This is a genomic window from Chryseobacterium electrogenes (assembly GCF_053553015.1).
The window spans coordinates 173015-230685 of the sequence record NZ_JBNPPB010000002.1 but is presented as its reverse complement, the minus strand read 5'-3'; the positions used below and the strand labels follow the sequence as shown (position 1 = coordinate 230685).

Here is a 57671-nt window from a genome sequence, read left to right as displayed (position 1 = left end):
AGATTCTTCGGTAATGCTTTAGGCTTGCGCTATAATGAGCTTAAGCAAGACAACTTCTACCCAAACTCAATCATAGAGCCGTTAGTCGCAGATTTTGTAAAAGATAGCCAAGTAGAGCGTAAAATTCAGGTTTTTTCTATGATGAAAACTGCTGGACAAGTTGATAATTACTCTCAAGTATACAACGACGTAAAAGCTGGCAAATTAACCATGGAAGAAGCTTTAGAAAAATATTCTAAAGATGTAATTCCTGCAATGTATGTAAAAGCTGGTTCTATTGATAACGAGCTATATGCAGATATTATCAAAACGCCAGTTGGTGGTTATACAAAACTTGTAGACACACCAGTTGCAGTCTACTTCGCTAAGGTTTTGGACACTAGACCAAGCTTAGGCTACATTAGCTTTGGATCTTTGTCTTATCCTAATGATTTTAACGAAGAAGATAGCAAAAATAAAATCTATGCAGCCTTAAAATCCGGAAAGAAATTCGAGGAAGTTACCAAGATGTATGGATCAACAGATCAAGAAAAAAATTCTGGAGGATTAGTTATGGGATCTCCCGTATTACCAGATGAAGTCTATGCATTGTTAAAAGATAAGCCTAAAGGATATTATACAACAAGCCCAATATTGATTGATAAAAAATTCTTTATTTTCAATATTTATCACATAGAACCGTACAAATTGTTGCCAGAAAACAAGGACTTTTATAAGAAAGAAATGATGGCTAGCAATTATGGAGAATTGGCTTATGAAAAATTAATCAAGAGTCTAAAAGTAGCGCCTGATTACAAGGAAATGCCAGATTTTGCAACAATCAAAAAAAATTATCAAGCCTTTAAGCTATTTAAAAATGATAATGCCGTATTGTTTCAATATAAAGACAAGAGCTTAAAGTTTTCTGACTTAAAAGAGCAGATTCAAAAAAACTTTAAAGAATTGGACAAAATCTCTGCTAGAGAATGGGATGGTCTTATGGACAATGTTAGTAATAGCTTTGTTTTTTCTATCTACAGTACAGAATTCCCAAAACGAGCTGATATCAAGCCTGAATTAGAGGAAACCAAAAGAAACCTTTACTCAGAGTATATTTTCTCGCATTATCTAAAAAATGAAGTCAATAAACATCCAGAAAAACTTCAAGCTTATTATAACCAAAATAAGTCTAAGTACATGTGGGAAAAGCGTGCAGACAGCAGAGTCGCTATAATTTCTGACGAAAAGTTGTTAAAAGATGTACAAAAAGAAATGTCAAATCCTAAAAATTGGGACGACCTTAAAAAGAAGTACAACAAACAATTAAATGATAAAGGGCAAATTCTAGTCTCTTTTGAAGAAGGAAAAGTGCCAGAAACAGCAGATATATTTACGGTAAATAAGCTTGCTTTCAAAAAAGGAGTATCTAATACGAAGATCAAAGAAAGATTTGTAGTATTAGCCGTGGATAATATTCTTCCAGAAGAAGTCATGACTTATGAAGAAGCCAAGGATTTGGTAAAAGAAGACTACACCGATCAAGTCTTAAAAGACACAATAGCTTCTCAAAAAGCTAAGGTCAAAGTAGAAATACAGCCAGGTTTCATAGAAGAGTTAAGTAAAAATTTTAAGAAATAATTATAATAAAAGATTAAAGTCAATCCGTTTATAATTATAATTTTGCAAATTAATTAAAGAGAATAATGTTGAAAAATTTAAAAACCTTTTTCCTTTTCGCAATCATTGGCGTTTTCGGACACTTTGCTAAGGCTCAGGAGATTCCCAAAGGACAACTGGTAGATGGTATCGCAGCGGTTATAGGAAACGAAATCGTTCTAGAGTCCGATATCCAAGAACAAGCTAATTATGCTAAGCAGCAAGGAGCCAATGTTAGTAATAAGTGCGAATTTTTAGAAAGTATCATCAATAATAAGTTTCTAATCTACGAAGCTAAAAAAGATACATTAATAGAAAACAGAACTTCTGTCATTAGAGAAAATGCAGAACAGAAATATTCTCAAATTTCGGCACAGTTTCCTGATGAAAAAACCATGTTGGCGATGTACAAATTCCGTACAGCTTATGAGATGAAGAATGCTATTGAGAAAATAGATATTGATAATTATTATGGTCAGCAAAAGTACCAGAGAATTACTGACAAAGCAGACGTTACACCTAATGAGGTTACAGATTTCTTTAACACTCATGGTTATCAATTACCACAAGTTAAAGACGAAGTAACACTTTCTAAAATTAGAATTTATCCTAAGTTAACAGACGCTCACAAGCAACAACTTATAGATAAATTACTTAAAATTAAAAAAGATATTCTAGCCGGAGAATCTTTTGATAGCCAGGCAAGAATCTACTCAGAAGACGAAGGCTCAGCAGCCACTGGAGGTCTGTATAATAATATTAACAGAGGTCAGATGGTAAAACCTTTTGAGGCAGCAGCACTTAACCTTCAAGAAGGAGAGATATCAGACCCTGTAGAATCAGATTTTGGTTACCACCTTATTCAATTAATAAAACGTAGTGGTAAAAAATATGACGCACGTCATATCCTTCTAAAAGCCGAACCTAACAAAGAAGAAATTCTAACGGCAAAAAAAGAATTAGCTGATATAAAATCTCAAATTGAAGCTAAGAAATTAAGCTTTAAAGATGCGGCTTTCAGATATTCTGACGACAAGTCTAGTAAATTTAACGCTGGCGTTATTGCTGGACAAGACGGAAGTGATAAGTTAGAAAAACTACACTTAGATCCAACTATTTCTTATCAGATAGCAGGTCTTAACAAGTCAGACATCACAGATCCTTTCGAGGAAGAGCTTAATCGTAGAAAAGTAGTTTCTATCATACAAGTTAATGATATCATAGACGCTCACCAATTAGATATAACAAGAGATTACGAGCGTATCAAAGATCTGGCACTTAACAAGAAGAAAAACGAAATTGTAGAAAAATGGGTTAAAGAAAGAATCCCAACTACATTTATCTCAATCGATAAAAAATATAACGATTGTAAATTCAAATCAGATTGGAGAAAAGAATCCAAATAATATATTAACCTCTGCTTCGGTAGAGGTTTTTTTATGCTTTTATTTTGGGCAATTCCGCTTCCTACACTTTGGCAATTGCTTAGCGGTCGGGCTGTCCACTACAATACGTCGCTCACTCGGATTTTTGTTTTCGTTCCTCAACAAAAACCTCATTCGCGCCGCATTTCCATTTCCATCCCTATTGCGGTAGAAGTTATAATATCGAAAGTAGATTAAGAGTAGTTCATTTAAGTATTCTGTCTCAGAAATAATTCTTATATTTAACATAATTAATTTAATTCGAAATATGAAAAAAGCAACTATAGGCGTACTTGCGTTTTCAGGAATTGTATTCCTTAACTCTTGTACCAACCAAAAAGCAGCAACCCATGAAGCAGAACCTGTTGTAAAACAATTAGAAACAGTCGTTAGCACACCAAAATATGAAGAAGTAGGTATTGCTTTGGATATGATGGATAAGACAGTACGTGCGCAAGATGATTTCTTTAGTTTCGTTAACGGAAACTGGGTGAAAACTGCAGAAATCCCTTCGGATAAAGCAAGTTGGGGCTCTTTTAATGAGTTGAGAGAGAAGACGGATGACGCATCATTAGATATTCTTAATCATATTTTGACAGACAAATTCCAAGACGGAACAGAAGGCAAAAAAATCCAAAATCTTTACGCGACCTATATGGATATGGACAAGCGTAATGCAGATGGACTTAAGCCAATACAAGCAGATCTAAAAAAAATAGATGCAATAAAAAATCTTAAAGACCTACAAGCTTATCTAGACCAATCTACCAAATATGGAGACAATCCGTTATACGGCTGGAGAGTAGGATCTGATATGAAATCTTCTAATGATAATGCAATCTATCTAGGATCTGCAGATCTAGGATTAGGCAAAGATTATTACCAAAAAGAAAACGAGGCTAACACCAAAACTTTAGCCGAATACCAAAAACATGTTAGTAATTTACTAGATGTTTTAGGATATAAAAATTCTGCAACAATTGCCAAGTCAATTGTAGATTTTGAGAAGTCAATCGCCAAAACTTACTTAACTTTAGAAGAAGGAAGAGATGCTAACAAGCGTTATAATGTTAGAACAACTGCAGAATTAAAATCAATCGTAAAAAATGTAGACTTACCTGATTATTTAACCAAAGTTGGTGTTAATACAGATAAAGTTATTATTGGTGATATTAATTATTATCAGAATCTTGATAAATTTATCAATGCCAAAAACCTTCCTTTAATTAAGGATTACATGAAGGTAAGATTGTTATCTGGCAATGCCGGAACATTGGATCAGCGTTTGGATCAACTTAACTTCAATTTTTACAGCAAATATCTACAAGGACAGCAAGAGCAACGCGCAATGAATAAGCGTGGTCTTGCCATGATAAATGGTGTCTTGGGCGAAGCTTTCGGGAAGTTATATGTAGAAAAATATTTCCCAGCAGAGGCAAAAACTCAGATGGAAGAAATGATTGGCTACCTTATAAAAAGCTACGAAAAGCATATTTCTGAGTTGGAGTGGATGTCTCCTGTGACTAAAGAAAAAGCTTTGGACAAATTATCTAAGTTTACGGTTAAAGTAGCTTATCCAGACAAATGGGAAGATTACTCTAAGTTGACGATTAATAATCCTAACAATGGTGCTAATCTTTATGACAACCTAAAGAATGTATCAGAATGGCGTTACAATAAAAATTTAGAAAAAATAGGAAAACCTGTTGATAAGACCAAGTGGGGAATGTCTCCACAGACGGTTAATGCTTATTACAGTTCTTCTAACAACGAGATTGTTTTCCCAGCAGCAATTTTGCAGCCTCCTTTCTTTAATTTCAAAGCAGATCCTGCTGTTAATTTTGGCGGAATTGGAGCGGTTATCGGTCACGAAATCGGTCACGGTTTTGATGATTCTGGATCAAGATTCGACGGAAACGGAAACCTTAACAACTGGTGGACAGACGAAGATCGTAAAAACTTTGAAGCAGCAACTAAAAAATTGGGAGAGCAATACAGTTCTTATGAGCCGATTGCAGGAACTAAAGTTAATGGAACTTTCACAATGGGAGAAAACATTGGTGATCTTGGTGGCGTAGCCGTTGCTTACGATGCTTTACAAATGTATCTTAAAGACAAAGGAAACCCAGGACCAATAAGCGGTTATACACAAGATCAAAGATTCTTTATGAGTTGGGCAACCGTATGGAGAACCAAGTCAACGGACAAATATCTTCTTAATCAGATAAAAACAGATCCGCACTCTCCAGGAATGTACCGTGCAGTTGGACCTTTAGTTAATGTAGATGCTTTCTATAAAGCATTTGACATCAAAGAAGGCGACAAACATTATAAGAAACCAGAAGAAAGAATTAAAATCTGGTAAGATTAAATAAATCAAAAAAGGAAGTGCTGACTTTAAATAGTCAGCACTTCTTATATCTAGTAAAGTCTTATTAATCTCTGTTTTTAATAAGAACATAACCTGTAAATATTCTACCGTCAGTCACTTTTATTTGATACCAATAAGTAGAAGTTGGCAAGAGATAACCGCTTGATTTTCCATCCCATTCAAAGGGACCTTGCGTTTTAATCTCAAAAACTTTTTTACCAAATCTATCAACAATTTGGACTTCGGATTGAGGGTAGTTTTCTAAGCCATCAATTTTCCAAGTATCATTAATACCGTCATGATTGGGCGTAAAGGTATTAGGAATTTTAAATATTGTAAAATCTCTATGATCTACAATACAACCAGCTTTTGTTTTGACATATACCGTATAAGATCCATTTTTCAAATCTTTGAAAATATTGCTGTTCTGCCAATTAATTTGATCTAAAGAATAAAGATAATCACCATCAGAAGGCATGATGATTTGCACATCTTGATTGTTGATTTGGATGGATGTAATGACAGCAAGTTGGGTTTCAGAAATAACAGTAGATGCCGAATTTTCGCAGCCCGATACATTGGTAACTTTTACACTATAACTTCCGGCTTTGCTTACCTCTATTGTAGCTGTAGTTTCTCCAGTGCTCCACAAATAAGTGCAACTAGAGCAAGTTCCTGGGTCTAAAATAGTGGATAGACCTTTACAGGTTTCTATAGTCTTGGCTAATGTAATCTTTGGTTTTTCTAGAAGAGTAAAATCTAGCTTAAACCATTGTGAACAACCAAAATTATTTTCGATTTTAACATTAAAGATATTATAACCCAATTCGATTTTTGTTTTTGTAAAGTCGGGAACGAGTTGACCAGAAAGATTATAATAACTAAATTTCAATCCAGTGGTGTTAGAAATTAGTTTAGTTTCATAGTCTTTTAAGTTGATGATTTTAAAGTTGTCTGTTGTGTCATTACAAAATGCAGGTTCAGAAAAATCCTTCGCAGCAATCGTATTGTTATTAACATTAATAGTTACCGCTAATCTGTTGATGCTTTCGCAAGCGTTAATACTTTGCGAAGCGTAATAAGTCGTGCCATTAATTAGCGTTGTGGTCATTGGTAAGAGTGCTCCAGTAGCATCGTACCATTTTATATTTTGTCCTACAAGTTCAATATTAGATAACGTTGGATTTTGTCCAATACAGAATGATTGTGTTGTAAGTCCAATTGGTGGTTGTGGATCATTAATTAATACTAAAATTTCAAGCTTTTGACTTTCGCATCCAGATATATTTTGGCTTACATAATATTTTGTATTATTAATTAATAAAGTGTTAGTTGGTAGGTGTGAACGGTAAGTAAAAATGCAGAGTTTTTGGCAATTAAGAGTACAGAGTTTTTGGCAACAATGTATGCATAGCTCACCTCAAAAGTATATTTTTAATTTGGATTTTCAAATAGCATTGTCCGATTTTCCATTCTGAAGCTTTTTCCAGTAAGATTTATTACTTCACATCTATAAAGCAAACGGTCTAACAATGCGGTTGCAATGACTTCATCGTCCAACATTTTAGCCCATTCCGTGGGTTTTTTATTGGTGGTTATGACGATGGACGTTTGTTCATATATTTGGTTTATAAAGTTAAAAAAGGTCACTGCCATGTTTTTTTCAAGCGGAAAAAGCATAATATCATCTAGCACAAGCAAATTTGCCTTTAGTAATTTTTTGTATTCAATCATCTGTGATTTCATAAAATCTTTCGTTTTTAGCGTAGTAAGAATTTCATCCATTGTTCTAAAATAGACCTTATAGCCTGCTTTAACCGCATCCATGGATAGCCCTGCAGCCAGTGCCGTTTTACCAGTTCCACTAGGACCCATTAGAACAATATTGAAGAGTTGATCAATCCAGTTTAACTCCCGTAGCTGGGCTAGGCGCTCAGATCGAAGCCCGTTCCTATCGGCTTGATAGAGGTCTAGGTTCGAGTTTCTAGGGAGTCCTGCTACTTTAGTTCGTCTTAGTTCGTCTTTTTTGTGGCGATGATCCGCTTCTGCTTCGAGTAATTTCAAGGTGTATTGTACGAACCCTAACTCTTGTTTTTCCGCGTAAGAGATCACATCCTCCAGCTGTGTGCTGACTGCCGAGAGTCTGAAGCTGTTACATAACTGCTTGATTTGTTGCTTTTGTGTTTCCATTTTTGTAATTGTGGTTTTTGGTTATCTTACATTCAAGAAAAAATCATCATAACTCCCTAGCTCACTTCTCTGGGGATTCGTTTGAGCTAAAAGCCTGCTAGTACCATCCAGTGGATTGAGCGCAATGATTTTAGGGTCTAATTGTACGACGTCTTGCTGTTCTTTTTCCAGCATAAGCACTAGAGCTTTAAAGTCCCTCGCACTCAGTATGTCATTTTGATAAGCGTAGTCCAATGCTCGGGATACTATGGAGCGCTCCGTCGTATTGACGATCACTTTGAGCGCCTGTATTTGATCACGAATATATCTGGGCTTGTGTGCCTGTATACGTTCTATCCAAAGTAGCGCTAACAGCTTATTCTCCATAAGATCACATAACTCACTCATCATCTCCATAATGGCTGTGTTTTTGTCACGCTTGTGATCTCGTGCAATGATTTTTTGACCTTTCAAAAGACAAATTTGATGTCGACAGAGCTCTGAGCGTTGGTCATTAAGCACAATAAGTTCGGTTGCCATGACCTTTACTTCAACTTGCGTGTTAGTCCCTTTGTAGGTTCCAAATGGAAGGCTATAAAAGTTTCCCTTGTAGGATATTTTGTTGTCCTTATGAACTGTATACATAAGTAAGGGCTGCGAAGGCAGTTCAATTGGATGCCATGGGTCTAAAAAGGGTCTCTCGATGTTAAGCTCCTGGTACGGTATAGCTTTGGTTGTGCCGTGCTGCAATGCGTTCGCCGTACGCCCTAGCCACTCCAGAGCTTCTATATTTAAAACCTCTAGATCTTTAAATGAACGATTGTACAGGAAATTTTTCTTCACATACCCCACCACATTTTCAACCTTCCCTTTAGATTCAGGATCTGCCTTTCTACAAAAATAGGTCGTAAAGCCGCGCTCTCGCACGTATCTCCGGAACTCATTGGTCAGTACAAGATCACCTAAGTTTTCTGAGACTAAGAATAATCGGTCTTGGTCATAAACAATTTCTTTGGGAACACCGCCAATGTGCTGGAATGCCACTTCGTGTGCACGGATGACATCAAATGCGGTAAAGGGAGTGTCTTGGAATAGAATGTACTTATAGCGTGAACGAGAGAGCACAAAAGTAAAGTATTGCACTTTACGAACCTTTCCGTTTGTTGTGCGCATATTGAAAAAACCGAAGTCTACCTGTCCTTGTAAACCGTAGCCTAATTCTGGAACCATTACATACTCCCTCTCTTTTTCCTTTTTTAGAATGGTGTAAGTAGACCGTACATGATGTACAAAATTGAAAACAGTCTTCTGACTTACACGAGGTATGTCAGGATAATGCTCTTTGAGCCAATCGTGCATCTGAGCCGCCGAGGTTTCAGGATAAACTTCTAATCGCTCTTTGACAAACTGGGTGTAAACTTCTAAAACTTTCTTCCTACCTTTGGGCTCCGAGAGCTTAACTGCGAATTCTTCTTCGCTCTGGGTGAGATAACGTTTGGCGGTACGCCAATCCATGCCGAGAAAATCAGCAATTTTTGAAATGGAAAAGCCTTCTCGACTCATCCGATTAACTTCATGATAGATCATAAGTTTGTTTAAATAATAGTTCATAATTACCTTGTCTTTATTGCATGACAAAGGTGGTTAATTCCTATGGGGCTGTATGCCCCATAGGGTGAACTATGTATTCATTGTTGCCAAAAACTCTGTATTTGTTCTTGCCATTTATTCTGTAGTCTTATTTACGAAAAGTTCTGTATTATTATTTACCGATTACAGTAGGTTATTACCTGTAGAGTTATACCATTGTAATCCAACTCCAGAAACTTGTATATCCGATATTTTTGGTTGAGTAATGGCGCAAAAATTTTGAGTAGAATTAGCCACAGGTTTTGGTTGATCCGTGATTTCTACTTCTTGAGTTTGTGTTGCGATATTTCCAGCTCCGTCATCATAAGTCCAAGTAATGTTATATGTACCAGGAATGCTGTAACTTAGAGGATCGCTAGTTATTCCGATAACTAGACCTTTACATTTATCAGTAGCAGTTGGTTTGGTAGAGATTATTGTTTTACAGTTTGCGGTAATTTTCGGAAGTGATGGTAGGTCTGGAACAGGTTTTTCTATATCACCAACAAAAACGTTTACTGTATAAGTACTATCACAACCTCCCGTACCAGTAATAGCGCAAGAATATGTACCAGATTGAATTGTGTTAGCATTGTTTATTATTGGATTTTGCAGGGTGGACGTAAAACCATTGGGGCCAGTCCAAGCGTAACTGGTGCCACCAGATGCTTTTAATTCTATATCAGAGCCAATACATATTGGAGAGTTAGATGATATTGATGCGGAGGAAGTGCAATCTTTGAATTTTGCAATGTAAATATTACTGCTTGTATTTAGTCTGTTTTCTTGAAATACACCTGGTGTTGATATATTAGACGAATTTCCATGTTCTATTCCGTAAAAATAAATATGATCAGAATTATCCTTAATAACTTCATTAAGTTGATTACCAAAATAGAAAGTTCCCCATATCTTGTTAAGGTCTAGGTCGTATTTTATGACAAAGACATTTATATATGTCGATATAGGAGGCATTGTTAAAAATGCATCTGGAGTTGCGACCATATTAACCCAAGGACCATAATTAATGGTTGATCCAGATACAAAAATTCCGCCCTTATCATCAATATATGGTATGTAATGAAAATCATCATAAAGATAAAACTCTTTACGGCTTATTATGCTGTTAATAGAAGTATCAATTTTATATAATAGACCATTTTTTTTTCCCAATGCATTTTCTGCCTTACCTATAAAGTATATATGGTTTCCAATTCTTCTAGCATAATTAATATAATCATAATAATTACTACTTTTATCATCGCCAATTAAAGTTGAATATTTTAAAGAACCGGATTCATCAAAAATTATATGTAAACCATTTACATTTAAACCATTATTACTAATGTTTATTGGGTTGAGAAGTGGCGTATCATTTGCAGTAGTAGCACCCATAATCTCGATATAATTAGAGCCTGTATTAAAAATTTGTTTCAATGTTGTTGCCCCACTTGGTCCACCAAAAAAAGTTACCCAATCTGTATTGCCATTTGCAGCATCAAATTTACCAATAAAACTTTTTTTGTAATTACCAATGTTCGTAGGTTGGTATGTGCCAGGAGTTGCAAGATTGGTCCGACTTAAAGTTTCTCCAATAACATAAACTTTACCATTAAGGTAGGCAACATCCCATGGCAAATCTGTACGGTTTCCTCCAAATGTTTTGTTGAAAATCATGGTTCCAGTAGTAGAAAACTTTACCAGTGAAATATCTTCGCTTGCGCTATATGGATTATTAGGATTGGTAACAGATGGGATGCTAATTTCTCCAGTTGCATAGACATTGTTTTTATCATCAAAAGTGATTTGTAGAAAACTATCATAAAATTTTAAACCATAATATGTACCCCATAATTTTTGGGAACCATCTTTAGTTATTTTAGATAGAAAAGCATCTGCAAAGCCTGAGCTATTCCAAGTTGGTTGATAACTACCAGATGTGGCAATGTTTATATCACTAAGTGTTGTACCGAAGACATAAACATCATCATTATTGTCCGTCTTAACGTAGCCTTCATCTTCGCGATTACCTCCGAAATAACTTCCCCAGATTCTGGTTGGCACGGGATCTATAACAATGGTTTTATCAGAAGTATTAATTGACGAATCAAATCCAAAGGTTTGGTTTCCTAGATCTTTAAAGTTAACAACAATATTTTGTTTAGAATATTGGTGCTCTATCCAAGAGTTCGGAATATTTTCTTGCATTTCTCCGAATCTTAACGCCATGGATAATTTGCCATTTTTTAATTTGGTTTTAGCACCATTAAATTTCATCTTAATATCAGAGATTTTCCCTCCAGGATGTACTAAGAAGTTGTATTCTACAGTTTTTGTAGAATCTTCAGGTTTAAAAAACACCAAGTCCACATGGTCATAAATGTTTTTATAAACAATGCGTTGGTAACGATGCACTTTTTCTACACCTTCTGGCTTGTATTGTAGGTTGTAATAGTTTTCGTAGTCCACAGATTGCCCTTCTGCTATGATTTCTACATTTTTACTAGCATTAACGAGATCAATGTCTACACGGTGGTATCTTGATCGGTATTCAAATTTTTCTTGCTGCCTTTTTTTAGGGTGATAACTTTCATTTTTTTTTGAGATTTCTTTTTTTGTTTTTAAAATCGTTTTATCAACTTCATGTACATCGTATGAAAATCCGGTCTTTTTAATCTGAACATTAAGCCCATTCGATATAAAAAGATATTTAACATCAGTATTAGGACGCGATTTTTGATCGATAATCTGCCCTTTGTTTTCGTAAAAAAAGTAATTGTTTTTTTGTGTTTGAGAAAATGCAGTTAAGAATAAATTTAATAAAAAGAGTAAGTATAATTTCTTCATCAAAATCTTGTTTTTAGTTTTGACAAAGATAATATTTTCATTAGAGAATCAAGCCTGCCACCACTCATTAAAGGTTTGAGTCGTATCGTTTAACAATAGTTTTTCACCAATCATCGGTGTATAGATTTTAAAATCTTTTCCTTGGCTATTTTCTACAATTTTATCCAAAGGTTCTGTCCAAGTATGCATGGCTAAAGAGAATTTTGAAGAATGCACGGGCAGTATATTTTTTGCACCTAGATCCTCAATAACTTTTACTGTTTCTTCTGGTAATGTGTGGATATAATGCCAACGCTCGTTATATTGACCATTTTCTAAAATTGCCCAATCAAAAGGACCATATTGATCGCCAATCGTTTTGAAATGCTTACCATAACCACTATCACCACCAATAAAAATCGTTTGATGATCCGATTTCAAAACATAAGATGACCAAAGCGTAATATTTCTTTTGAAACCTCGTCCAGAGAAATGTCTCGCAGGCGTAGAAGTGACGCCGAATCCATTGTCTAAGGTCGCATTTTCATACCAATCCAATTCTATCAATTGATCTACAGAAAAGCCCCAATACTCAAGATGTGCGCCTACACCGAGAGGACAGATTATTTTTTTGATTTTAGATTTCAAAGATTTTACCGTTTTATAATCCAGATGATCGTAATGATCGTGCGTAATCACAAGATAATCTAACTCAGGAAAATCGTTGTAATCATAAATATCTGCACCGTCAAAGGCTTTGGTTGTGCCGTAGATTGGTGAGGCATTACCACTAAAAACAGGATCTACCAAAAACTTCTGACCTTCTAACTGAAAATAATAAGAAGAATGTCCCATCCAGACCAAAAAATCATCTTTAGAATCCTGAATTTTTAAATCGGTTTTTTTAGTATTTATGGGTTTTATTGGAACTTTATTGGGTGTTTTTACAGTAAAAAAATCCCACATAACTTTCGGCATGTTGTAGCCTTCCCCGAAATTAGGAGTTACTTCTAAATTCTGAAATTTTTCGTTTTTAAAATGAGGTGATTTTTTAATTCTTTCTAGTCGATTACCTTTGGCTTCAGCACCAAAAATTGGCTGTTTCATAAACAGAAAGACCGCTACGACTACTGCAAAAATAAGAATGAAAATAAATGTCATGTGTTATAAATAGGGTTTTTGACCAGCAAAATCCAATCGTCTTCCAAATATTTATAACCTTGGTCATAGACATACCGATAATCTGCGCCGTTTTTGTAAACTACAAATTGCGTAAAATAATCGAAACTGAATCCCAATGTTGTTAATTTTGATTTTTGAACTTTTGTTTTGCCGTCCGTGTTAAGTTCTGCCAAGATGCGATAATTCTTACGAAGTTGATGATTGATACTTCGCATGAGATTAGTACTGTCTTTATTAATCCTATTATTATAGCTATTTCTACAAGCGTCAGAACAGAATTTTTTATCAGATCTACCAATTAATTTGTCGCCACATTCTGGACAGATTTCCATAGATTAAATGATTCAGTTAACAAAAATCAAATATTATTCCTAAAATTAATTGCGACAAGACGACCGATTTTTATTTCAACTAAAACAGAAAAACAGTCTTAAAAAAACAATTGATCCTACAATACGTCACAAAAAATTTTATAATTAAATTTAGATAAATTATTTCTATTAAAATCAAAAAATACCTTCATATGTTTGAAGGTATTTTTATATATACTTTGTGCGCAGCAATTAATGTTCTTCTAATCTTCTATCTGGTATAACCCAGACAAGTGCAACAGAATAATAAAATACTAAAGCCAGATAAGGATAAAAAAATGATGCGCCAATCCCCGCTAGATACAATAATAGCGATAATTTCTCTTTGTTGCCTGCTCCTATTGCTTTTGCAAAATCTGACTCATTTCCTTCCTTTTTCTTAATATTATAAGAAAGTACAGAATATGATATTGCATTTAGAATTAAAGCTAATCCGTAGAAAATTGTGGTATTCTTTTCAAAATCATGTTCTCCCATCCATGCTGTAGAAAATGGTGTTAAGGACAAAGAAAACAAGAAAAATAAATTACTCCACATAATCTTACCATTAATTTTGTTTGCTCCATTTAGTAGATGGTGGTGGTTATTCCAATATATACCAACGTAAATAAAGCTAAGAACATAACTCATAAACTTTGGAATTAATGCAATTAAAGCACTCCATTCTGTAGATTCTGGTACTTTGAGTTCTAATACCATTATAGTGATAATTACAGCAATTACACCATCACTAAAAGCTTCCATTCTGCCTTTTGTCATTTATATTTTTTTTGCAATAGTAAAAATAATAATTGATTTATTATAATAATTACAATTTAAAAAATCATAAAAAATAATCTCACTTCATAATTTATAAATACAAATCTCAATCGAGTAAAATTAAATCCTAAATTAGAAAACAACAATCAACTAAAATAATCTAATAACAATTTTCTTAAACCTCATTAATGAATTATAAACAATATGTACCATTATAAAAATAATGATTAAGCCTAATTATCATTGAAATTTTCGTAAATTTGCAACTTAATTTTTCTATATGTTAAAGATTACACTTCCTGATGGTAGCATCAGAGAATATGAAGGAGTAGTAACTCCGCTTCAAGTTGCGCAAAGTATCAGTGATGGATTAGCAAGAAATACCATCTCTGCAATCGTTAATGGGACCCAGACCGAGGTTGACACCCCTATTACGACGGACTCTACCGTGCAATTATTGACGTGGAACGACGATATGGGAAAAAAAGCATTCTGGCATTCTTCTGCTCACCTTCTAGCGCAAGCTATTATGGAATTTTATCCTGAAGCCAAATTAACTATTGGTCCAGCGATAGATAACGGATTCTATTACGATGTAGATTTTGGAGATCAAGCATTATCCGAAAAGGATTTTGAAAAATTAGAAAAGAAAATCTTAGAAAACGCTAAGAAAAATTCAACATTTCAATTAAGAGAAGTTTCTAAAGCAGATGCCTTAAAAGAATATGCGGATAATCCTTTCAAAACAGAATTGATTGAAAATCTACCAGATGGTGAGATCACTTTTGTTACACATGATAACTTTACAGATCTTTGTAGAGGTGGTCACATCCCAGCGACGGGCATTGTAAAAGCTATTAAAATACTTAATGCTGCAGGTGCTTACTGGAGAGGTGATGAGAAAAACCCACAATTAACAAGAGTCTATGGTATTTCTTTCCCGAAACAGAAAGAATTAACAGAATATCTTGAAAGATTAGAAGAAGCAAAACGCAGAGATCATAGAAAACTAGGTAAGGAAATGGGGATTTTCACCTTTTCCGAAAAAGTAGGTGCAGGCTTACCATTGTGGTTACCAAAAGGCGCTGCATTGAGAAAGAAACTAGAGGATTTCTTATCTTCTGCTCAGAAAAAACAAGGTTATGAATTTGTAATTTCACCACATATCGGTCACAAAGACTTGTACGTAACATCTGGTCATTACGAAAAATATGGTGCAGACAGTTTCCAACCAATAAAGACACCGCACGAAGGTGAAGAATTTTTATTAAAACCAATGAACTGCCCTCACCACTGCGAGATCTACAAGTCTCAACAATGGTCCTACAAAGATCTTCCAAAGCGTTTTGCAGAATTTGGGACAGTTTACAGATACGAACAAAGTGGAGAACTTCACGGCTTGACAAGAGTTAGAGGTTTTACGCAAGATGATGCGCATTTATTCTGTACACCAGATCAACTTCATGAAGAATTTGAGAAGGTTATCGATTTGGTATTATACGTTTTCGGATCTTTAGGGTTTGAAGATTTTACGGCTCAGATATCATTAAGAGATCCAGAAAACAAGCAAAAATACATCGGTTCTGACGAAAACTGGGAAAAAGCAGAAAATGCAATTATCAACGCGGCAAAATCTAAAAATCTAAGAACAGTTACAGAATATGGCGAAGCTGCTTTCTATGGCCCAAAATTAGATTTCATGGTAAAAGACGCCTTGGGAAGAAGCTGGCAATTAGGGACTATCCAAGTAGATTATAACTTGCCAGAACGATTTGACCTTTGGTATAACGGTAGCGACAATGACAAGCACAGACCAGTAATGATCCACCGTGCACCATTTGGCTCTATGGAGAGATTTATTGCTATTTTGATAGAGAACACAGCGGGAGATTTCCCTCTATGGTTGAGTCCAGAGCAGTTTATCATCCTTCCTATCAGCGAAAAGTACGTAGATTATGCAAAAAAAGTTTCACAATTATTAGAAAAACACGATATTTGTGGTCTAATTGACGAAAGGAACGAGAAAACAGGTAAAAAAATCAGAGATGCTGAATTGAAAAAAATACCTTTCATGCTTGTTGTAGGAGAAAACGAAGCCAATAGCGACAGTATTTCTGTTAGAAGACGTGGCGAAGGTGATCTTGGAGCAATGGGGATTGAAGACTTTATCAATTACTTTAAAATAGAAAGCCAGAAAGGCATAAAATCTTTTGATTAACAAAAGGTTATTAGTAAAAATATTAATTAAAAACTTAAGACAATAGCACTAAGAAGAAACAACAGCAGAGGTCCAATGCGACGTCCCGTACAAGAGGACTTGCATCAGATTAACGGAAAAATCCGCGCGAAAGAAGTACGCCTTGTAGGTGACAACGTAGAGCCGGGTGTATATCCACTAGCTAGAGCCCAGCAGATTGCCGACGATCAAGAATTAGATCTTGTGGTAATCTCAGACAAATCCGAGCCATATATCGCTAGGATTCTTGAATATAAAAAATTCCTTTACGAACAGAAAAAGAAACAAAAGGAGTTAAAAGCTAAGCAAGTAAAAGTTGTGGTAAAAGAGATCCGATTCGGGCCTCAGACTGATGACCACGATTACGACTTTAAAAAGAAACATGCTGAAAAATTCTTAGAGGAAGGATCTAAATTGAAAACTTATGTTTTCTTTAAAGGTAGATCTATCATCTTTAAGGATCAGGGTGAAATCTTATTATTGAAACTTGCACAAGAGTTAGAGCACGTTGGTAAAGTAGACCAATTGCCTAAGTTGGAAGGTAAGAGAATGATTATGATGATGAGTCCTAAAAAACCAGCTAAGTAACAGATTGAAAAGAAATAAGCATTAACAGCTTTTTTCTTCTAAATATTAAAAGAGATTTTTCGGGGTCTCTTTTTTTTTGGTAGATATACTATCGAAATGTGGAAAATATTTTGTAATTTTGCATCTCTTTAGCGTATAGTATGATAGCGTGAGGGATAGTAGCGGATACCCCGCAGTGAGGTTGCAAAGCATAGCGAAGCCATCCGAAACGAGGAGTATGAGCGAATAGCCCGACCTAAGGAAGCGAATGAAACATCGTGGAATGAGAGACCGAAAGGACACGCCCAGATATAAAAGCGCTACGCTGGAAATAATATTGATAACAAATACATAAAAAGCAAAACAATGCCAAAATTAAAAACGAAATCAGGTGCTAAGAAGCGTTTTGCTCTTACCGGAACTGGAAAGATCAAAAGAAAAAATGCTTTCAAAAGCCACATCTTGACTAAAAAAGAAACTAAGCAAAAGAGAAATCTTACGCAAACTTCTTATGTAGCTGCTGTGGACACGAAAAGTGTTTTGAGACAATTAGCTATTAAGTAGTTTTTATAATCCTATATTCGGTTTATAAGAATTAAAAAATTCAACAAAATTAACCCTGAAACGGTGCAACTAAGTGCAATATTATTGCCGCCCTTTTCAAAAAAACAATTAAAATTATGCCAAGATCAGTAAACGCTGTAGCGTCTAGAGCGCGTAGAAAAAAAGTAATGAAACTGGCTAAAGGTTTTTTCGGTAGAAGAAAGAACGTTTGGACTGTTGCTAAAAATGCCGTGGAAAAAGCAATGCAATATGCTTACCGTGGTAGAAAAGAAAAGAAAAGAAACTTCAGAGCACTTTGGATTACTCGTATTAACGCGGGTGCTAGAGAGCACGGAATGTCTTACTCTCAGTTTATGGGAGCTCTTAAGAAAAACAACATCGAGCTTAACAGAAAAGTTCTTGCTGACTTAGCAATGAATTACCCAGAAGCTTTTAAAGCTGTTGTAGATCAAGTAAAATAATTAATCACTTTTTGTTATCAATATAAAAAATCCTGAACCAATGGTTCAGGATTTTGTTTTATATGTTATCTATAATATTTTTATTCTTTGATAAACTTTTGAGAAATACCTTCTGCTGTTAATAGATAAACACCTTTTGGTAAATTAGAAACATTAATTTGGTTTTTACCATTCTTTATTGTCGTTGTTAATACCTGGCGACCGTCTAAAGAAGTAACAGTGGCTTTGCTATCTTTATTAGCATCCAATGTAATATTCAAAATGTCTTTTGTAGGATTAGGGTAAATTTTAATTTGATCTTTTTTGATGTCATTAACTGCTAAATCTTTACAAATATAATTTGCCATTGTATAACCTGCTGTAATCATTTCTTGATTAATAATCTTAACATCTTCACAACTAAATCCAAACTTACCGTTCATATCAATAGCTGCTTGTCTCACAGCCTCTGCTGCAGTCTGCTGATTAGCAGAAGAATTAGTTAATGCCAAACCTTCTAAGAAAATACGATCGGTTTTTTCTTTACCTATTTTATCATATATACGCATTAAGGCAGTTGCCCATATCTGGCCATTGATATGAATATAATTATCATTGTTAATATTACTTGTAGGATACTTTGCACTATAATTAGTTATACGACCTGACCAAAAAGGATTATGTCCATCCCAATTAAACACCCAATTATACTCTGGAGCACTAGAAGGCCACTGTTTAAGACTTCTCTTATAGGACATCGCCCAATAATCACCCGAACCTTCTCCCAGTCCTTGCTTGCTTGATGATTTCAATCCTGTAATCCAATGATGAATCCCGTGTCCCAATTCATGTAAAATAACATCAGCATCTTCACCATCATCTACTCCACCTTGGCCAAAAGTAAGATACTGCCCGCCAGGAAAGAAAGCAGAATTCTCAGCACCATTTTGACCATGAGGATCAAACTGAACGGCTCCACCGTTAACAGTAGGCTTACAAGCGATACCTAAAGTCTCATTGATATAAGCCATGCTCTGATGGAAATGGAAAAAGATATTAGCCGCCTCAAAGCCTAATTGACTTCTATTAAATAAAAAGTCTGGAGAAGATTGCGTAAATAGACCAGTAGCTGGTGATTGAAGCTCTTTGATTTCAGCGTATTTACTCTTAAGTTTATAAACACCATTAAGCAGCTCAATTTCAGGCAAGTTAACTAGGCTTCTAGCCGCATCAAGACTTGCATTAGTCGCATCATTATTGTCAACATATTGCCCACCATACTTTACACCCGCTACAGAAAGTGGATCTGGATTATAGATATAAGCTGTTCCAGTAGCTTTCAAAGAATTATTTTTAACTGTTACTTTTTTAGGTTTTTCATCATGTTTTTTATGACGATATACAGCAATATCTTTAATACTAATTACTTCCTTTGTATGTGCATCTACAATTGTTTCCCAAGAGCCTGCTTTTTCATAAGAATCTATTACAACTCTATAGACTAACCTTGCTTCTCCATCTTCTGTATTATAAACGTAAAGTTTGTTGTCTTCAAATATAATATCACCTTTTGGCTGAATAGCTTCTTTAGCAATATCAAAAGCAGATGAAAGAGATACTTTAGGATTAGTATCAATAGAAATCATTTTTTTTGATACTGGTGCATCTGCGGTGTAGGTAACATTATCCTCATTATTAAAATGAACTACAATATCACCCTCAAAGATTGGCACACCATTAATAGTTTGTTCAAATCTAAGCGTCTCTCCTGTAGCACTGCTTCGGGAATTATCCAGCTTATATTTAGTATTCGGATTAAAGTTAGCTTTAGATGCATTACTATTTGTAATCCATTCTCTTGCTTTTGTTTCGAGCCTGTGTGTCTCCTGCGCATAAATAGACGAAAATGTCAACGCAAATGACAACAGTAATAAGTTGTTTTTTAATTTCATAATAATTAATTGTGATTATTTTTATGAATCTAAAATACAAATTAATTATATTAAACAACAATTACATTTTAAAAAAATCATTGCATTGCAATTTTTAACGCAAGGCTAAGACATTATAGTATTTCGCTAGTTAATCCTTTATCAAGAAGACTCTTATGAATTGGCTTAAGTAAATCTAAAGAACCCGTTTTAACAGTACATTTACCTTTCATATGAACTAATAACGTGCATTGTTCGGCTTGTTCTAAAGTATGTTTGCAGATTTCTATTAAACATTCTATTACAAAGTCAAATGTATTAACATCGTCATTATATAGTATAACTTTATAGACTTCGTCTACACGATCTAATAAAGCGATATCTTCTTCTTGCTGTCTATTAGGATTATCGTATGCGTGTGGATTATGCATGATTTTGTAAAATTTAAGAAGCTTATTTATCGATTATATCGTCTATCAAATCGCTCACAGGATTAGAACCAAGATATTCTAACTCTACAACTTCGACGCTTTTATTTTGCATTTTCAAAATTTTAAATCGATAATCGCTAATTTCAAATTCTTGATTTTCTTCTGGTATATCCTGTAACTCGTGCATTATAAATCCAGCTAAAGTATTATATTCTCCTTCTTCTGAAACAGAAAACTCTTTTGGCAAGCATTCATTAATTTCTTCTAAAGGTTGAGTAGCTTGTACCCAAAAGGTCTTCTCTCCTACTTGGTCTACAATTTTTTCTTCCTCATCTTCTTCATCCTGAATCTCACCAACTAATTCTTCTAAAATATCTTCTAATGTGATAATACCTTCGGTCCCACCAAACTCATCAATAACGATAGCAAGGTGCTGCTTCTTTAGCTGAAAAACCTTTAGAAGATCAGATATTTTTTTACTTCCTACCACAAAAAATGCGTCTCTCATCAATCTCTTCAGATCATCATGAGATAATTCTCCTTTGCTTCTGATATATTCTCTTATAATCTCCTTAGTATAAAATATACCTATAATATTATCGATTGATCCTTCGTAAACTGGGATACGAGAATAGCCGCTATCCATTAATTTATTGATAATATCTTCTCTATCATCCTCTATATCGACAGACAAAATATTCTGACGAGGAATCATAATTTGTTTAGCACTATGATCTGTAAAATCAAAAGCATTCTTGATAATTTCGTAGTTCTCCTCTTCAATTTCTCCACTATCAGCACTTTGTTTTACCAACAGTTGTAATTCTTCTGTAGAGTGGATATCATGTTCTGAAGCAGGATGAATTTTTATTAATCTTAAAAAACTATTGCTAATATTATTCATTAACCAGATAAAAGGCTTGAAAACATTATAAAATATTCTAAGTGGCGTAGCTATAAAGAATGTTGTTGCCTCAGATTTTCTAATTGCAATAGATTTTGGAACTAACTCACCAAAAACAATGTGCATAATTGTAATTAGCAAGAAACTACATACTACAGATATGGTTGTTACAGTAGTTGGAGAAATCGTTAGAGAGAAATATTTAAATAAATCTTCTATAATATGATGCAAAGCACTCTCTCCTACCCAACCTAATGCTAGTGATGCTAGCGTGATACCAAGCTGTGTGGCAGATAGATATTCATCCAGATGTTTGATAATATGCTCAGCTTGCTTTGCCATGCTGTTACCTTCTGCAGCCTTCAGCTGGATCTGAGAATAACGTACTTTTACGATTGAGAATTCGGCGGCTACAAAAAAGCCATTAAGAAGCACTAAAAATAGCGCAATAAGAAGTTTGATTAAACTATCGGGGTCCATTTAATAAATTTCAGGATATATTCTTACAAAGATATATATTTTTTACGACATCATTATTGATGATTATCATTAAATATAAAAACAAAAGATAGAATTGATAAAAGATATTATAAATAAGAATTATCAATGAGTATTAATATAGTCCTAAATCCAATTAAAAACTAGAATTATTAATACAACAACGTTATATACTACATTATAATCATAATATAAACTACGATAAATATAATATAAGAATTAACGTTTTAGAAAACATAAAAAAGCATCGAAGACTTATCTCCGATGCTTTTTCTAACTAACTATTAACTTTAAATTTTTTAGCTACCTTTAAGCGCTTCTGCGCCAGATACTATTTCTAAAATCTCATTGGTAATGGCTGCTTGACGTGCTTTGTTATAGAAAATCTTAAGATCATTTCTAAGAGCTTCGGCATTATCCGTCGCTTTGTGCATTGCAGTCATTCTAGCACCATGCTCTGAAGCTACAGAATCCAAAATACCTTTATAAACTTGCGTTTTAATGGATTTTGGGATCAATGTATCTAGTATTTCTTTGCGACTAGGTTCGAAAACGTAATCCACATTAATACCAGTTTCTTTCTTCTCAGGAATTGCAATTGGCAAGACTTGTTCTGTAACAACTTCTTGTGTAGCAGCATTAATGAATTTATTATAAACTAAATAAACTTTATCAAATTTACCAGCTGTATAATCATCCATTATTTTTTGAGTCATATTAGCAACATTCTCAAAAGAAAGATTATCAAACAAAGAACTATGGTTTTCAAAAACATTTCTGCTTCTTCTCACGGCATCATAAACTTTTTTACCAATGGTAAGAATCTCAATCTCGTGACCTTGATTATCGGTAATCTTACTATTAAGTTCTTTAATAACTGAAGAGTTAAAAGCTCCTGCCAAACCTCTGTTAGACGTTACAACAATGTAAAGTACTTTCTTTACTTCACGTTGTACCGCTAATTCTGAGATATTCTCAGAGTCAGAGCTAGAACTAACATTTTCTATAATTTCTTGAAGCTTTTCAGAGTACGGTCTAAGCATAACAATAGCGTCTTGTGCTTTCTTTAGTTTCGCTGCCGAAACCATTTTCATTGCACTTGTAATCTGCATTGTAGATGCAATGGATGTAATCCTGCCTCTAATTTCTTTTAAGTTTGCCATTATTTAACAGTGTTTAGTGTCTGGTACCTAGTGTTTAGTTTAAGAAAAATCTATAAACCAAACACTAAATACTATAAACCAAATATTAATTATATTTTGAGGTAAGATCAGCAGCAACTTGCTTTAAAACATTAGTAATATCATTATCGATTTTACCAGCTTTAAGAGAAGCCATAACCTCTGGATGCTTATTCTTTAAGAAGTCAATATATTCTACTTGGAATTCTTTAACTTTCTTGATAGGAATATTTCTCATTAGATTCTCTGTACCTGCATAGATCATAGCAATCTGAGTTTCTACAGGAAGTGGAGAGTTAACTGGTTGCTTAAGCAATTCTACGTTTCTTTCACCTTTAGAGATTACTGCTAAAGTTGCAGCATCTAGGTCAGAACCGAATTTAGCAAAGGCTTCCAATTCTTTATATTGAGCTTGATCTAACTTCAAAGTACCAGATACTTTTTTCATAGCTTTGATCTGAGCGTTACCACCAACACGAGATACAGAAATACCTACGTTAATTGCTGGACGAACCCCAGAGTTGAACAAGTCTGACTCTAAGAAAATCTGACCATCTGTAATAGAAATTACGTTAGTCGGGATATATGCAGATACGTCACCAGCCTGAGTTTCGATGATTGGAAGTGCAGTTAAAGAACCACCACCTTTCACGATTGGCTTTAATGAATCTGGAAGATCGTTCATCTGTCTTGCGATGTTGTCATCAGCAATAACTTTTGCCGCTCTTTCTAATAATCTAGAGTGAAGATAGAAAACGTCACCTGGATAAGCCTCACGTCCTGGTGGTCTTCTCAATAGTAGAGATAACTCACGGTAAGCTACAGCTTGCTTAGATAAATCATCATAAACGATTAATGCAGCACGACCAGAGTCTCTGAAGAATTCTCCGATAGATGCACCCGCCATAGCAGAATAAACCTGCATAGGAACTGGATCAGAAGCATTAGCAGCTACAACAACTGTGTAAGCTAAAGCGCCTTTATCTTCAAGAGTTTTAACGATTTGAGCTACAGTAGACGCTTTTTGTCCGATAGCTACATATATACAATATACTGGCGCACCAGCATCATAAAATTCTTTTTGATTAATAATGGTATCAATAGCAACGGTAGTTTTACCAGTCTGTCTATCACCAATAATTAATTCTCTTTGTCCTCTACCAACAGGGATCATAGAGTCAATCGCAACAATACCTGTCTGTAAAGGTTCTGTTACTGGTTGACGGAAGATTACACCAGGAGCCTTTCTTTCTAATGGCATCTCATAAAGATCGCCCGTGATAGGACCTTTACCATCAATAGGATTACCTAATGTATCTACAACTCTACCCAACATACCTTCTCCAACTTTGATAGAAGAGATTCTTTCAGTTCTTTTAACTGTGTGTCCCTCGCTTACCAATTTGGATTCACCAAGAAGTGCCACACCTACGTTGTCATCTTCAAGGTTTAATACGATACCTTCAACACCACCTTCGAATTTTACCAATTCGCCGTATTGTACGTTTTCTAACCCGTAAACACGAGCGATACCATCACCGATAGAAAGTACAGTACCTACTTCTTCTACGTTAGATTGCGTATCGAAATTTGCTAATTGTTGCTTCAGTATCGCTGATACTTCTGCTGGATTTATTTCTGCCATTTTATGGTTGTTTTGTCTTAATTAAGTTGAAATTCTTTTTTAATATGATTAAGCTTACTTTTAACCGAAGCATCAATCTGTTGGTCACCAACTCTTAGGATATAACCTCCAAGAATTTCGGGTTTAATTGTTGTTTCTAAATCAAAATTTGCATTATGACTAATCATACCAGAAGCCTTGATGATATCTGTAATTGTTTCTTGAGACAAAGCAGTTGCTGTCACTAATGAAACTCTCTTAGTACCTTTTTGGTCTTCTACTTTATTGATAAACGCTTGAGCAATGTTTTTAAGTTGAGACTCTCTACCTTGCTTAATGGTTAATTTTATTAAGTTTTGTGCTACTGGAGAAAACGCTTTGAAGATATCATCCGCAACAGAAATTTTCTTTTTTGCATCTATAAAGGGCGTGTTAAGAAACTGATTAAGCTCTTTAGACTCGGTCATAATCTTCACCACGTCTTTCATCTCATTAAAGACAACCTCCGTGTTACCAGCTTCTGTGGTGAAGTCTAGTAATCCTTTAGCATATCTTTTTGCAACTTTAGATGTTGACATAATTAGTTAAGATTAGATTTGTTAATTAGGTTTTCTACCAATGCATTTTGAGCATCGTTATTATCTAATTTTTGCTTTAGAATATTTTCCGCGATGTTAACTGATAAGCTACCAATCTGGCTTTTGATTTCTGCCATAGCAGCATGCTTCTCTGTCTGGATAGATTGTTTTGCAGAAGCAATCATCTTCTCTCCTTCTGTCTTAGCAGCATCTCTAGCATCGTTAACAATCTTATCCTTCATATCTCTGGCATCCTTAAGAATTGCGTCACGCTCTAACTTAGCTTCTCTGATAATTCTTTGGTTATCTTCTTTAAGCTGTGACATCTCCTCTTTAGCCAATTTAGCTTGGTTAAGGGCATCTTGGATATTATTTTCTCTTTCTCTGATTGAAGCTAAAATAGGCTTCCATGCGAAACTTTTCAAAAGAATTACTAATAGTAAAAATACTACTGCAGTCCAAAATATGTTACCAATTGAAGGCGTTAATAAGTCCATTATCTATCTGTATAATTTGTTAATATTCTTTTTGAAAAGAATTCTACAAACCAACCGTTTGTAGAATTCTTAATTGTTTTTATCCGTTACCTAGTAATGCTACTACGATACCGAATAGACCAGCACCCTCGATAAGAGCTGCTGCGATAATCATTGCAGTTTGGATTTTTCCTGATTGTTCTGGTTGTCTTGCGATACCTTCCATAGCGCTACCACCAATTTTACCAATACCTAATCCTACTCCTAGAACTGCTAAACCAGCTCCGATTGCTGCGATACTACCTGTCATAATGTTATAATTTAAAAAGTTTCTTTTAATTTGATTTTAATCTATTAATGATCGTGGTGAGGTTCTTCTACCGCTGATCCAATAAATAATGCCGTCAACATGGTAAAGATATAAGCTTGTAACGCTGCTACCAATACTTCCAAAACATAAATAAATAAAGTTAATCCTAAAGACACTGGCGTAATCCCCCATGATTGCATAATGAAAATCAAGGCGATCAAACTCATAATAATAATGTGTCCCGCTGTCATATTCGCAAAAAGACGAATCATCAATGCAAAGGGCTTCGTAATAATTCCTAATAATTCTACAGGGACCAAAATGACATACACCAATATCTTACCCGCAACTGGCATATTATTACCCAAAGGATCTAACATGTGCATCCAATATGTTTTCTTACCACTAACGTTAACTACGATTAACGTAAATACTGCCATCACCATAGTGAAAGCGATATTACCCGTTGTATTAGCAGCTCCTGGAAGAAGTCCTAATACATTAAGAATCCAAATAAATAAAAATAAAGTAACCAAATAAGGCACATATTTTCTATACTTAACAGATCCAATATTCTGTAAAGCTATATCATCTCTAACAAAAATAATCAAAGGCTCCAAAAATCTAGCAACACCAGTAGGTACAGCAGATTTCTTATAACTACTTCTTGTTGCTAGTGCTAAGATAATTAAAATAACAGCAGCAAAAATCATTTGCGCCACAACCTTAGTAATAGAAAAATCCAAAGGTTTAGCATTAGTTGGATGCTCTACTCCTTTTTCATCTTTATGCATATCCAAAACACCCTCTGCATTAGTCTCATAAATCTTACCATGGTACAATTTATAAAACTTACCATCTACATCAGCAACCTCCTCTTCATTATGTCCAAATCTTGAAGAACTGAAAACCTTAAGACCACCATCTACCAAAATTACTGGCAAAGAAAATCCAACTGATTGATCCCCTTCACCCCAAAGGTGCCAAGAGTGACTATCTGCAATGTGATGCATAATGAACGGTACAGGATTGTACTTCCCTTCTTTTTCTGCCTCTGAGTGGGCTTCATTCGCTTTCGCAAAAGAAATACTAAGGACAAATACGTGAAGGAAAATTAACAGTTTTTTAAAATTCATGACTCGATTGATTTCTAAAATTTTTGCAAAAATATGAAATATTATCCGATTATATTAACATATGTTAGTAAATATTTATATGATTTTAGTCTTGTTTTTTTACCAACTTAATAACGTAGAAAACTTCGATCGCCAAATACAACCAATATAAGACAAAATAAGGCACAATTGCTTTTTTAAAATCAGGTTCAAACATCGCTATATAGCCAATTGCAAAAAATTTAAAAACAACAAAACCTAAAAAAACAAAACCTATCACATCTTTTTTGTTCAATATAAAAACAAGCGAAACACTCAAAATACAAATCAAGGTCACAAAAAACATCAGAAAATGAATTTTATAGTTAAGAGAAACGATCCCTTGTTGCGCCAATAAAAATTGAGTTAAAAAAAGAAACGCCGAAAAAGCAATAAATATCAGCGTGTAAGGTAATGTAATTTTAAAATTCTTCATAAATCACAAATTTACCAAAATTAATTAAGATGGTAATAATTTGATTCTACTTCAAAACAAAATTATACATTTTATAAAATTAGATTGTAATTTTACAGCATGGCAAAAGTAAAAACAGCATATTACTGTCAAAGTTGTGGTACACAATATCCACAATGGTTGGGACAATGTAAAAATTGTGGAGAATGGAACACGCTCGTGGAAGAAATCGTAGAAAAAACGACGTCTAAAAACTATTCAGGTGACAAAAAGCAACATATCATTAATATTGTAGAAGTCAACGCCCAAGAAGAACCACGGATTGCAACACCCAGCGACGAGCTTAATCGTGTACTTGGAGGAGGCATTGTGCTTGGCTCCGTGACATTAATTGGTGGAGAACCAGGCATAGGAAAATCCACTCTACTATTGCAATTAGCACTTAAAATGAGAAAAAAAGTATTCTACGTTTCTGGCGAAGAAAGTGCTTCTCAGATTAAGATGCGCGCCGATCGTTTAACAGAATTACAAAATCCAGACTGTTTTCTCTTCACCGAAACTGCTATAGAAAAAATCCTCCACGAAGCTAAAAAGCTGAAACCTAATTTCATGATTATAGATTCTATTCAGACTTTGCATTCTCAGTCTATGGAAAGTTCTCCCGGCACAGTTTCTCAGATTAGAGAATGCTCCGCCGAAATCATAAAATTTGCAAAAGAAACCAACACACCCGTTTTCTTAGTTGGTCATATCACCAAAGATGGTCAGATTGCTGGACCTAAAGTTTTAGAACATATGGTGGATGTTGTTCTTAATTTTGATGGTGACAGAAATCATTTGTTCAGATTATTACGAGCTAACAAAAACCGTTTTGGCTCCACTGCAGAAATTGGCATCTATGAAATGGTTTCTCAAGGTTTAAAAGAAATTAAAAATCCTTCTGAAATTCTCATCACCAAAAAATCCGAAGAATTATCAGGAAACTCCGTGGCTGTAACTCTAGAAGGTAACCGACCAATGTTGCTAGAAATCCAAGCGTTGGTAAGCACCGCAGTCTATGGCACACCGCAAAGAAGTTGCACAGGTTTTGATTCTAAAAGGTTGAATATGCTTTTGGCGGTTTTAGAAAAAAGAGCAGGTTTTCAATTAGGATCTAAAGATGTTTTTCTTAATATCACTGGCGGAATTAAAACGGACGATCCAGCTCTGGATCTTGCTGTTGTAGCATCCATTCTGTCTTCTAACGAAGATCTTGCAATTTCTGAAAAATATTGTTTTGCCGGAGAAATTGGACTGAGTGGCGAGATTAGACCCATTCCACAAGCCGAACAACGTATTTCTGAAGCCGAAAAATTAGGTTACGAAACGATATTTGTTTCTAATCTTAATAAAATCCCGAAAAGAAAATTTGCCATAAAAATTGTTGAAGTTGGGAAAATAGAGGATTTCCACGAAAGATTATTTTAGTTATGAATTACCTAGCACACTCCTATTTATCTTTTACCGACGGGCAGCTCGTAGGCAATATGATTGCCGATTTTATCAAAAACAATGAACGCGAAAATTTCCCTTTAGAAATCCAAGAAGGCATCAAGTTACATCGCGCTATCGACAGTTTTACCGATACGCATCCCGCTGTACATCAAGCAAAAAAAGTTTTCAGTCCGTTGGTGAGATTATATGCTGGCGCTTTTGTGGATGTTTCTTTTGACTATTTTGTCGCTCATACAATGTCAGAAAAAGACTTGAAAATTCACTCTCAAAAGGTTTATAAAATCCTGAACGAAAATTATCAATGGCTACCTTCTAACTTTAAAATCATGTTAGAAAAAATGGAAAAAGATGACTGGCTTTATAATTACAAAGAGGATTGGGGGATAAAATTCAGTATTCAAAATGTATTAAATAAGGCTAAATATCTGGAAAAAGACTTACCTGTTTTTCAAGCATTTTTAGATCATAAAAAAGAAATCGGAAAAGAGTTTGATACATTCTTTCCCGATATTCAAAATTATCTTAAAACGTTAGTTCTTTAATTTAAAGTATAGGCAAATAGCGTTCTTCTATCACTTTGAGATGATGGATATTATGACCAACAATTAATTGTCCCAACTTGGCAACAGTTATCTCATTACCATTGGCAGAGCCAGAATGCGACAAGGCTTTTTCTGATAAATCATCAAAAAACAGAATGCTTGTTTTTCTCACAAAAGAAAACTCATCTATAAGATTCTCAAGACTTCGGTCATTAGCTTCAGAGTTAGCTGCCCAAAGTTCTTCATCAAAACCTGGAAGCTCTGTCTTGTCAAACCGTGCAAATGTCAAAGCGCGGTAATTAAAAACTTTCTCGGTATCTATTAAATGTTGTAAAACTTCTTTGAGTGTCCATTTTCCTTCCGCGTAGGCCAACAAGCTTTGTTCTTCTGATAATTGACTATAAAACTCAAAAGTTTCTGCACCAACAATATCCAATGCATCCACCCAATTACCAGTCGGAATTAAATCTAGATAACGCTGAATATATTTTTCAAAATCTGTCATTATTAAGCGTTTTAATCTGTTAAATCGTCTTCTGTCTCACCATCTTCTTCATCCTCAAACTGCTCAAGAAAATAAGTAAACGTAAAGCCATCAACCTCTTCTTCTGCGTCTTCTAATGTGGTTAACAGATCCTCGAAAACCTCTAATTGATCCACACTAAGATTAACAAATTCTAGATGCAAAGGCATTTCTAACTCACCAGTTATCACATCGGATAATGCGTCTAGATTATCGCCAAAATATTCTGGCAATGTTAATTTTGATTTCAATTCTTTGTAAAAATCTTCGTAATCTCCAAGCTCGAAAAAGTCTATATATATTGTTTTATCCATAATTTATTTTTGTTGAAATGTTTGATAATGATCATGCGACACGAAAATTAATCCGTCATTGCTAAAAACCACACGATCGGCATTTCTATTACTGCATTTATAATTAAGATCCGCCTCATAATATTGGCGTCCTTTGCGCATTGGCAAGTTCTTTTCTCTATTCCCGAACTTATCACCGCCAATAGCTTTACCAGGAAGCGTGTCACAAAGATTACCTTTCCCTGGCTCCCAACCTTGCTCTCGTGCTTCTTTTTTTGTTATATAATAGTTGGGAAGTTTCTGATGCTTTTTAAGAAAATCAATTACAATAGATTCCTCAGTGAGCTCATCTATTGTTTTATTTTCAATCTCGTAGGGTTTTCTATTATTTTTTTTAGATTCTTTTTTTTCAAATTGAAAAGCTATCGAATCTTTAATTTTATTTTCAGCAAACTTTTTTTTAACAATCGGAGCTACCGTATCAACTTTCGGCAAAGATATCTCAACTTGAGGTTTTTTAGGCTTGAGAATATACATTGTTCCAATACCAGCCAATGCACCAAAGAAAAATATCAAAAATGTTTTTAATTTCGGATTCATTAAACTGAATTATATTTTAAAATCTTTAGGAATATCGCACACCGGGATTGGGTTAATCTTGTGTAACGTTGCTCGGTGCATGCGTTGATAAAGTACAAAAACTTCTTTTTCTCTACCTTCAAAGTTATCAGCAGTTAGAGATTGATCTTGCTCCATTGCCCACTCTAACTCGGGATAAGTCGCACCAATCTGTTGTTCGTCGGTACGTTCTTCATCCCAAAGTCCATCTGTAGGAACTGCTTTCTGAATGCTTTCTATAATATCCAAAGCTTTTGATAATTGATAAACTTCAGTTTTATAAAGATCTGCAATCGGCGAAATATCAACGCCTCCGTCACCATATTTAGTAAAAAATCCCACACCAAAATCCTCAACTTTATTACCAGTTCCTGTGACCAAAAGTCCGTTAATCTGTCCGTAATAATATAATGTTAACATTCTTAATCGCGATCTAGAATTAGCAAGCGCCAACTGCTCTGCGGGGAAACTTTCGTTTTCTACTTCTACCGTTTTTTGAAAAACATCAAAGGTTGGCGTAAGATTAACAGTAAAACCTTCAACATTAGGATATTTTGACTTAAGATCTTCTATATGATCTTGGGCACGGCTAACTTGATCTTCTTTTTGTCTAATTGGCATTTCTAACAATAAAGTTTTAAGACCTGTTTTAGCAGCCAATGTAGACACTACGGCAGAATCTATCCCACCAGATACACCAACGACAAAGCCTTTCATTCCTGATTTCTGAGCATAATCTGTAAGCCAACTAACGATATGATTGATTATTTTTTCGGATTGCACTTTTTTAAGTATAAATAGTTAATAATAAATTAAATTGAAACTTAACTTTCTCAATATTAAAATTTTACAAAGTCGGTATCTTGGTCATCTCATACCAATAACAATCGCCATCAGGCTCTGTAAATTGTCCGTTTTGTAAGAAGCCTAACTTTCTCAAGATATGATTAGAAGCCTCATTTTCTGTATGAGCATAAGCATAAAGATTGTCGAGCTTCATATCTACAAAAGCTTTATCAATAAAGGCTTTTCCAGATTCTGTTGCATAACCTTTCCCCCATGTTTCTGGCAAAAATCGGTAACCTAATTCATAAAAATTATAATGACCATTAACGGTGTCATCATTATATTTTAGTCCACTCCAACCAATTAACAGACCAGTATCTTTCTCTACTACCGCAAACCTCCCAATCCCAAAACGTTCGTACTGACTCTGGATCATTTCTATCACTTTTATAGATTCTTCGGGCTTTTCTAGTACAGGAATACCAATGTATCTCATCACGTCTGGATCCTTGTCCAGGAGAAATAATCTATCTGCATCAGATAATACTAAAGGTCTAAAAAATAATCTTTCAGTTTCGAAGGCTTCAAGCAACATAAAATTCTTATTTTTGCAGTTAAATTTCTATCGTAAAAATACTGATATTTTTTCGGGCTTAGAAAGCTCTTGAGAATATTTTTTAGTAGAAATTTTTATATGTTTTTAAATTATGAAAAAAATCTTCGTTGCAACTCTCACTTTATTACTGATTACAGGGCTTAATTCTTGTAAAAAAGACCCTGAAAATCAATGGAAAATTGAAATTAAAGATCCTGTAGAAAAAGTGGATATTGTTGACATTTCTAAAACTTTTTATGACTCTAATGTAAGTCTAGATAGTTTTAAAAAAGATTTTCCTTGGTACCAAGGCAGCGTTTCTGATGCTGATTTTGCAGAAAGACGTTCTGATCCTAGAGAAGTAAAAATCTACAAAGAGGCAATTTCTAAAATTAATACTCAAAAACTCAACAAGGATTTAGCAGCTTTATTTTCTCATATTAAAACGTACTTTCCTAGCTTTAAATCACCTAAAGTCTTCTTATATTCTACGGCAGCTTACTATGACAGTATTATTAATCCTGTATTTTATAAAGCAGAAGAAAACTATTTATTTATAGATATTTCTGCCTTTTTAGGTTATAAAAACTCAGCCTACGAAGGACTTGATTATTACATTCAGAAATCAATGAATCCAGAGAATCTAATCTCAAAAGTATCGCTTAATTTTGCAGAAAATATGGTCTCTGCCAAGCTAGAACAACAGAAATTCTTGGATAAGTTGATATACAACGGAAAAATACAAATCCTGCAAGATGCTTTCTTGCCAGACACACCTGATTATCTAAAACTGAATTACACCAAAGAACAAGAAGCCTGGAATGTTGCTAATGAAGCTAATATTTGGAATTATTTTGTAGAAAACGATTTAGTTTTCAGCTCAGATCCAAGATTGGCAGAACGATTTATCACGCCTGGTCCTTTTTCTAAATTCTATACAGAAATAGACAATGAAAGTTCTCCACAAGTCGGCATCTGGATAGGTTGGCAAATTTGCAAAAAATATCTTGCACAACATCCTGATGTAAAACTGAAAGAATTTTTGGATAAACCAGCCTCTGAAATCTTTGAACAAACAGATTATAAACCTAAATCAAATAATTAAATTATATAAAATTAATCCTAAATGAGACAAACGCAGATTACAATCAATGTAGAGCTAGACGAAAACCATGTTCCAGAAAAAATGACTTGGAACGCAGAAGATGGTGGTGTTAATACTCAGGAAACCAAGGCGACGATGATTTCGGTTTGGGATGATAACAAAAAAGAAGCGTTAAGAATTGATCTTTGGACCAAAGACATGCCTGTAGATCACATGAAACAATTTTTCCATCAGATTTTAGTATCTTTAGGTCACACCTATCAACGTGCTACTGGTGAGGATGATGTGGCAGAATGGATTGGTGAAGTAGCCGAAGAATTTGCTGTAAAGTCAGCAATTAAAATGTAATCACAGATGTTAGATAATAGAAGTTGAGAAACAATCACTTCTATAACCATTAAAATAAAAAAAAAATGAAATTCAACACAAAAGTTATACACGGTGGGCAACACCACGAGCCACATACCGGATCCGTTAACGTTCCTGTATTTTTAACTTCTACATTCGCACAAAGAACTCCAGGAGAATTGCGTGCAGGTTACGAGTATTCTAGAGGAGCCAACCCAACTAGACAAGCGTTAGAGGATTCTCTAGCAAGCATAGAAAACGGTGCTAGAGGTTTGGCTTTCGGGTCTGGATTAGCTGCGATTGATGCGGTATTAAAACTTCTAAATCCTGGGGATGAAGTTATTGCTGTAGACGATCTTTATGGCGGGTCTTACAGAATGTTCACCAGACTATTCGATAAATATCAAATTAAATTTAGCTTTGTTAATTTTGATGATGCTAAAAATATTGAGCAATATTTAACAGAAAAAACAAAATTAATCTGGTTAGAAACTCCTACTAATCCTTTGATGAAATTAGTAGATATTAAAGCTGTAACAGAAATTGTAAAAGGTAAAGATATCTTAGTCGCTGTAGATAACACTTTTGCGACACCTTATAGCCAAAGACCTATTGATCTTGGTGCTGACATCGTTATGCACTCTGCTACCAAATACTTAGGCGGCCACTCAGATGTCATTGCTGGTGCACTTATCGCTAGTACTCCAGAGTTGGGAGAAAAATTACATTTTATACAATTTGCTAGTGGCGGGATTCTAGGACCACACGATTCTTATTTGGTATTAAGAGGGATCAAAACTTTATCTTTAAGAATGCAACGTCACAGCGAGAATGGTATCAAAATCGCAGAATATCTAGAGCAACATCCTGCAGTGGATAAGGTATATTATCCTGGTCTTAGTAATCATCCTCAGCATGAACTTGCTAAAAAACAAATGAATGTTTTCGGAGGTATGATTTCTTTCACTTTCAAATCTGGGAAGAAAGAAGATTCTATCAAATTTTTAGAAAAACTAAGAGTTTTCACATTAGCAGAATCTCTTGGCGGTGTAGAATCTCTTGCTAATCATCCAGCAATGATGACACATGCTTCTATCCCAGCAGATAAACGTGCTGTATTAGGCATTACAGATGATTTAGTGCGTCTTAGTGCAGGCATAGAGGATATTGAAGACTTATTAACTGATATTGAACAAGCCTTCAATTAGTTTTTAAAATAGAAAAGTCTTTAAGACTAAAAATAAATCCCGAATCAAAAAAATGATTCGGGATTTTTATTAATTTAATTTGAAGAAAAAAAACGTGTATATTAATTTCCTGCGTCAGCTACATCAAAACTTGTAAGACCTGTCCAACCTTTTGCCCAATCTGGCAAAGCTGTACCGTTACCTGCTCCTGTTGCTTTGTCATTTTTAACATAAACTTTTGACAAATCTGGCGTTGGGTTGTTAGTCGTTGCCTTAGCCTTCCACTCTGTACCAACATTAACAAAACGGATGTTATTGATATTAGCAGCTCCTTTAAACCAATTGAAAGTTCTATCAGTTTCGAAATCTAATCCTATTTGGAAATTAGCGATAACCACGTTATCAAATTTACCTTGAGAACCAGCTCTGATCTTCATTCCTTGAGATTCTGCTCCAGCAGTATTTCCTATTAAAGTTACATTTTTAACCGTTGGATTAGATACACCACCATTAGCCCCATTAGTCGTATTAGCATCTGTATCTTGTGTATCTGCTTCTATACCTCTGTTACCTGGCTCTACAGCACCGATAAAGGCTTTCATTCTTGCAGCATACAAATAATCTACTGTCCCACTCCAGCTTTCTGTCCAGTCAAAAGAATCATCTCCAACTCCAGTTACTATGATGTGATCAAGATTAACATTTCCTCCGAACATCTCAACACCATCATCAGCACCATTGGTTACATATACATAAGATACCGTTGTCCCGCTACCAACACCGAAAAGTGAAAGTCCGTTAAATTCTTTTTCTGGAGAATACTTATAACCAGAATCTTTAATAACAACATACTTAATAACGCCTGAGTTATCTGTTTTATCTGTACCTCCATAGACAAGATCTCCTAATTCTGAAGTTGATGTCCCTGCACTACTTCTGTTAGATGGTGCGTTTCCTAAAACTACGATACCACCCCAATGTCCTTGCTTATGTGCTGTACCTTCGAATACAACAGGCTTAGAAGCCGTACCATTGATATAAATTTTAGCACCTCTTTCTACGATAAGGTAACTAACTTTATCTACTGTACCATCTGCCTTTAAAGAACCTGGCGTTACTTTAATTTGTGTCCCTTCTGGAATTGTAAGAGATGCACCAGCTTTAACAGCTACTACGCCAGTTATTGTGTAAACTTTTGAAGGATCTAATGTTACATTTTTTGTAATATCTCCTTTAAAATTGTTGGGATCAATATTAGAACCGTCTGTTATAATTTCTTCATCTTCCTTACTGTTACAAGATATTACAACTGCCGATGTAGACGCTATCAGGGATAAACCAAGAATCGCTTTTAATAATGTTTTTTTCATTTTACTTTTATATTATTAGATTATTATTTCGTTTTTTTATTTAGAAAATTTGTAGGTTAGACTAATGCCCACTTGTCGTCCTCTTGTATAATCTTTGTGGACGAAAGTACCTACATTACTAACTTGTTCGATTTTAGAATGTGGGTTCAAAAGATTTTTCCCTGTGATACCAATACCAATTTGGTTAAAGGATAGATTAAGATTAAGATCGAGAATATCTTTTGCCATCTCGTAGAAATTACCTCCGTTATTGGTCCCAATGGCAAAGAGACTTTTTCCGATTCGAGAGTAAGACACTACAAAATCTAATGTATTATTACTAGCCCACTTATAGTTGTAAGCGAGGTTGGCATTGGATAAAAACTTAGCCACCCCTTGCATATCATCTTTGTCTTGCCCACTAAACTGCGCGGTCTTACCATTATTTTCTTTAGCGATTTCAGCTTCATTTTTTAGTTGTTGTTGAGATTGCATAAAGGTTGCATTCACAAAAGCATAAAGCTTTGAATTATTCCATTGATAAAGGTCTTTTCTGATCTCCGCTTCAGCACCATAAACGTAACCCCATTTAGCTAAATTGAAATAAGTCATATCACTTGGTGCCGCAGAAGCGTAAGTACTTCTACCAATTGGATTCTGAATATATTTCCCGAAAGCAGCTACCGAAATAACTTCGCCAGATTTAGGGAAAAACTCCCATTTTAGATCAACATTATAATTATCAGAAGGATACAAATATGGATTACCATAAACGTTGGTTGTAACGTCGTAATAAGCTATCGGAATAAGCTCTTTAGGCTGTGGTAATGTGTAAGTTTTAGAGGCTGCGAATCTCAAATTCTGTTTATCACTAATGCTATATTTTGCATTAAGAGCGGGTAAAAATTTGTTGTATTGTTTTTTCTTTTTATTAGAGTCAAGAATATCACTCCATACGTTATCAAAATCGATATAATCAAACCTTCCGCCCAATTGCAATGTAAATCTATCAGAGAAATTAAAATCAAAATTGGCAAAACCAGATTGTATATTTCTTTTGATAGAATAATTACTTTTTTGAATATTATAAATAAACAAACCATTATTGTACGGATTGATAAAAGCATCAACATCTAGGTAATTAACAGGAATTGAGGTTGTAAAATTCATCCCTAATGTTGTCTGGTTAAACTGGCGATCCTTGTACGACCCATCATAACCAAGAACTAACTTATACTTTTCTGTAAATTTTTTAGTTAAATAAAGATGTCCTAGATAAGTCTTATCTTTCAACTCATCAAAATATCTGTGGTTATTAATAGCACTTCCTGCTAGCAATTCATTAGTTTCAGCATTAATGGTATTCTGCATACGATCTGGACGCTGACTGTTCAACATATTGAAGCCCAAAGCCCAATCCAAAGCCCAACTATCATTAACTGTATGATTCCCGAACAATTGATTAACCCAAGTATCTGTTAACTTATTATCACCTCTATTAACAATAACATCTCTATCTACATCATATGCATAACCTTTAAAGACTTTAGCATCTTGCTGAGAAGAATGGATATAATTGGTTGTAAATTTTAATTTGTTATAACTATTAATTTTATAATCAACATTCAATAAAGCTGTTGTATTGGTTTTATAATCGGATCGTTGCACGTCATATTTTTTATGAGGCGTTCCTTCTGCAAAGTAAAAACCTTCTTTTCCTTCACTATATTCGTAAGAATTCTCAAAGCCTGCATAACCGAAGAATGAAAACTTCCCAAGGGTTGCACCACCTTCAAAATTCATATTAGAATTAAAAGGATTTTGGGCATTTTTAAAATTCCATTTTGTTGTGAAAGGATATCTATCATTGGGATTTCCGGAGCGATATGTTGCTTTTTTAAAACCAAAAAAACCAGGACCTCCATCTTGAAGTTTAAAATTGTCTTTATCAAAAGTCTGAAGATTAAGAGAACTTCCTACACCTATTTTAAAATAAGGTTTCCCGGTATGCGCCTTAGAGACAATATCTACATTAGCACCGCCAAAATCTCCAGAAAACCTAGGATTATAGACCTTATCTAACGAGACAAATTCTATCATTGCCGTTTTAAAAATCTCCAAATCCATAGTTTTGTATTCTGGATTATCAGAAGGTATTTCTAATCCGTTAAGCGTTGTAGCATTATAACGATCTCCTAGTCCACGCACAAAAATCTGGCCGCTGCCTTCTTGTTTTTGTGTACCAGTTGCTTTGGTAATTGCTGTTGCAACATCTCCTACGCCTTGTTTTTCTAATTGCGTAGAACCAATTCGTTCTATAACTTCAACCGATTTTCTTTGGAGATTAATGAGATTAGATTCTTTTCCTTTTTTGCTACTACCTTGGATGATTACGCCATCAATAGCTTTCTCTTTTCTTATAGTATCACTTTTTTTCTCTTGTGCAGATAAGTTGGCAATACCAGAAAAAAACAAAACAGCGATGCTGAGTTGGATAATTTTCATTTCTTTCTTTTTACTTTACTTCGTTACAAAGAAAGTAGATGCTTCTCAGCCTAACTGTGCCATCTCCTTTAATTAATACTTAACAAAATATTAAGAAATCATACATTATGTTAAATAAATATTAACATCTGAATTTATAGTAATCTTCCGTTCATTTATAATTAAATTTGAACAGAATTTTTAATGATTTTAAAATAAAGCAAAACCATAATCGAATGATTAACAATGTTTTAATTATTTAACAGTTGTTAATATTCAGTTTTAACCAAAAATAATACAATGAGTCTAGATAAAGCTTTAGACGTTTTAAAAAACGGAGGCACTTTACTTTATCCAACAGATACCATCTGGGGTATTGGTTGTGATGCGACTAACCCAGAAGCCATTAAGAAAATATTTGATATTAAAAAAAGAGATACTTCTAAATCAATGATTATTCTTGTAGATAATGAGAAGCGATTACAAGATCTGGTAGATGTCCCAGAAATGGCTTGGGAAATTATTGACGTTAGCGAAAAACCAATTACTCTAGTCTATGACAATCCTAAAGGTCTTCCTAAAGAACTCTTAGCCGAAGACGGAAGTATTGGGATCAGAATGGTAAAAGATCAATTTTGCAAACGATTAATTGGTAAACTTAATAAGCCTATTGTATCTACTTCTGCCAATTTTAGTGGAGACAAAAGCCCATTAAAATATGATGATATTTCGCAAGAAATTATTAATCTTGTAGATTATGCTGTAGAAGAAAATCGAGATAAAATCTCAGAATACAACGGTTCTTCTGTGATTAAAATCTGGTCTGACGGAAGAATTAAAGTTCTCAGAGAATAATTTTTTCCTAAAAAAAACGTCTTGCAAACCTATAAAACTTTGCAAGACGCTAAATAAACTATGAAAAAAACTACTACTTTACTTTCTACTATGTAAAGCTTCGTTGGTATAATTACAAATCTCACGCCGATTATATTTTACAGACAAAACGACTGTTTATTAATTGCTTAGCGTAAAAAAAACGTCAATTTGGCTTTAATTCTGTCGTTAATTTTTCAACAAATTCTTTTTATAATCCTACACAATTAATGAAAGCATTGGATTAATTCTTTTCAAAAATTTTGAGAAAGCTTATCTTTGCCTCAAACTTTTCAAGCGCTATGATTATTAATCTTAATCAAAATAAAAACTTAAAACTTTTCAAAATTATCTCAGAAGTTGCCCATCAAAATAAGCAAACTGTTTATATTGTTGGCGGTTATGTGAGAGATCTTTTGATGAAAAGAAAAGCATCTACAGACATTGATTTTGTTACAGAATCCAGCGGAATAACCTTGGCAGAAAGCATTGCGCAATCGATCAATCCCAACACCAAAGTCAACGTTTTCAAAACTTATGGGACGGCGATGTTTCGTTATAAAGATCTGGAGTTAGAATTTGTTGGTGCTAGAAAAGAAAGCTATACCGAAGACAGCCGCAAGCCCGAAGTAGAAATTGGCACTTTAGAAGACGACCAAAAACGTCGAGATTTTACCATTAATGCTATGGCAATTTCTCTTAACAAAGATAATTTTGGAGAATTAATTGATCCTTTCAATGGCTTACAAGATATAGAAAAAAAGACACTAAAAACGCCTCTCGAGCCTCTACAGACTTACTCTGATGATCCATTAAGAATGATGCGTGCGATAAGATTTTCGTCAACTTTAGGTTTTAATATCGAAGAAAATTCTCTCCAAGCTATCGCGACAGAAGTCAACAGAATAGAAATCGTTTCTATGGAACGTATTATGGTAGAATTTAATAAAATTATGCTTTCTGAAAAACCTTCTCGCGGACTAAAACTTCTAGAAGAAACAGGACTATTACAATATATTTTACCAGAACTTACTGCTCTCAAAGGCATCGAAGAAGTAGATGGACAAGTACACAAAGATAATTTCTATCACACTTTAGAAGTTGTTGATAATATCTCTCAATACACTGATAAACTATGGTTACGCTGGTCGGCATTATTGCACGACATTGGTAAAGCGCCAACTAAAAAATTTGTAGAAGGCACCGGTTGGACCTTCCATGGTCATGAATTTTTAGGATCTAAAATGACAAAATCTATTTTCAAACGCCTAAAATTACCATTAAATCAAGATCAAAAATATGTCGAAAAATTAGTCAGAATGCACGCACGTCCCATCGCAGTTATTGCAGATCAGGCATCAGATTCGGCATTAAGACGACTATTATTTGATTCTGGAGAAGATTTAGAAGATCTGTTAACCTTATGTAAATCTGACATTACGACCAAAAATTCTTCTAAGCAAGAAAGATTCAAGAAAAACTTTGAGTATGTTGCCAGAAAAATAAAAGAGGTTGAAGAAAAAGACCAAGTAAGAAACTTCCAGCCGCCTATTTCTGGGGAAGAAATTATGCAATTATTTGACCTAAAACCAGGACGAGAAATTGGTATTCTGAAAGAAAAAGTAAAAGAAGCCATCCTAGAAGGCATCATCGAAAATGATAAAGAACAAGCTAAAACTTTTGTCATCAAAGAAGCTTCAGAATTAGGACTGACTTTAGTATCATAAATCAATTTTTCATTCATTCCTTTTTTATTAAATTTGAAGTGAATTAAATTTCACACAAGAAATCAAAAATAACATGCAAAACTACCTCGACCTTCTCACACATATAAAAGTTAACGGCACTGACAAAACCGATCGTACAGGGACGGGGACACGCAGTATTTTTGGTTACCAATTACGTTATAATTTAGCCGACGGTTTCCCTTTAGTTACTACAAAAAAGGTCCATTTAAAATCTATCATTTATGAACTTCTTTGGTTTTTAAAAGGTGATACTAATATTAAATATCTTAAAGATAATGGCGTTTCTATTTGGGATGAGTGGGCAGATGACAACGGTGATCTTGGTCCTGTCTATGGTGCACAATGGCGAAGCTGGGAAGGCGCCAACGGAACAATTGTAGATCAAATTACTGACGTTATTGATCAGATTAAAAAAAATCCAGATTCTCGACGATTAATCGTCTCCGCTTGGAACGTTTCTGAAATCCCGAATATGGCTCTAGCACCTTGCCACGCATTATTTCAGTTTTATGTAGCAGACGGAAAACTATCGCTGCAATTGTACCAGAGAAGTGCTGATGTTTTCTTAGGCGTTCCGTTTAACATTGCGAGTTATGCCTTGTTATTAATGATGGTAGCGCAAGTTTGTGACTTAGAAGTTGGCGATTATGTACATAGTTTTGGTGATGTTCACATCTACAATAATCATTTTGAACAAGTAGAAAGACAGTTATCTAGAGCGCCAAAAGCGCTTCCAACTATGACATTAAATCCAGACATTAAAAACATTTTTGATTTTAATTTTGAAGATTTTACTTTAGAAAATTACGATCCACATCCAGGCATCAAGGCGCCTGTTGCGATATAATATTAGTTAAAGTGAAGCGTTATGCTTCACTTTTTTTGTAACTTTAGTCGTCCTAAATTTTAGACACTATTTTTCATTCAAAATAAATTTTAACTATGAAAAAACTTATCTTATCCGTAAGTTTATTAGGTATATTTTTACCACAAGTTGCCCTAGCGCAAACCGAAACATCTGGTAGAGAAAAAGTCTATCGAGCCACTCATACCAAAATGACCGAGCTGAAGCATACTAAACTGAAAGTAAGTTTCGATTACCAAAAAGAACAAATGAACGGCGAAGAATGGTTAACTGCTGCGCCTTATTTTTACCCAACAGATTCTTTGGTGCTTAACGCAAAAGGCATGCTGATCCACGAAGTGGCTTTGGATAAAAACGGTAACAAATCCAATCTGAAATTCGATTATAAAAATGATATTCTGAAAATTAATCTTGATAAAACCTATCAGAAAAATCAAGATTATACAGTTTATATCAAATATACCGCACGTCCTAACGAAGTAAAACAACATGGAAGTGCTGCAATTAATGATGCTAAAGGATTGTACTTTATTAATCCGCAAGGCAAAGATCCAGACAAGCCAACGCAGATCTGGACACAAGGCGAAACCGAATCTTCGTCTGCGTGGTTCCCAACGATTGATAAGACCAATCAAAAAACAACTCAGGAAATTTACATGACCGTTCCTGACAAATATGTAACACTTTCTAATGGTTTACTAAAAAGTTCTACCAAAGAATCTAACGGACTGAGAACCGATTATTGGGTGATGGATAAAAAGCATTCTCCGTATCTATTCTTTATGGGCGTTGGTGATTTTGCAGTAGTAAAAGACAAATGGAAAAATATCCCTGTTAATTACTATGTTGAAAAAGAATATGAACCCTATGCTAAACAGATTTTTGGGAACACACCAGAGATGATTGAGTTTTTCTCTAACAAACTGAATTATCAATATCCTTGGTCTAAATATGATCAAATGGTAGGAAGAGATTACGTCTCTGGCGCTATGGAAAACACAACAGCAACGCTTCATGGTGAGTCTGCACAACAAAAACCAGGCGATCTAATTGACGAAAATCGTTGGGAAGATGTCATTGCACATGAGTTGTTTCATCATTGGTTTGGAGATCTTGTAACGGCTGAAAGTTGGAGTAATCTTACCGTTAACGAAAGTTTTGCAGATTATTCTGAATATCTTTGGAACGAGCATAAATACGGAAAAGATGAAGCCGATTATAAACTCATAAAATCCCTCAAAGCCTATCAAGCTAATCCTACTAATTTTACTAAGAATTTAGTAAGATTTGATTATGACTCGCGCGAAGATGTTTTTGATGCTGTTACCTACAATAAAGGTGGTGCAATTCTTCACATGTTGAGAAATTATCTTGGTGACGATGCTTTCTTTGCTGGTCTTAACGACTATCTTAAAACTTATGAATATGGTAACGCAGAAGCACATCAATTAAGATTATCTTTCGAGAAAGTATCTGGTAAAGATCTTAATTGGTTCTTTAATCAATGGTATTACGGTGCTGGTCATCCAAAATTAAATATCAAATATACTTACGAACCTGTAAAAAAACAAGTTAACGTTTCTGTCAGTCAAACCCAATCTGGAGCTTATTTTCAGTTTCCGTTAGCAATAGATGTCTATGAAAACGGTATCCCGAAAAGATATAATGTGTGGGCAGATGCTAAAGCTAATCAAAGTTTTTCTTTTGGTTTTACACAGCAACCTAACTTGGTTAATGTTAATGCGGATCAGGTATTATTGACGGATATTGTTGATGATAAAACGGCAGATCAATATTTTGTTCAATATACTAAAGCTAAAGAATTTAAAAGTAGATATCTAGCAGTAGAATTTGCTAAAGACAACATCGAAAAAAATCCTGCTGTGGTTAAAATTTTAGCAGCAGCGCTTAAAGATCCTTCTCATCGTATAAGAGTTTTAGCACTAAGCGCATTAGATTTATCCAAAGTAGATCAGTCAAAATTAATGTTGAAAGATGTTGAAAATATTTCTCAAAATGATACCAAAACTTTAGCTCAAGCAGAAGCTATTGCGGCATTATCAAAAACTAAAGACAAGAAATATCTAAACATTTACGAAAAAGGAATTAATGCTGTTTCTAACTCTGTTAAAGGTAATTCTCTTGCTGCAATATCAGAACTAGATCCTCAGAAAGTGGTTGGATTAATGGACAAGATTGATCTATCCAATGCTTCCGAAGACTTGATTAATAAGTTATTACCAATTATTGTTAAGAACAAGATAACGTCTAAGATGAGTAATATAGGGACTTTGGTGGCTTTTTATCCATTTGTTAAATTCCAGGATCCAGAGTTAGGAAAATATGCGGAAGAAGGTTATAATTGGATTATGACAAGTGATGATACCAAAGCGACACAAGCTATCACAAAAGTTCTTGGTCAGGCTAAATCTGAGATTGAAGCTAATCCTCAAGCTAAAATGATGATTGTCCAAATCTTAAAAGATGGACTTAATAAAAAGATGCAAACGCTTAAACAGAATTCTCAAAGTCAATCTTTGCAACAACAGATTGACTTAATTAATAAAACGATTGAGAATTACAATCAATAGTATTCTCAATAATAAAAACAACGCCCCGAAACTCTGTTTCGGGGCGTTAATATTTTAATGATAATTAAAAAGAATTATTCAAAGAAATAAGATAATCCTACACTAATCACATGTTCTGTTTTCTTACGAGCAACAGATGGATCCATAGTTCTAATTTCTTCTGGAGAATTTTTAAGATTAGGATAAGCATTAGATAAATGAATATCATACTTAAGAACTAGCTCTAATTGTCTTTTATAACTATAACCGAATCCTGCACCTGCTCCAAAATTAAAAGAATTAGCTTTACCATAAGTATCCACTTTATAAGATTCTTTAGCAGGATTTTTAATAGTTTGTCCAATTAAAAAATTAAACCTTGGTCCTACTAAAGCAAAAAACTCATTTTCATCTTCTGAAAAATAACCTTTAAAGCTTATTGGCACACTAATATAGTTATTACCATATACGGCATGCGATACATTTCTATTCTTTTCGATTTTACGATCTCCACCTTCTCCAGCTCCAAGATATAATACCTCTGTCTGAATATAGAATTGATCGTCTGAACCAACAGGCGTTAATGCTTGTACACCAGCCATAACAGAAACTCTAGAACCTGAAGGGTTATGAGCATTCTGCACTCTAGAGTAGGTAGGTCCTGCAGTAATCCCGAATCTTGTAGCACTAAAATCTATCTGCGCAGACATTGTTGCAGCTACAGACAGAGCAGTTGTTAGAAATAGTTTTTTTATCATCGTTTGTTTTGTTTTAATAATGTACTATGCTAATACTTTAGCAACTGTTGCACCAATTTCTGCTGGAGAATCTACAACATTAATACCACATTCTCTCATGATTTCCATTTTAGCCTGTGCAGTATCTTCTGCTCCACCAACGATAGCACCAGCGTGTCCCATTGTTCTACCTTTAGGCGCAGTTTGTCCAGCGATAAAACCAACAACTGGTTTCTTAGATCCGCTGTCTCTGTACCATCTTGCAGCTTCTGCTTCTAGAGAACCTCCAATCTCACCAATCATAACAACAGCTTCTGTCTCTGGATCATTAATGAATAATTCTAAAGCTTCTTTAGTTGTTGTTCCGATAATTGGATCACCACCGATACCAATTGCAGTAGAAACACCGTAACCAGCTTTCACAACTTGATCAGCAGCTTCGTACGTTAAAGTACCTGACTTAGAAACGATACCTACTTTACCTTTTTTGAAAACGAAACCTGGCATAATACCGATTTTAGCCTCATCAGATGTGATAATACCAGGACAGTTAGGTCCAATTAATCTACAATCTTTATTTTGGATATAGTTTTTTACTTGTACCATATCTTCTACAGGAATACCTTCTGTAATACAAACAATTACTTTGATACCTGCAGCTGCAGCTTCCATAATTGCATCTGCAGCGAATGCTGGCGGTACAAAAATGATACTAACATTAGCTCCCGCTTTTTCTACAGCATCTGCCACAGTGTTGAAAACAGGCTTACCAAGATGCTCTGACCCTCCTTTTCCTGGAGTAACTCCACCTACTACATTAGTCCCATATTCAATCATTTGTCCTGCGTGGAAAGTACCTTCATTTCCAGTAAAACCTTGTACGATTACTTTAGAATCTTTGTTAACTAATACTGACATTTTATTATATTTTTTTGATTTTTAAAAATTAAATTTATACACACAAAAATAGGCAATATTCTTGGAATTAAGAATCTTAAACTATATTTTTTGACTTTAAAAATTCTTAAAGATTTTTAAGTTTGACTTCTTTTTTCAAATATTGTCTGAATTCTTCGGCGATTGAGCCAAAATATGTTCCTTTTTTAAGATCTCTATTGACTCCGGTTTTTGCTAATAATACTACACCAGACGCTATCGTAACGCCAGATGCCATACCCACTTGCCCCCAAATGGTAACATCATCTTCTATAATACAACATCCTGCAATCCCTGTCTGAGAGGCTATAAGACAACGCTTACCAATGATTGTGTCATGTCCAATCTGGATTTGATTATCCAATACACTTCCTTCTTTGATAATGGTAGAATCCGTAACGCCACGATCTATGGTACAACCAACGCCTATTTCTACATTATTTTCTATGATAACATTACCAACAGAAATTAATCGGTCAAATTGCCCTTCGTATTTTCTGTAATAAAAAGCATCGCCTCCCAAAACGGTATTGGATTGTATGATAACATTATCACCAATAATTGTTCTGTCTCCAATCACAACATTAGGAAAGATGATACAGTTTTTACCAATTTTAACATCATTTCCTAATACCACACTTGGATGAATCTGTGTATTATCACCTATTATAGCGGGAGAAAGCTCTCCGAAGAAATTAGTAATCTTAGTAAAATAAGTGTTAATTTTATTGAAATCTCTGAAAGGATCATCAGAAATTAATAGAGCTTTTCCTTCTGGACAGTCTACTTCTTTATCTATTAAAATAATTGTAGCGTCAGAATTAAGTGCTTTATCATAATATTTAGAATGGTTAACAAAAACAATTTCTCCAGCTTTTACACGGTGTATTTCGTTAGTTCCTAAAACTATAAAATTATCATCACCAACATAATTAGCATTAATTAATTGGGCAATTGTTTTGAGATTTTGAGGTTGATTAAACGTCATATCTTTAGTATTAAAAAAATTTCAGGTTTTAGATTTCTAGTTAGTCATTAATTATGTCTTAACATGAAATCCAAAACCTGAATATATGATTAATTGTAGTTAATTATTTAACACGCTCTATGTAAGAACCGTCTTCTGTGTTAACTTTAATTTTGTCTCCTGGCTCAATAAAAAGAGGAACCATTACTCTAGCACCAGTTTCTACGATAGAGTTCTTAAGAGCATTAGTTGCTGTGTTACCTTTAACACCTGGATCAGCTTCTACAACCTCTAGATACACTGTTAATGGGATCTCAGCAGATAATGGAGATTCGTCCGCTTCTTTCAAGATGATGGTAATCTCTTCGCCAGCTTTCATAAACTGAGCGTTCTCAATCATTTCTTTATTGATATAAATCTGAGTAAAATCATCATTATTCATAAAGTGAAAACCATTGTCATCTTCATAAAGATACTGGAATTTTCTGGTGATAACCTTTACTTCTTCGATTTTGTGTCCTGCAGAGAAAGTATTATCTAATACTTTTCCGTTGGTTACACTTTTTAATTTTGTTCTAACGAAAGCAGGTCCTTTACCTGGTTTTACGTGTTGAAAATCAATAATTTTGTATATATCATTGCTATATTCTATGCAAAGACCTTTTCTAATATCAGCAGTTGTTGCCATTAATATGATTTATTTTAATTATATAATATAAATAAGAACCTTGTTATTACTCTCTAGAAGAGCCATAACCTTTTACGATACCTCTTGGAGAATTTTGGATGAATTGAATAATCTCATCACGCTCCATAGTTGGTAACATTTCTTTTTCTACAAATTCTATAGACTGAGCGGTATTCATTTTCATTTGGAAAATTGCTCGGTATATTTTTTGAATTTCGAAAATTTTATCATTACTGAATCCTCTTCTTCTAAGTCCTACAGAATTAATCCCAGCATAAGAAATAGGCTCTCTAGCTACTTTTATGTAAGGCGGAATATCTTTTCTTACCAAAGATCCTCCTGAGATCATAACGTGCTTGCCAATTTTCCCGAATTGATGTACAGCACTAAGACCACCCATCACAACGAAATCACCAATTTCTACATGTCCTGCAATACCACAAGCATTAGCAATAATTACGTTATTTCCAATATTGCAATCGTGAGCAACATGGGCTGTAGCCATAATTAGGCAATCGTTACCTACTTTGGTAAAACCTTGCGCCTTAGTCCCTCTGTTAATAGTAACACACTCTCTAATAACGGTATTATCTCCAATGTAAACCATAGAATCTTCTCCGTCAAATTTAAGATCTTGAGGTATGCCTCCAATTACAGCACCTGGGAAAATCTTACAGTTTTTCCCTATTCTAGTACCTTGCATAATGGTAACATTAGATCCTATCCAACATCCTTCTCCTATCTCTACATCTGCGCCTATAGTTGTAAATGGCTCTATGGTAACATTCTTACCAATTTTTGCACGAGAATCTACTGCTGTAAGTTGATGAATCATAAATTAAATTTTATTTTTTGCGACCTGCGCCATAAGTTCAGCTTCTAATGCTACTGAATCCCCCACATAACCATATCCTTGCATATGCACTATACCTCTACGGATAGGTTCTATTAATTCTATTTTGAAAATCAAAGTATCACCAGGGACAACTTTTCTTTTGAATTTTACTTTATCAATTTTAATAAAATAAGTAGAGTAATTTTCTGGATCAGGAACGCTTGCTAATACCAAAATCCCTCCAGCTTGTGCTAATGCTTCTACTTGTAATACACCTGGCATAACAGGTTCTTTAGGAAAATGCCCCACGAAGAAAGGTTCGTTCATGGTAACATTCTTTAAGCCAACAACATGAGAATCTGACAATTCTAAAACCTTATCAATCAATAAAAATGGTGGACGGTGAGGCATTAATCTCATAATCCCATTAATATCAAAAACTGGCTCTTTAGTCAAATCAAAATCAGGAACATTTTTTCTTTTCTGAAGTTTCCATTGACGATTAAGTTTCTTAGCAAATTGTGTGTTAACAAAGTGACCAGGCTTGTTCGCAATTACGCGACCTTTGATCTTTACACCAACCAAAGCTAAATCTCCAATGACATCTAGCAACTTATGACGTGCAGCTTCATTAGGAAAATTAAGCGTTAAGTTATCCAAAATTCCGTTAGGTCTAATAGAAACCTCTTCTTTCCCGAATGCTACTTTTAGTTTTTCTGTAATCTCTGGTGTAAGTTCTTTATCAACGTAAACAATAGCATTACTGATATCGCCACCTTTAATTAAATTATGATCTAGCAATTGCTCTAACTCATGTAAAAAGCTGAAAGTTCTTGCAGATGCAATTTCTTCTTTAAATTCAGAAATATTTTTTAAACTGGCATTTTGAGTCCCTAATACTTTAGTCCCAAAATCTACCATTGTTGTAATCTCGTAAGTATCGGAAGGAATTATTGTAATTTCTGATCCAGAAACAGGATCTACATAACTCAATACGTCTTTTATCACAAGATATTCTCTATCAACGTCTTGCTCTTGTACTCCTACTTTCTCTATAGCTTCTATAAAAAAGATTGAAGAACCGTCTAAAATTGGTGGTTCGGAGCTATCCATTTCTAGGATAACGTTGTCTAGATCCATCCCAACAAGTGCCGCTAATAAATGCTCACAAGTATGGATTTTGACACCTAGTTTTTCTAAAGTAGTCCCTCGCTCTGTTGTGGTAACATAATTAACATCTGCTTCCACTTGCGGACGTCCTTCTAAGTCTGTTCTAACGAATACAAAACCTGTATTTTCTTTTGCAGGTTTCATGGTTAAGTTTACTTCTTTACCTGTGTGAAGGCCAATTCCTGAAAGATTAATATCTTCTTTGATGGTCTTTTGTTTATCACTCATATTAAAGATTTTATACCAGTAAAAATTACTGGATTACTATTTATTTTTTTCTAAATTACTAATTCTTTCTACAATACTTGTAAAATTACGGAAATGAACATAGCTTCTTCTGTAATCTCCAGCAGAAATTGCTGGCGACCCATAAAGAACATCTTTATCTTTAACATTACTGTTAACTCCGCTTTGTGCTTGTATTTTTACTTGATTACCGATATGGATATGCCCGACGATACCTGCCTGTCCTCCAATCTGATTCCAGTCTCCTATGGTAGTAGAACCTGCAATACCAGCTTGTGCAGCAATGACATTATTCTTGCCAATTTTCACATTATGAGCTATCTGTATAAGGTTATCAATCTTAGTTCCTTTTCCTATAACGGTTGACCCTATCGTTGCACGGTCTATACTACAGTTAGAGCCAATCTCTACATCGTCCTCTAAAATAACATTACCTAACTGAGGAATTTTTTTGAAACCATCTGGACTTGGCTGAAAACCAAAACCGTCTCCTCCTATAACTGTATTAGAATGTATCACACAATTATCACCAATCACACAAGCATCATAGATTTTTGCACCACTGTCTATTTTGCAGTTATTTCCAATTCTTACAGCTTTACCAATGTAAACTTGTGGGGAAATTTGACAATCATTACCAATTTTTGCTTTGTCTGAGATATAAGTAAATGCACCAACATAAGTATTCTCTCCTATTGTTGCAGTCTCACTCACCATTGAAGGTTGCTCTATCCCAGTTTTCTTTTTCCTAAGATCTTGATATAAATTCATCAGAACCTGAAAAGAAAGATAAGCATCTTCTACTACTATAATAACAGGATTATAGTGTTTATCTTGTAATAATTTTTCGGAAACGATGATCACAGCACAATCTGTGGTATCTAAATAATCTACAAACCGTTCTTGACCAACGAAAGAAAGATGACCTTTTTGACCATCTTCAATAGGCGAAACGCCCGTAATAACGGTGCTTTTCTCGCCAATTATCTTGCCATTTATAAAATTTGCAATTTGCTCTGCTGTAAATTCCATATCCTGCAAAGATAATAATTTCTTAAATATAGATTAAGTTTTTGATACATTTTTACAATTTTGTCAAACTGAATATTGTCACATCTAAAAATTAGCATGATATCTACATAGAAAATTAACTACTTTTGGATAAGAACAGTCTTCTTTTTCTGACTAAAATTCTCGCAATTGCGCAATAGGGATAGAAGCGGCATCCTTTATAATTAAGAGGATCGAACATAGTGAAAATCCTCTTAATTATAAAGATACAGCGGATAGCCCGACCCTAGCCTGGGATTGGCCGGTGAGGGAATTGCCAAAATCTAAAGCGCCTCTCTAGGGAAAAAGAGAATATGCTTGGTATTAGATTGATTGATAAAACTGGATAAAATTTGATTTTCTGATTGCTCTAATGTTACGACACGTCCCGTTTTTTCTAATAAAAAAATAGGTTGTTTTTCTGAATCGTATGGCAATAAACTTCGGGATATCTGACCTACCAACTCATGCCCATCTGTAATATTGAAATACGCATTAGTTTTGGCGATTTTATCTTGAATAAACTCTTCGGTAAAATATGACGATGACGACATAGACTTAGGAAACTGACGATAGATAACGGCTTTGCACAAATAGGACAAAATAATATCCGGATGTACTGTCCAGGATTTGATGGCTTGCATCACATCAACATCATCCAACAATGTAAATCGGGCAATATCCTCTAGACTTGCTTCTTGAAATTGAGTTCTTTCTAAAAAATATTTAAGATTAGAAGGCGCTTCTAGATTTTCTCCTGCTATAGTCATTGCCTTTGCACGCGCTAATATTTTCACCAATAAATGTTCTGATAACGCAGCAGTTTTATGATAATAAACTTGCCAATACATAAACATCCTAGCGGTAAGATAATTCTCTATAGAATAAATACCCTTAGCGTCTACAACCAACTCGTCATCTTTGACATTAATCATAGATATAATACGTTGCGTATTGACATTGCCTTCTGATACGCCCGTGTAGAAACTGTCTCTTTTGAGATAATCTAGACGATCTACATCTAATTGCGATGATATTAATTGGTTGAAAAACTTTCTTGAATACTGACCTTTAAACATCTCAATGGCAAGCGATAACTCACCGCCGAACTCTTCATTCAGTTTTGACATTAATAATAAAGACAACTTTTCGTGATGCCAATTATCCATCAACATATTTTCTAAAGCGTGAGAAAATGGCCCATGTCCAACATCATGCAGCAAAATGGCTAACATTGCCGCTTTTTCTTCTTCTTTGGAAATCTCTACGCCCTTCAACTTTAATGTTTCTAATGCAGTAAACATTAAGTGCATTGCTCCTAAAGCATGATGAAATCTAGTATGCTTGGCGCCCGGGAAAATCAAAGATAATAATCCCGTCTGCGAAATCCTGCGTAATCGCTGAAAATATGGATGCTCTATAACATCATATAAAATCTCGTAAGGAATTTTTACAAAACCGTGAACAGGATCGTTAATAATTTTGAGTTTATTATGCATAAATTTCGAATTATGCTCAAAGATAAAGACTTTAAAAGTAAATTAAGGTATCAAAATCTTTAAACTTTTCGGGAGTACCTTAACATGGACTGGAGATTGTATCTTATGATGCTCTCCATCCAGATGCCAAGCTTCTGAATCTACTGTAAAAGAGATTTCCGATGCTGAGATATATTGCAAATATTTATTAGGCTTCAATGATTTTGTAAACATTTTATAAGCGAAACCTAGCCCAGATATAAGAGGGAATTTCTTTACCAAAGCCAATTCTACCAATCCATCCTTAGTGTCTGCATGCGGTGCAATATATGCGTTATTACCAAACTGTCTTGTATTGGCAACATTAACCATCATATATTCTCCATCAAATTTTTTATAAGCTTCCTCAAATTGAACTTTAATAGGTTTAAAATCAAAATACTTCTTCAAAGTGATTTTAACATAACTTTTAAAACCGCGTTCTGAGCCTTCAAAGCCTTCAATAATATTACCATCTAGACCAACGCCAGAAACATTAATAGATAATTGATCGTTAACCATAAAGGTGTCAATTTGCTCTACGTTAGCTTTTTCAATTTTTTGTAATAATTGTATTATATCTTTGCTAAATTGATTTTCTCTTGCAAATCCATTTCCGGATCCAGCAGGGAAAACAGCCAACACTTTATTGGTATTAACTAATGGACGAGCTACTGTAGAAATAGTACCATCTCCTCCTACTGCTACAAAAAGATCAACATCATCCCAATGTTGATTTATAAAATCATAACACTGCTCTATCGATTTTGAAATTAAGAACAAAGGATTATCTACATGCTTTTTTAATTGATTAACAAACGATTCAAAATCTTTTGATGCAGAATAAGGATTAATAATATATGCCGTTCTCATAGTTTATTTAAAAAAATACTCCGACAAAAATCGGAGTATAAGAAAGTGCAAAGTTAAGCTTTTTATTCAATCTAATAATTAAGACTTTACACGTTGTAAGAAGTCTGATTTCAGCTGATCTTTAATATCAGTCCAATTAAGTTTAACATAAATGACGCCTGCCGCATATGCCGTAATTTCGTATTGATTATACACAAAGGTGATGCTATCCTTGTCAAAATAAAAATTCTTAGTAAGTGGTATCACATCTACCAACAGCATATCTCTAACCGCAGCATTTTTCTTATTAAAACCCTTCATTAGAATTTCGTTCCAAATTTTATCATCAGAATTTTTCACGATATTATTTAATAAAATACTTTTATTATTTTTGAGGTCAAAAGCTTTATAAACTTCATTATAATAACCGTGAGCGCCACCCGAAAATCCAGAAGATTCATAAGCTAAAGTCAATATATTATTTTCATGAGAATATAGTTTCATCTCAGATTTTTGATCCCAAGTCTGCGGAAAATCTGGCAGATAATCATCTTCTATATTTTCTGTTTTGAAGTAATGCTGCTTGTCGACTTCCAAAACTTTTTGCAAACCAGCTTTAGAAAAATCTTTAGTCTTCAAATAAGTCGGAGCATAAATGCTATCCAAAACCGATTGATTTTTGATATTATCAAATACAAGAACTGATTGCTCGTAGGACATCGTTAACTTATCATTAACCTTTATAGAGTCTACTACTTTGACAGAATCTATGCGTAACTGTTGTACTAACACTAAAGAATCTCCAATATTCTGATGGTTATCAGAAACTGTATTTTCTTTCTTTTTACAGCTTAGCAATGTAAGCCAAATTAAGGCAAATGATAGAATGGCGTTTTTCATAATTGATTAGTTTTAATTTGACAATAAAGTAACAAAAAAACCTCCCAAATTAGGAAGGTTTTGTAATTATTTAAAAATATTCTTTATTGACGTCAAAAAAAAACATCTTTAATATTATAAAATCATCAATTATACATCGATGCGTGCATAGACTGCATTTTTCTCAATAAATTCTCTTCTTGGAGGTACTTCGTCACCCATCAACATAGAGAAAACATTATCGGCTTCTACAGCATTTTCTATTGTAATCTGCTTCAATGTTCTATGATCTGGATTAAGCGTTGTATCCCAAAGTTGCTCAGGATTCATCTCACCAAGACCTTTGTATCGTTGTACTTCTACACCTTTACCATCTGGCGACATCTCCAATGTAATCTCCTCACGCTCTTTTTCATTGTAAGCATAGATCTTCTTATTTCCTTTTTTCAAAAGATACAAAGGTGGTTGAGCGATATAGATATAACCATTCTCAATTAACTCTTTCATATATCTAAAGAAGAATGTCAAAATCAAAGTAGAAATGTGAGAGCCATCAATATCAGCATCGGTCATGATAACAATCTTGTGGTATCTTAACTTAGCGATATTAAGCGCTTTAGAATCTTCTTCTGTCCCAACACTTACACCTAAAGCCGTATAGATATTCTTAATTTCATCGTTATCATAAACTTTATGTAACATAGATTTTTCTACGTTAAGGATCTTACCTCTTAATGGCAAAATAGCTTGGAAATGACGGTCACGACCTTGTTTTGCCGTACCACCTGCAGAATCCCCTTCGACTAAGAACAACTCGGACTCAGCTGGATCTTTAGAAGAACAATCGGACAATTTACCAGGAAGTCCAGAACCACCCATTGGTGATTTTCTCTGTACCATCTCTCTTGCTTTCTTAGCAGCTTGTCTTGCTTTAGCTGCCAAAACTACTTTCTGTACAATAATCTTAGCTTCTGCAGGATTCTCTTCTAAGAAGTTAGTTAACATCTCGCCAACAATCTTATCTACTGCACCAGAAACTTCTGAGTTACCTAATTTAGTTTTAGTCTGACCTTCAAACTGAGGTTCCATTACTTTTACAGAAACAACTGCTGTTAATCCTTCTCGGAAGTCATCACCAGTAATCTCTACTTTTTCTTTTGCAGGAATCCCAAGATCATCTGCATACTTCTTAAGTGTTCTTGTCAAAGCACGTCTAAAACCTGCCAAATGCGTCCCACCTTCGTGCGTATTAATGTTATTAACGTAAGAATGTAGATTTTCGTTAAATGATGTATTATAACGCATCGCTACTTCTACAGGAATCCCTTCTCGCTCGCTCTCCATAAAGATCACGTTCTCCATGATAGATTCTCTGTTACCATCAATATATTCTACAAACTCCTTAAGACCACCTTCCGAATGGAAAATCTCAGACTCAAAACTTCCATCTTCATTAGGATGTCTTTCGTCGATCAAAGTAATTGTAATCCCTTTATTAAGGAATGCCAATTCTCTAAGTCTTGTGGCAAGTGTGCTATAATTATAAACTAATTCCTGAAAAATAGTATCATCTGGTTGGAAAAATACTTCTGTCCCTCTCTCACCTGTTGTACCAATTTCTGCCACATCTGCAAGAGCTTTACCTTTAGAATATTTCTGCTGGTACAATTTACCATCACGGCTAACTGTTGCAACTAGAGATACAGATAATGCATTAACACAAGATACCCCAACACCGTGAAGACCACCAGAAACCTTGTAAGAATCTTTATCAAATTTCCCTCCAGCTCCAATCTTGGTCATTACAACCTCTAAGGCTGACTTCTGTTCTTTCTCGTGAAAATCTACAGGAATCCCACGACCGTTATCTTTCACAGAAATACTTTCGCCTTGGTGTATGGTCACTGTAATCGTATCACAATGTCCTGCTAATGCTTCATCAATAGAGTTATCTACGACTTCATAAACCAAATGATGAAGACCTCTAATACCAACATCACCGATGTACATAGATGGTCTTAATCTAACGTGCTCCATGCCCTCTAAAGCTTGGATACTACTGGCTGTATATTGTTTTTGACTCATTAATTTTGATAATTTCGATAGCTACAAATATATGAAAAATTAATGAATTTACCACACAACTTACACTGCTAAAATACCTTAAATTCTTAAAAAAAACAGTCTTACAAATTCATTTTGAACTAATAAATAAATTGTTAAATTATAGATAAATCTCGCTATCATTTTGAAATTAAATAGAAACACTCTATTTTAGCAAAAACATTGAAGATCTATGAAGTTAAAAATTGCTATTGCTACTGCCTTTCTTTCTTTTTTGACGCTTAAAGCTCAAAAATCAGACACAGGAAACTGGTTAATGCTTTTCGGGAACGAAAAATTGGACTCTAAATTCAATCTTCATTATGAAGTACAATACCGAGATTACGATATCTTAAGCGACCTCAACCAATTGCTCCTAAGAACCGGCGTTGGATATAATTTGACAGAAAACAATAATAACATTTTACTCGGTTACGCTTACGTGCATTCTCATAATTATGATGCGGATCAAAATATAAAACAACTAGACGAGCATCGTATTTTTCAACAATTCACAACCAAACAAAAAATAGGACGCGTCAACCTCAACCATCGTTACAGAATTGAAGAACGCTTCTTAGAGCCTAAAACAGAGGTGAGATTCCGTTACCAATTAGGCATTAATATTCCGATTAA

At 34.5% G+C, this 57671-nt stretch carries 52 protein-coding genes (2 of these 52 running past the window's edge); 17 read left to right on the top strand and 35 right to left on the bottom strand.

The features are described from left to right. From ACQQ6V_RS01055 to ACQQ6V_RS01045, 3 genes are all read left to right on the top strand, one after another. A protein-coding gene (locus ACQQ6V_RS01055; RefSeq protein ID WP_448843743.1) for a peptidylprolyl isomerase crosses the window boundary here: on the top strand, positions 1 to 1617 show its 3' portion. Its footprint begins 216 nt before the window's first position; the window shows 1617 of its 1833 coding nt (coding positions 217-1833); its start codon lies off the left edge, out of view; the stop codon is at positions 1615 to 1617. 65 nt (positions 1618 to 1682) lie between these two features. After that, positions 1683 to 3041 (top strand): peptidylprolyl isomerase, encoded by a 1359-nt coding sequence (locus ACQQ6V_RS01050; protein WP_448843742.1) that lies wholly within the window; start codon positions 1683 to 1685, stop codon positions 3039 to 3041. 286 nt (positions 3042 to 3327) lie between these two features. Beyond that, positions 3328 to 5424: a M13 family metallopeptidase gene (locus ACQQ6V_RS01045; protein ID WP_448843741.1), complete on the top strand. Its 2097-nt coding sequence runs from the start codon at positions 3328 to 3330 to the stop codon at positions 5422 to 5424. A 70-nt stretch (positions 5425 to 5494) separates the two neighbouring features. On the opposite strand, the gene ACQQ6V_RS01040 is transcribed toward ACQQ6V_RS01045, so the two are convergent. The 7 genes from ACQQ6V_RS01040 to ACQQ6V_RS01010 all read right to left on the bottom strand — a co-directional run bounded on the left by ACQQ6V_RS01040 (position 5495) and on the right by ACQQ6V_RS01010 (position 14366). Beyond that, positions 5495 to 6652: a T9SS type B sorting domain-containing protein gene (locus ACQQ6V_RS01040; RefSeq protein WP_448846164.1), complete on the bottom strand. Its 1158-nt coding sequence runs from the start codon at positions 6650 to 6652 to the stop codon at positions 5495 to 5497. Positions 6653 to 6864: 212 nt separating this feature from the next. Further along, positions 6865 to 7620 (bottom strand): IS21-like element helper ATPase IstB, encoded by a 756-nt coding sequence (gene istB / locus ACQQ6V_RS01035; RefSeq protein ID WP_448843740.1) that lies wholly within the window; start codon positions 7618 to 7620, stop codon positions 6865 to 6867. A 21-nt stretch (positions 7621 to 7641) separates the two neighbouring features. After that, positions 7642 to 9210, bottom strand: a complete 1569-nt coding sequence (gene istA / locus ACQQ6V_RS01030; RefSeq protein WP_448843739.1) for an IS21 family transposase — start codon at positions 9208 to 9210, stop codon at positions 7642 to 7644. A 162-nt stretch (positions 9211 to 9372) separates the two neighbouring features. Next, the gene (locus ACQQ6V_RS01025; RefSeq protein WP_448843738.1) at positions 9373 to 12075 is read right to left on the bottom strand and encodes a DUF7948 domain-containing protein; all 2703 of its coding nucleotides are present in this window, start codon (positions 12073 to 12075) and stop codon (positions 9373 to 9375) included. A gap of 48 nt (positions 12076 to 12123) precedes the next feature. Continuing rightward, a complete protein-coding gene (locus ACQQ6V_RS01020) occupies positions 12124 to 13215 on the bottom strand; it encodes an MBL fold metallo-hydrolase (RefSeq protein WP_448843737.1) in 1092 nt (363 codons plus the stop codon). Next, positions 13212 to 13568, bottom strand: coding sequence for a hypothetical protein (locus ACQQ6V_RS01015; protein WP_448843736.1), 357 nt, complete (start codon positions 13566 to 13568; stop codon positions 13212 to 13214). Before ACQQ6V_RS01015 ends, ACQQ6V_RS01020 begins: the two co-directional genes overlap by 4 nt. Before the next feature lie 231 nt (positions 13569 to 13799). After that, entirely contained in the window at positions 13800 to 14366 is a 567-nt protein-coding gene (locus tag ACQQ6V_RS01010) for a TMEM175 family protein (protein WP_448843735.1), read from the bottom strand. 280 nt (positions 14367 to 14646) lie between these two features. Between ACQQ6V_RS01010 and thrS the strand changes: the two genes are divergently transcribed. The 4 genes from thrS to rplT all read left to right on the top strand — a co-directional run bounded on the left by thrS (position 14647) and on the right by rplT (position 18194). Beyond that, positions 14647 to 16584 (top strand): threonine--tRNA ligase, encoded by a 1938-nt coding sequence (gene thrS / locus ACQQ6V_RS01005; RefSeq protein ID WP_448843734.1) that lies wholly within the window; start codon positions 14647 to 14649, stop codon positions 16582 to 16584. Between the two features lie 75 nt (positions 16585 to 16659). After that, on the top strand, positions 16660 to 17190 hold the full coding sequence (gene infC, locus ACQQ6V_RS01000; RefSeq protein ID WP_448843733.1) for a translation initiation factor IF-3: 531 nt from the start codon (positions 16660 to 16662) through the stop codon (positions 17188 to 17190). 345 nt (positions 17191 to 17535) lie between these two features. Continuing rightward, the gene (gene rpmI / locus ACQQ6V_RS00995) at positions 17536 to 17733 is read left to right on the top strand and encodes a 50S ribosomal protein L35 (RefSeq protein ID WP_027384637.1); all 198 of its coding nucleotides are present in this window, start codon (positions 17536 to 17538) and stop codon (positions 17731 to 17733) included. 116 nt (positions 17734 to 17849) lie between these two features. Then, positions 17850 to 18194 (top strand): 50S ribosomal protein L20, encoded by a 345-nt coding sequence (gene rplT / locus ACQQ6V_RS00990; RefSeq protein ID WP_448843732.1) that lies wholly within the window; start codon positions 17850 to 17852, stop codon positions 18192 to 18194. Between the two features lie 80 nt (positions 18195 to 18274). Here the strand turns inward: rplT and ACQQ6V_RS00985 are convergent, their stop codons facing one another. The 10 genes from ACQQ6V_RS00985 to ACQQ6V_RS00940 all read right to left on the bottom strand — a co-directional run bounded on the left by ACQQ6V_RS00985 (position 18275) and on the right by ACQQ6V_RS00940 (position 27696). Further along, entirely contained in the window at positions 18275 to 20125 is a 1851-nt protein-coding gene (locus ACQQ6V_RS00985; RefSeq protein WP_448843731.1) for a T9SS type A sorting domain-containing protein, read from the bottom strand. Positions 20126 to 20238: 113 nt separating this feature from the next. After that, the gene (locus tag ACQQ6V_RS00980) at positions 20239 to 20535 is read right to left on the bottom strand and encodes an ATP-dependent Clp protease adaptor ClpS (RefSeq protein WP_448843730.1); all 297 of its coding nucleotides are present in this window, start codon (positions 20533 to 20535) and stop codon (positions 20239 to 20241) included. Positions 20536 to 20557: 22 nt separating this feature from the next. Continuing rightward, a complete protein-coding gene (locus ACQQ6V_RS00975; RefSeq protein ID WP_448843729.1) occupies positions 20558 to 21919 on the bottom strand; it encodes a hemolysin family protein in 1362 nt (453 codons plus the stop codon). Between the two features lie 317 nt (positions 21920 to 22236). Further along, complete coding sequence (gene atpG, locus ACQQ6V_RS00970; RefSeq protein WP_448843728.1) at positions 22237 to 23100, bottom strand: ATP synthase F1 subunit gamma; 864 nt, start codon at positions 23098 to 23100, stop codon at positions 22237 to 22239. Positions 23101 to 23185: 85 nt separating this feature from the next. Beyond that, positions 23186 to 24763, bottom strand: coding sequence for a F0F1 ATP synthase subunit alpha (gene atpA / locus ACQQ6V_RS00965; RefSeq protein WP_448843727.1), 1578 nt, complete (start codon positions 24761 to 24763; stop codon positions 23186 to 23188). Between the two features lie 17 nt (positions 24764 to 24780). Next, positions 24781 to 25320: an ATP synthase F1 subunit delta gene (gene atpH, locus ACQQ6V_RS00960; protein ID WP_448843726.1), complete on the bottom strand. Its 540-nt coding sequence runs from the start codon at positions 25318 to 25320 to the stop codon at positions 24781 to 24783. Between the two features lie 2 nt (positions 25321 to 25322). Beyond that, entirely contained in the window at positions 25323 to 25817 is a 495-nt protein-coding gene (locus ACQQ6V_RS00955) for a F0F1 ATP synthase subunit B (protein WP_448843725.1), read from the bottom strand. A 79-nt stretch (positions 25818 to 25896) separates the two neighbouring features. Continuing rightward, positions 25897 to 26106 carry an ATP synthase F0 subunit C gene (atpE, locus tag ACQQ6V_RS00950; protein ID WP_034675836.1) on the bottom strand — a complete coding sequence of 70 codons (210 nt, stop codon included), beginning with the start codon at positions 26104 to 26106 and terminating at the stop codon, positions 25897 to 25899. Between the two features lie 44 nt (positions 26107 to 26150). Next, positions 26151 to 27242, bottom strand: a complete 1092-nt coding sequence (atpB, locus tag ACQQ6V_RS00945) for a F0F1 ATP synthase subunit A (RefSeq protein ID WP_448843724.1) — start codon at positions 27240 to 27242, stop codon at positions 26151 to 26153. A gap of 85 nt (positions 27243 to 27327) precedes the next feature. Continuing rightward, positions 27328 to 27696 carry a hypothetical protein gene (locus ACQQ6V_RS00940; RefSeq protein WP_448843723.1) on the bottom strand — a complete coding sequence of 123 codons (369 nt, stop codon included), beginning with the start codon at positions 27694 to 27696 and terminating at the stop codon, positions 27328 to 27330. A gap of 99 nt (positions 27697 to 27795) precedes the next feature. On the opposite strand from ACQQ6V_RS00940, the gene radA reads away from it, so the two are divergent. Together radA and ACQQ6V_RS00930 are read left to right on the top strand one after the other, a co-directional pair. Beyond that, on the top strand, positions 27796 to 29142 hold the full coding sequence (gene radA / locus ACQQ6V_RS00935; RefSeq protein ID WP_448843722.1) for a DNA repair protein RadA: 1347 nt from the start codon (positions 27796 to 27798) through the stop codon (positions 29140 to 29142). A 2-nt stretch (positions 29143 to 29144) separates the two neighbouring features. Then, positions 29145 to 29711: an acyl carrier protein phosphodiesterase gene (locus ACQQ6V_RS00930; RefSeq protein ID WP_448843721.1), complete on the top strand. Its 567-nt coding sequence runs from the start codon at positions 29145 to 29147 to the stop codon at positions 29709 to 29711. Position 29712: 1 nt separating this feature from the next. Here the strand turns inward: ACQQ6V_RS00930 and ACQQ6V_RS00925 are convergent, their stop codons facing one another. The 5 genes from ACQQ6V_RS00925 to ACQQ6V_RS00905 all read right to left on the bottom strand — a co-directional run bounded on the left by ACQQ6V_RS00925 (position 29713) and on the right by ACQQ6V_RS00905 (position 32526). After that, positions 29713 to 30216 (bottom strand): DinB family protein, encoded by a 504-nt coding sequence (locus ACQQ6V_RS00925; RefSeq protein ID WP_448843720.1) that lies wholly within the window; start codon positions 30214 to 30216, stop codon positions 29713 to 29715. 11 nt (positions 30217 to 30227) lie between these two features. Next, positions 30228 to 30548, bottom strand: coding sequence for a barstar family protein (locus ACQQ6V_RS00920; protein WP_448843719.1), 321 nt, complete (start codon positions 30546 to 30548; stop codon positions 30228 to 30230). Between the two features lie 3 nt (positions 30549 to 30551). Beyond that, a complete protein-coding gene (locus ACQQ6V_RS00915; protein WP_448843718.1) occupies positions 30552 to 31127 on the bottom strand; it encodes a ribonuclease domain-containing protein in 576 nt (191 codons plus the stop codon). Between the two features lie 9 nt (positions 31128 to 31136). Next, positions 31137 to 31928, bottom strand: coding sequence for an NAD(+) synthase (nadE, locus tag ACQQ6V_RS00910; protein WP_448843717.1), 792 nt, complete (start codon positions 31926 to 31928; stop codon positions 31137 to 31139). A 64-nt stretch (positions 31929 to 31992) separates the two neighbouring features. Further along, complete coding sequence (locus ACQQ6V_RS00905; protein WP_448843716.1) at positions 31993 to 32526, bottom strand: GNAT family N-acetyltransferase; 534 nt, start codon at positions 32524 to 32526, stop codon at positions 31993 to 31995. A gap of 112 nt (positions 32527 to 32638) precedes the next feature. Here ACQQ6V_RS00905 and gldB point away from each other — a divergent pair, with 112 nt between their 5' ends. The 3 genes from gldB to ACQQ6V_RS00890 all read left to right on the top strand — a co-directional run bounded on the left by gldB (position 32639) and on the right by ACQQ6V_RS00890 (position 35187). Further along, complete coding sequence (gene gldB / locus ACQQ6V_RS00900; RefSeq protein ID WP_448843715.1) at positions 32639 to 33631, top strand: gliding motility lipoprotein GldB; 993 nt, start codon at positions 32639 to 32641, stop codon at positions 33629 to 33631. A 21-nt stretch (positions 33632 to 33652) separates the two neighbouring features. Next, positions 33653 to 33979: a gliding motility protein GldC gene (gldC, locus tag ACQQ6V_RS00895; protein ID WP_448843714.1), complete on the top strand. Its 327-nt coding sequence runs from the start codon at positions 33653 to 33655 to the stop codon at positions 33977 to 33979. A gap of 65 nt (positions 33980 to 34044) precedes the next feature. Then, the gene (locus tag ACQQ6V_RS00890; protein WP_448843713.1) at positions 34045 to 35187 is read left to right on the top strand and encodes a cystathionine gamma-synthase; all 1143 of its coding nucleotides are present in this window, start codon (positions 34045 to 34047) and stop codon (positions 35185 to 35187) included. A gap of 101 nt (positions 35188 to 35288) precedes the next feature. Here ACQQ6V_RS00890 and ACQQ6V_RS00885 read toward each other — a convergent pair whose 3' ends face one another. Continuing rightward, the gene (locus ACQQ6V_RS00885) at positions 35289 to 36536 is read right to left on the bottom strand and encodes a beta-helix domain-containing protein (RefSeq protein WP_448843712.1); all 1248 of its coding nucleotides are present in this window, start codon (positions 36534 to 36536) and stop codon (positions 35289 to 35291) included. 36 nt (positions 36537 to 36572) lie between these two features. Next, complete coding sequence (locus tag ACQQ6V_RS00880) at positions 36573 to 39020, bottom strand: TonB-dependent receptor domain-containing protein (RefSeq protein ID WP_448843711.1); 2448 nt, start codon at positions 39018 to 39020, stop codon at positions 36573 to 36575. A gap of 279 nt (positions 39021 to 39299) precedes the next feature. On the opposite strand from ACQQ6V_RS00880, the gene ACQQ6V_RS00875 reads away from it, so the two are divergent. The 4 genes from ACQQ6V_RS00875 to ACQQ6V_RS00860 all read left to right on the top strand — a co-directional run bounded on the left by ACQQ6V_RS00875 (position 39300) and on the right by ACQQ6V_RS00860 (position 45076). Beyond that, the gene (locus tag ACQQ6V_RS00875; protein WP_448843710.1) at positions 39300 to 39854 is read left to right on the top strand and encodes an L-threonylcarbamoyladenylate synthase; all 555 of its coding nucleotides are present in this window, start codon (positions 39300 to 39302) and stop codon (positions 39852 to 39854) included. A 320-nt stretch (positions 39855 to 40174) separates the two neighbouring features. Beyond that, positions 40175 to 41599, top strand: coding sequence for a CCA tRNA nucleotidyltransferase (locus ACQQ6V_RS00870; RefSeq protein ID WP_448843709.1), 1425 nt, complete (start codon positions 40175 to 40177; stop codon positions 41597 to 41599). 73 nt (positions 41600 to 41672) lie between these two features. After that, positions 41673 to 42467: a thymidylate synthase gene (locus ACQQ6V_RS00865; protein ID WP_448843708.1), complete on the top strand. Its 795-nt coding sequence runs from the start codon at positions 41673 to 41675 to the stop codon at positions 42465 to 42467. Positions 42468 to 42562: 95 nt separating this feature from the next. Then, positions 42563 to 45076, top strand: a complete 2514-nt coding sequence (locus ACQQ6V_RS00860) for a M1 family aminopeptidase (RefSeq protein ID WP_448843707.1) — start codon at positions 42563 to 42565, stop codon at positions 45074 to 45076. 74 nt (positions 45077 to 45150) lie between these two features. Here the strand turns inward: ACQQ6V_RS00860 and ACQQ6V_RS00855 are convergent, their stop codons facing one another. The 11 genes from ACQQ6V_RS00855 to gyrB all read right to left on the bottom strand — a co-directional run bounded on the left by ACQQ6V_RS00855 (position 45151) and on the right by gyrB (position 57017). After that, complete coding sequence (locus tag ACQQ6V_RS00855; protein WP_448846163.1) at positions 45151 to 45810, bottom strand: porin family protein; 660 nt, start codon at positions 45808 to 45810, stop codon at positions 45151 to 45153. Positions 45811 to 45837: 27 nt separating this feature from the next. Beyond that, positions 45838 to 46710 (bottom strand): succinate--CoA ligase subunit alpha, encoded by an 873-nt coding sequence (sucD, locus tag ACQQ6V_RS00850; protein ID WP_448843706.1) that lies wholly within the window; start codon positions 46708 to 46710, stop codon positions 45838 to 45840. Between the two features lie 106 nt (positions 46711 to 46816). Beyond that, the gene (locus tag ACQQ6V_RS00845) at positions 46817 to 47716 is read right to left on the bottom strand and encodes a UDP-3-O-(3-hydroxymyristoyl)glucosamine N-acyltransferase (protein ID WP_448843705.1); all 900 of its coding nucleotides are present in this window, start codon (positions 47714 to 47716) and stop codon (positions 46817 to 46819) included. A gap of 103 nt (positions 47717 to 47819) precedes the next feature. Then, positions 47820 to 48383 (bottom strand): elongation factor P, encoded by a 564-nt coding sequence (gene efp / locus ACQQ6V_RS00840; RefSeq protein WP_448843704.1) that lies wholly within the window; start codon positions 48381 to 48383, stop codon positions 47820 to 47822. A gap of 46 nt (positions 48384 to 48429) precedes the next feature. Beyond that, entirely contained in the window at positions 48430 to 49218 is a 789-nt protein-coding gene (gene lpxA, locus ACQQ6V_RS00835) for an acyl-ACP--UDP-N-acetylglucosamine O-acyltransferase (RefSeq protein ID WP_448843703.1), read from the bottom strand. Positions 49219 to 49221: 3 nt separating this feature from the next. Beyond that, on the bottom strand, positions 49222 to 50616 hold the full coding sequence (locus ACQQ6V_RS00830) for a bifunctional UDP-3-O-[3-hydroxymyristoyl] N-acetylglucosamine deacetylase/3-hydroxyacyl-ACP dehydratase (protein WP_448843702.1): 1395 nt from the start codon (positions 50614 to 50616) through the stop codon (positions 49222 to 49224). A gap of 36 nt (positions 50617 to 50652) precedes the next feature. After that, complete coding sequence (gene lpxD / locus ACQQ6V_RS00825) at positions 50653 to 51666, bottom strand: UDP-3-O-(3-hydroxymyristoyl)glucosamine N-acyltransferase (protein WP_448843701.1); 1014 nt, start codon at positions 51664 to 51666, stop codon at positions 50653 to 50655. A gap of 302 nt (positions 51667 to 51968) precedes the next feature. Continuing rightward, positions 51969 to 53183 (bottom strand): HD domain-containing protein, encoded by a 1215-nt coding sequence (locus ACQQ6V_RS00820; protein ID WP_448843700.1) that lies wholly within the window; start codon positions 53181 to 53183, stop codon positions 51969 to 51971. A gap of 42 nt (positions 53184 to 53225) precedes the next feature. Further along, positions 53226 to 54074 (bottom strand): diacylglycerol/lipid kinase family protein, encoded by an 849-nt coding sequence (locus ACQQ6V_RS00815; protein WP_448843699.1) that lies wholly within the window; start codon positions 54072 to 54074, stop codon positions 53226 to 53228. Between the two features lie 78 nt (positions 54075 to 54152). Next, the gene (locus tag ACQQ6V_RS00810) at positions 54153 to 54953 is read right to left on the bottom strand and encodes an RsiV family protein (RefSeq protein WP_448843698.1); all 801 of its coding nucleotides are present in this window, start codon (positions 54951 to 54953) and stop codon (positions 54153 to 54155) included. 129 nt (positions 54954 to 55082) lie between these two features. Then, complete coding sequence (gyrB, locus tag ACQQ6V_RS00805) at positions 55083 to 57017, bottom strand: DNA topoisomerase (ATP-hydrolyzing) subunit B (protein WP_448843697.1); 1935 nt, start codon at positions 57015 to 57017, stop codon at positions 55083 to 55085. Between the two features lie 211 nt (positions 57018 to 57228). Between gyrB and ACQQ6V_RS00800 the strand changes: the two genes are divergently transcribed. Further along, positions 57229 to 57671: the 5' portion of a DUF2490 domain-containing protein gene (locus ACQQ6V_RS00800; protein ID WP_448843696.1), read on the top strand. It continues 241 nt past the right edge of the window; the window shows 443 of its 684 coding nt (coding positions 1-443); its start codon is at positions 57229 to 57231; the stop codon falls past the right edge of the window.

Excerpts from the sequence above, each read along its gene's own strand:
- sucD (WP_448843706.1), bottom strand. The coding sequence starts at position 46,710 with ATGTCAGTATTAGTTAACAAAGATTCTAAAGTAATCGTACAAGGTTTT.
- ACQQ6V_RS00920 (WP_448843719.1), bottom strand. The coding sequence starts at position 30,548 with ATGGATAAAACAATATATATAGACTTTTTCGAGCTTGGAGATTACGAA.
- atpE (WP_034675836.1), bottom strand. The coding sequence starts at position 26,106 with ATGACAGGTAGTATCGCAGCAATCGGAGCTGGTTTAGCAGTTCTAGGA.
- ACQQ6V_RS00915 (WP_448843718.1), bottom strand. The coding sequence starts at position 31,127 with ATGAATCCGAAATTAAAAACATTTTTGATATTTTTCTTTGGTGCATTG.
- atpH (WP_448843726.1), bottom strand. The coding sequence starts at position 25,320 with ATGTCAACATCTAAAGTTGCAAAAAGATATGCTAAAGGATTACTAGAC.
- ACQQ6V_RS00905 (WP_448843716.1), bottom strand. The coding sequence starts at position 32,526 with ATGTTGCTTGAAGCCTTCGAAACTGAAAGATTATTTTTTAGACCTTTA.
- ACQQ6V_RS00875 (WP_448843710.1), top strand. The coding sequence starts at position 39,300 with ATGAGTCTAGATAAAGCTTTAGACGTTTTAAAAAACGGAGGCACTTTA.
- ACQQ6V_RS01010 (WP_448843735.1), bottom strand. The coding sequence starts at position 14,366 with ATGACAAAAGGCAGAATGGAAGCTTTTAGTGATGGTGTAATTGCTGTA.
- thrS (WP_448843734.1), top strand. The coding sequence starts at position 14,647 with ATGTTAAAGATTACACTTCCTGATGGTAGCATCAGAGAATATGAAGGA.
- istB (WP_448843740.1), bottom strand. The coding sequence starts at position 7,620 with ATGGAAACACAAAAGCAACAAATCAAGCAGTTATGTAACAGCTTCAGA.
- ACQQ6V_RS01015 (WP_448843736.1), bottom strand. The coding sequence starts at position 13,568 with ATGGAAATCTGTCCAGAATGTGGCGACAAATTAATTGGTAGATCTGAT.
- infC (WP_448843733.1), top strand. The coding sequence starts at position 16,660 with ATGCGACGTCCCGTACAAGAGGACTTGCATCAGATTAACGGAAAAATC.
- gldC (WP_448843714.1), top strand. The coding sequence starts at position 33,653 with ATGAGACAAACGCAGATTACAATCAATGTAGAGCTAGACGAAAACCAT.
- ACQQ6V_RS00890 (WP_448843713.1), top strand. The coding sequence starts at position 34,045 with ATGAAATTCAACACAAAAGTTATACACGGTGGGCAACACCACGAGCCA.
- ACQQ6V_RS00870 (WP_448843709.1), top strand. The coding sequence starts at position 40,175 with ATGATTATTAATCTTAATCAAAATAAAAACTTAAAACTTTTCAAAATT.
- ACQQ6V_RS00820 (WP_448843700.1), bottom strand. The coding sequence starts at position 53,183 with ATGCATAATAAACTCAAAATTATTAACGATCCTGTTCACGGTTTTGTA.
- ACQQ6V_RS00985 (WP_448843731.1), bottom strand. The coding sequence starts at position 20,125 with ATGAAATTAAAAAACAACTTATTACTGTTGTCATTTGCGTTGACATTT.
- lpxA (WP_448843703.1), bottom strand. The coding sequence starts at position 49,218 with ATGATTCATCAACTTACAGCAGTAGATTCTCGTGCAAAAATTGGTAAG.
- gyrB (WP_448843697.1), bottom strand. The coding sequence starts at position 57,017 with ATGAGTCAAAAACAATATACAGCCAGTAGTATCCAAGCTTTAGAGGGC.
- ACQQ6V_RS00830 (WP_448843702.1), bottom strand. The coding sequence starts at position 50,616 with ATGAGTGATAAACAAAAGACCATCAAAGAAGATATTAATCTTTCAGGA.
- ACQQ6V_RS01050 (WP_448843742.1), top strand. The coding sequence starts at position 1,683 with ATGTTGAAAAATTTAAAAACCTTTTTCCTTTTCGCAATCATTGGCGTT.
- rplT (WP_448843732.1), top strand. The coding sequence starts at position 17,850 with ATGCCAAGATCAGTAAACGCTGTAGCGTCTAGAGCGCGTAGAAAAAAA.
- ACQQ6V_RS00865 (WP_448843708.1), top strand. The coding sequence starts at position 41,673 with ATGCAAAACTACCTCGACCTTCTCACACATATAAAAGTTAACGGCACT.
- atpG (WP_448843728.1), bottom strand. The coding sequence starts at position 23,100 with ATGGCAAACTTAAAAGAAATTAGAGGCAGGATTACATCCATTGCATCT.
- atpA (WP_448843727.1), bottom strand. The coding sequence starts at position 24,763 with ATGGCAGAAATAAATCCAGCAGAAGTATCAGCGATACTGAAGCAACAA.
- gldB (WP_448843715.1), top strand. The coding sequence starts at position 32,639 with ATGAAAAAAATCTTCGTTGCAACTCTCACTTTATTACTGATTACAGGG.
- ACQQ6V_RS00975 (WP_448843729.1), bottom strand. The coding sequence starts at position 21,919 with ATGGACCCCGATAGTTTAATCAAACTTCTTATTGCGCTATTTTTAGTG.
- radA (WP_448843722.1), top strand. The coding sequence starts at position 27,796 with ATGGCAAAAGTAAAAACAGCATATTACTGTCAAAGTTGTGGTACACAA.
- lpxD (WP_448843701.1), bottom strand. The coding sequence starts at position 51,666 with ATGGAATTTACAGCAGAGCAAATTGCAAATTTTATAAATGGCAAGATA.
- ACQQ6V_RS00925 (WP_448843720.1), bottom strand. The coding sequence starts at position 30,216 with ATGACAGATTTTGAAAAATATATTCAGCGTTATCTAGATTTAATTCCG.
- ACQQ6V_RS00845 (WP_448843705.1), bottom strand. The coding sequence starts at position 47,716 with ATGACGTTTAATCAACCTCAAAATCTCAAAACAATTGCCCAATTAATT.
- ACQQ6V_RS00940 (WP_448843723.1), bottom strand. The coding sequence starts at position 27,696 with ATGAAGAATTTTAAAATTACATTACCTTACACGCTGATATTTATTGCT.
- rpmI (WP_027384637.1), top strand. The coding sequence starts at position 17,536 with ATGCCAAAATTAAAAACGAAATCAGGTGCTAAGAAGCGTTTTGCTCTT.
- ACQQ6V_RS00955 (WP_448843725.1), bottom strand. The coding sequence starts at position 25,817 with ATGGACTTATTAACGCCTTCAATTGGTAACATATTTTGGACTGCAGTA.
- ACQQ6V_RS00930 (WP_448843721.1), top strand. The coding sequence starts at position 29,145 with ATGAATTACCTAGCACACTCCTATTTATCTTTTACCGACGGGCAGCTC.
- atpB (WP_448843724.1), bottom strand. The coding sequence starts at position 27,242 with ATGAATTTTAAAAAACTGTTAATTTTCCTTCACGTATTTGTCCTTAGT.
- ACQQ6V_RS01020 (WP_448843737.1), bottom strand. The coding sequence starts at position 13,215 with ATGACATTTATTTTCATTCTTATTTTTGCAGTAGTCGTAGCGGTCTTT.
- istA (WP_448843739.1), bottom strand. The coding sequence starts at position 9,210 with ATGAACTATTATTTAAACAAACTTATGATCTATCATGAAGTTAATCGG.
- ACQQ6V_RS00885 (WP_448843712.1), bottom strand. The coding sequence starts at position 36,536 with ATGAAAAAAACATTATTAAAAGCGATTCTTGGTTTATCCCTGATAGCG.
- ACQQ6V_RS00980 (WP_448843730.1), bottom strand. The coding sequence starts at position 20,535 with ATGCATAATCCACACGCATACGATAATCCTAATAGACAGCAAGAAGAA.
- ACQQ6V_RS01025 (WP_448843738.1), bottom strand. The coding sequence starts at position 12,075 with ATGAAGAAATTATACTTACTCTTTTTATTAAATTTATTCTTAACTGCA.
- ACQQ6V_RS01045 (WP_448843741.1), top strand. The coding sequence starts at position 3,328 with ATGAAAAAAGCAACTATAGGCGTACTTGCGTTTTCAGGAATTGTATTC.
- ACQQ6V_RS00860 (WP_448843707.1), top strand. The coding sequence starts at position 42,563 with ATGAAAAAACTTATCTTATCCGTAAGTTTATTAGGTATATTTTTACCA.
- ACQQ6V_RS00810 (WP_448843698.1), bottom strand. The coding sequence starts at position 54,953 with ATGAAAAACGCCATTCTATCATTTGCCTTAATTTGGCTTACATTGCTA.
- efp (WP_448843704.1), bottom strand. The coding sequence starts at position 48,383 with ATGGCAACAACTGCTGATATTAGAAAAGGTCTTTGCATAGAATATAGC.
- ACQQ6V_RS00880 (WP_448843711.1), bottom strand. The coding sequence starts at position 39,020 with ATGAAAATTATCCAACTCAGCATCGCTGTTTTGTTTTTTTCTGGTATT.
- ACQQ6V_RS00815 (WP_448843699.1), bottom strand. The coding sequence starts at position 54,074 with ATGAGAACGGCATATATTATTAATCCTTATTCTGCATCAAAAGATTTT.